Raw genomic sequence first — 57,671 nt, 5'->3', positions numbered from 1 at the left:
TGAACTAGTTTGGCTGGATAACAGATAGAATCTGAAGTTATAGTATCTATTCCACTCTCATATAGTTTCTTAGAAGAGTCATCAGATAGGATAACTCTAAATCCAAGCTCAGTAAGTAGAGTAAACCAGAATGGATAAGAGTCGTAGAAATTTAGAACTCTAGGTATTCCAATCTCTCCTCTAGTAGCTTGAGATAATTCTAATGGTGCATAGTTAAATAATCTGTTGTATTTGTATTCAAACATATTTGGAGCATGTTTTTTCTTCATCTTGGCAACAGGGTTATCACATCTGTTTCCCGAAATAAAATTTTCACCATTTTCAAACTTATGAATAGTTAATAGGCATTTATTAGTACACATTCCACAACGAGTAAGACTAGTAGTGTAATGGAAGTTATCAAGCTCTTTCATATTCATAAGTGTAGATTTTTCTCCAGCTTCTTCTAGGGCAATAAGAGCTGCTCCAAAAGCTCCCATAAGTCCAGCAATATTAGGTCTTATTACCTCTCTTTCAGAAACTTTTTCAAAGGCTCTTAAAACACAGTCATTTAGGAATGTTCCACCTTGTACTACTATATAGTTTCCAAGCTCCTCTTTATTTTTAATTTTTATTACTTTAAACAGTGTGTTTTTCACAACAGAGTAAGATAAACCAGCAGATATATCAGCTACTTCAACTCCATCTTTTTGAGCTTGTTTTACTTTTGAGTTCATAAAAACTGTACATCTAGTACCTAAGTCTGCAGGGGATTTAGATGTAAGTCCAAGTTTTGCAAATTCCTTTATATCCATTCCAAGGGAGTTTGCAAAAGTTTCTAGGAATGAACCACAGCCCGATGAGCAAGCTTCATTAAGTAGAATAGAGGTAATGACACCATCTTCTATTCTTAAACACTTCATATCTTGTCCACCAATATCAAGTATAAAATCAACTTGAGGTTGAAAGTGTTGAGCTCCTTTGTAGTGAGCGATGGTTTCAACAACACCTTTATCAACTTTAAGAGCAGACTTTATAAGATTTTCACCATATCCAGTTACACAAGAACCCTTAATTTTAATACCATCATGTAGTTTAGAATAAAGAGTTTTTAAGTTACTAATTATATTATCTAAAGGATTTCCTTTATTGTGAGAATAGAAAGAGTAAAGTATCTCTTTCTCTTCTGAAATGAGTACTATTTTTATTGTAGTAGAACCAGCATCAATACCGAGATAGGCATTTCCAGAATAACTGGCAATATCTCTATTTTCTATCTTCTCTTTCTCATGTCTAGAATAAAACTCTTCAATTTCCTCTTTGTTATTGAATAGTGGTTGAAGCCTTGAAGTTTCAGAAGTATCCTTTTCATTTAATTTTAAGAACTTATTCTTAAGTTCATCTAAAGAATAAGAGTTACTATTTTCTTCGGAAAGTAGTGCTGCTCCTTGTGCTACAAAAATTTGAGAATTTTTGGGAAAAATCACATCTTCAGGAGATAACTCTAAAGTTTCAATGAATCTTTTTCTAAGTTCACTTAAAAAGAAAAGAGGTCCTCCTAAGAAAGCTACTTTCCCAGTAATTTTTTTACCACAAGCAAGTCCAGTAATAGTCTGATTTACTACTGCTTGAAAAACTGATACAGCTATGTTTCCTTTTTTTACTCCTTCATTAACAAGAGGTTGAATATCTGTTTTAGCAAATACTCCACATCTAGCAGCAATAGGATAGATTGTGTCATAATCCTTTGCTAACTCATTTAAACCACTTGCATCTGTATTGAGAAGAGCTGCTATTTGATCAATAAAAGCACCAGTTCCTCCAGCACAGCTACCATTCATTCTTTGGTCCATATCATTTTTTAAGAAAGTAATTTTAGCATCCTCTCCACCAAGTTCAATAGCTACATCTGTTTCAGGAATCACCACTTCAATAGCTTTTATACAAGCAATAACTTCTTGTACAAACTCTGTTCCAATCCAACTAGCAATTCCCATACCACTAGAACCTGTGAGATTTATCTTAAAACTGATATCTTCTCCATATTTTTCTTTGATAAATTTAAAAAATTCATCAAACATATTTTTAGTAGTCTCTCTTACATTTGAAAGATGTCTTTGATAAATAGAATAGACAATATTTTTTTCCTCATCCAAACAAACAATTTTAACAGTTGTTGAACCAACGTCAGTACCAATAAAAAAATTTCTCATAATATAACTCCTTAAAATTTACTTTAAAATATTTTTAGTAAAAATTAAGAAGTTTTAAATGAGTAGTATGCGGGACTCATATCGAGTTAAAATTGTATAGTCTCCAATTTTATAGAGATGAGGTGTTCTCTCTTTAATCTCTATAACTTTTTCAACTACAGGTTTTATCTCAAAGGAATTTAAGGGTGTTCCAGTTCTAATAATATTTTTAGCAAAAATTTCTACCTTATTAAGTTGGATAAAACCGTAACTTTCTGTATTATCGTTAGTACGTATCATATAGATAGCTTGATTTTTATCATAAAAGCTATTTACATCCATCTTAGGATTGATACTTGAACTAAAAAACAGAAGTAGAGTTGAAACGATAAAGTAAATGAATTTTTTCACCACTTTTCTTTCCTCCTCAATTTCATAAGAATAAAAATCTAAAAATTAGGATTTAAAATTTTAACATCAGCATTTACAGAGTAGATCACATCTTTTCTTTCAATAATGATTTCTGTTTTTGCTTTTAAGTTTTCATCATTTTTTATAGTATTAATAAGTTCTAAGCTAGGATTGATAGCTTTTGGATTACCAACTAACTCTAGCATAGTTATATCTCCATGGGTATCTCCATAGGCATAGCTTTTCTCCAAATCAATTGTATATTTTTCACAAAATTTATTTATTGATTTTAATTTATTTTTAGAATCCCACATTGGCGATATTTCACCAGTAAGAGCCCCTTTTTCATCGGTGTGGTAAGTAGAGCCACAAAAGTCATCTGCTCCCCATTTTTTTGCCATTCTTGAAACTAAAAAATCAGGGCTTCCAGATATAAAAATAACAAGATGTCCTTGCTCTTTATGCCATTTTATCATTTTTCTAGTATAAGCATATACCTTATTTCCTTTTAATTCTACTACTTTGTCAGCTACAAAGTCATTATATTTCGTAGGAAGTCCTTTGATAGCATCAACATATGTACCAGTAAGATCTCCTAAGTAATTATCATAATTTCCAACTCTTTCATCCCAAAGTTTGAAAGCCTCTTTAACTCTTCTATCATATTCACTAAAATCTAATAAATCATACTTTATCAGTTTTTTAAAATGTTCAGTCAAAAGAGAGTTTCTAAAAATAGTACCATCAATATCAAAAAAAGCTGCAATCATAATCATACCCTCCTTTAAAATTATAGATATTATTGTATTTATATTAGAAAAATTATAGTTGAAAAATAAAAAAAAGTCAAATGTTATCTTGGATAATAAAGAAAAGAAATAGAGATAAAAATTAAAAAGTTTTTAAATTTAAATAATATAATAGAGAATTTTTAAAATAGATGGTATAATATCTAAAGATATAAATTAGGGAGGAAGAATGAAAAAGATAAGATTTTTTATTATATATCTATTGATGATAGTTACAATGTTTGCTCAGGAAGGGTATATAGCTTCTTTTAATACTTTGAGATTAGGAAAAGCTCAGAAAGACTTTAACTATATGAGTAAAGTTTTAAAGGAGTTTGATATAATAGGACTAATAGAGGTAATGAACCCGGTAGGGGTTGAAAAATTAGTAAAAGAGCTAGAAAAAGAGAGTGGGACTACTTGGAGATATCATATATCTCCATATGCCGTTGGAAGTACGAGTTATAAAGAGTATTTTGCATATATTTGGAAGAGTGATAGAGTTGAATTTCTAGAGGCGAGAGGGTTCTATCCAGATGAGGTAAAAGGTTTTGAAAGACCACCTTATGGAGCTGATTTTAAGATAGATAATTTTGACTTTACTTTTATTCTAGTTCACTCTAAGTTTGGAAAGAAAGAGTCTGAAAGAAGAGCTGAGGCTTTTGCTATGGATAGCGTATATGATTATTTTCAAGGGTTAGATGAAAATGAGAATGATATAATAATAGCAGGAGACTTTAATTTAAGTGCTTATGATGAATCTTTTGAAAAGTTGTTAAATCATAGTGATGATATAGGATATGCTATTTCTCCAAGAATAAAAACAACTTTAGGTAAGGATAAACTAGCTAACTCATATGACAATATGTTTTTATCTAAGATATATACTAGTGAGTTTAAGGGAAAGAGCGGAGCATTAGATTTCACAAAAAAACAGTATAGAGTGATGAAGGATAAAGTTTCAGATCATCTCCCAATATTTATAGTTGTTGATACTGAGTTTGATGATGATTAGAGGTAAATATGAGAGTAGCATATGTTTTTTTTAATGGAGAATTTTTGGGAAGTAAGGAGTATTATTTAAATATTTTGGAAAAAGATAGGGGAGATATCTACTGTGCAGATGGTGGAGCAAATCTATTAGAGGAGTTAAAACTATTCCCAAAAGAGATTTGGGGAGACTTTGATTCTGTGTCGGAGGAAATATTAGATAAGTATAGAGAGAATAGAGTAGTAATAAAAAAATTCCCAAAAGATAAGGATTATACTGATGGGGAGTTAATATTACAATATATAACAGAGAAAAAATATGAAAAAATTATTATAATTGGTGGATTAGGTGGAAGAAAAGACCATGAATTAACTAATTTAAATTTGATGTTCAAATTTAAAAATCTAAGCTTCTTAACTGAAAAAGAGGAGATTTTTGCAATAGAGAAGTATAAAGAGTTTATAGGAGCAAAGGGAAAAATAATATCTTTTATACCTTTTTCAGAGAAGGTTGAAGGATTAACTTTAGAGGGATTTAAATATCCGCTTAAAGAGTATACTTTACATCAAGGGGATAGTATCTGTATGAGTAATATAGCTATTGAGGACAGATGTGTTGTTTCTTTTAGTAAAGGAAAGTTAATGGGAGTTGTAATAAAATAAAATTAAAAATATATGGAGGAAATTAAAAAAATGGAAAACAAAGAAATTGTAACAAGAAAAACAAAATTTATTCTGGGAATACAGCATGTACTTGCTATGTTTGGAGCTACGGTGTTAGTCCCATTCTTGACTGGATTAAATCCATCATTAGCTTTGATAGCTGCTGGAGTAGGAACTTTAATTTTCCACTTCTGCACTAAGAGAATAGTACCAGTATTTTTAGGTTCATCTTTTGCCTTTATAGGAGCTTTGACTTTAGTTTTAAAAAATGAAGGAATTGGAGCTATAAAGGGTGGAGTAATAGCAGCGGGATTTATATATGTTCTTATGTCTTACTTAGTAAAAACTTTTGGAGTAGAGAGAGTAAAATCATTCTTTCCTCCAATAGTAACAGGACCTATTATCATGTTGATAGGACTTAGAATGAGTCCAACAGCTTTAAATATGGCTGGTTATGCTAATGGAAAATTTGATACAAAAAGTTTAATCGTAGCTTTTGCAGTAATTGTAACAATGGTATCTATAACTATGATGAAAAAATCTTTCCTAAGACTTATTCCAATATTAAGTGCTGTAATAGTAGGATATATAGTAGCAACTTTTTTAGGAATGGTAGATTTTAGTGTTGTATCTCAAGCTAAATGGATAGGATTATCAGCAGAGGCAGCAAATGATTTATTTACAATTCCAAAGATGTCACTTACTGGAATAATAGCAATAGCTCCAATAGCTTTAGTAGTATTTATAGAGCATATAGGAGATATTACAACTAATGGAGCGGTAGTAGGAAAGGATTTCTTTAAAGATCCAGGAATACATAGAACTCTTTTAGGGGATGGACTTGCTACAATAGCGGCAGGGCTTTTAGGTGGACCAGCAAATACTACTTATGGAGAGAATACTGGAGTATTAGCAGTAACAAAGATTTATGATCCTGCAATATTAAGAATAGCGGCTTGTTATGCGATAATTTTAGGATTTATAGGTAAATTTGGAATATTACTACAAACAATACCTTTACCAGTAATGGGAGGAGTATCGGTTATACTTTTCGGTATGATAGCCTCTGTTGGAGTAAGAACTGTAGTTGATGCAAGACTTGATTTTTCAAATTCAAGAAATCTAATAATAGCATCTATAATATTTGTATTAGGAATAGCTGTGGATAATATTGTTATTTGGCAAACTGTTTCAGTTTCAGGATTAGCTTTAGCAGCTTTTGCTGGAGTAGTTTTAAATAAGATTCTTCCTCAAGATAGAGAGATAAAATTAAAAAACTTAGATTAGAGAGGTGGTAAGATGAAAAATCTCATAATTATTGGATTTATCGCAGCATTAGCTGGACTCTATTTCACTAATGAAAAGAGAGAGAAAAAAGAAGTAGTAAAAAATGAGATTATTAAACCACTTGAGAAGGAGAGTAAAGTGTTAAAAAGAAGTGAGATTGATAATAAATATAAATGGAATATGAATGATTTCTATTCAGATTGGTTAGAGTGGGATAGAGAACTAGAGGAACTAAAAGCAATGATGAAAGAGATTCCTCAATACAAAGGAAAGATAAAAGAGGACTCTAAGAAGTTTATAGAGCTTATTCAATTAGAAGAAAAAATGGGAAGGTTATTAGATAAACTATACGTATATGTATATATGTTAAAAGATTTAGATTCTAAAGATGAAACATCTTCAGTAAAACTTCAAGAGATTCAATCGGTTTATACAGAGTATTCTGTAAGTGCAGCTTGGATAACACCAGAGATATTAGAGATTCCACAAGCTACTATGGAAAAATGGATAGAGGAAAATCCAGAATTAAAAGATCAAAGATTTGGACTTATGGAGATATATAGATTACAAGGACATGTATTAGATGAAGGAAAGGAGAAACTTCTATCTTATTATGGACAATATATGGGAGCTCCACATGATATATATGCTGAACTATCTATTTCAGATATGAAATGGAATGAGGTAAAATTATCTGATGGTTATGAGGGACCTGTAACAAATGGTGTTTATTCAAAGGTTTTAGCTACTAATAGAAATCAAGAGGATAGAAAGAAAGCTTTTGAAGCTTTATATGGAGCTTTTAATAATAACAAAAATACTTATGGTGCTATCTATAGAGCACTACTTCAAAGAGATGTAGCTTCAGCTAAAGGAAGAAACTATAGTTCAAGCTTAGAAAAAGCTCTTGAACCTAAAAATGTACCAACAGAGGTATATACGACTTTACTAAAATCGGCAATAGATAATAATGCCCCTCTACAAAGATACGTTAATTTAAGAAAGAAAGCCTTAGGACTGAAAGAGTATCACTACTATGACAACAGTATAAATATAGTTGAATATGATAAAAATTTTGATTATGATGTAGCTAAGGAGATGGTATATAATTCAGTAGCTCCATTGGGAGAAGATTACTCTAAAAAGATGAATACAGCTATAAGTGAAGGATGGATAGATGTATTTGAAACTGAAAATAAAAGAAGTGGAGCTTACTCTATAGGAGTATATGATGTACATCCATATATGTTATTGAACTATCAATCTACTTTAGATGATGTATTTACATTGGCACATGAATTAGGACATACTTTACATACTATGCTTTCTAATGAAAATCAACCATATGCTACACACAATTATACAATATTTGTAGCTGAAGTGGCATCTACATTCAATGAGAGATTACTTCTTGATTATATGATAAAAAATTCAAATGATCCTATTGAAAAAATAGCATTGATAGAGCAAGCTTTAGGGAATATAGTAGGAACTTTCTATATTCAAACTCTATTTGCAAACTATGAGTATCAAGCTCATAAATTAATAGAAGAAGGAAAAGCAGTTACTCCAGATGTACTTAGTGGAATAATGGATAATCTATTTAAAGAGTATTTTGGAGATACAATAACTATGGACGAGTTACAAAAAATAATATGGGCAAGAATTCCACATTTCTTTAACTCACCTTACTATGTATATCAGTATGCTACTAGCTTTGCTTCATCAGCAAATCTATATGATAGAATAACTAATGAAAAATATTCAGTTGAAGAGAGAGAAAGTGCTAAGGAAGCATATTTAACGCTTTTAAAATCTGGTGGAAATGACCACCCAATGTCTCAACTAAAAAAGGCTGGGGTTGATTTAGAGAAAGAGGAAAGCTTCCATGCTGTAGCAGTTGAATTTGATAGACTTCTGAATATACTAGAGGAAGAACTAAATAAATTAGAGAAATAGATATAATTAGAGGTTGTTGTAACTATAATTTACAGCAACTTCTTTTTTTATATAAACTATCTTTTATTTCTAAATATCCTATGATATAATCAATTGGATAAATTATTAAAGAGGAGTTAACTATGGAAAAACAATTTGAGTATAGGGTATTAAACCTTGCTGGTGATGTGGGAGAAGCCCTTTTAGAGAGTGGTTCAGAAGTATATAGAGTAGAGAATAGTGTGTGTACGGTGGCAGAGTATTTTGGATTTTATCCTCAATGTTTTGCTACTCTTACTTGTATAATTATAACATTAGAGAATTCTAATGGGGAGATAATATCTTTAGTAAGAAGAGTAAAATCAAGAAGTACTAATTTAGATAAGGTATATAAGGTTTTCTCTTTAATTAAAAATATTGAGAATTATGATGTAGAAATTTTAGAAGAAAAATTACAAGAGATACGAAGAGAAGCACCGTACTCCTTTATATTAAATACTGCTGGGAATTGTATAGGAGCCTCTTTTTTCTCAATACTTTTTCTTGGAAATATGAATGATTTTATAGCTTCTTTTTTATCTGGATTGGTTGTAGCAATTTTTTCAAAAATATCAGATAAATTAAACTTAGGAACTTTTTTTACTAATTTATTGTGTGGATTTATGGCAACAGTAGCAGCTTATTTTTTTTACCATACAGGTTTTACCTCGGATGCTTCGATTACAATTATCTCAACTTTGATGATATTGGTTCCAGGGGTGGCTTTTATTAACTCTATGAGAGATATATTTGCCGGAGATTTGGTTACAGGAATGTCAAGACTGATGGAAGTAGTAATGATAGGAACCTCTATTGCAGTTGGTTCAGGGGTAGCACTTAATATTTTCTTAAAATTAGGAGGAACAATATGATAGATATCTATTTTAGTAATTGGATAGTACAGATAGTTGCATCAATAATAACTACTATTGGTTTTGGAATAATGTTTAATATTAGAAATAGAAATCTATTTCATACGGGAATAGCAGGAGGAATAAGTTGGGCTGTATACCTTTTAGGAAAAAATTATGGATTGACAGATGGACCAAATTATTTTTTAGCTACTCTATGTTTATCAATGTATTCGGAGATAGTAGCAAGAAAATTGAAAACTCCAGTTACAACTATACTAATAGCTGCTCTTATCCCCCTTGCACCAGGAGGAGGAATATATTATATGATGTATAACCTTATAAATAAGAATTATCCATTAGCACTAGAAAAGGGAATAAGTACATTTATTATAGCAGGAGCTATGGCTGTTGGAATATTTACTGCAACTAATATTATGAGAATTTTTAAAGAGAATACAAGAAAATAAGTAATCATTTAGGTATATTTTGATTTTAAAAAAACTGCTCAGCACAGCTGAGCAGTCATTTAGAAATTCTTATAGGAAATGAGCTCCAATTTTAGCAAATTTTTCAACCATTTCTTCTGGCCAAATAGAAGCTTGTACTTCTCCGATATGAAGTTTTTCAAGGAAGAACATACAGATTCTAGATTGCCCGATTCCTCCTCCAACTGTATATGGAAGCTTTTTAGCTAAAAGTGATTTATGGAAAGGAAGTTCTTTTCTCTCCTCTTTACCATCAAGTTTTAATTGAAGTTGTAAGCTCTCCTCACTTACTCTAATTCCCATAGATGAAAGTTCAAATCCTTGTTCTAGTACAGGGTTCCATACTAATATATCTCCGTTTAATTCCCAGTCATCATAGTCTGGAGCTCTTCCATCATGTTTTTTACCTGATCTTAAAGTTTTACCAATTTGAGAAATAAATACTGCCTTGTGCACTCTACAGATCTCATTTTCTCTTTGCTTTGCTGTAAGTTCAGGATAAGCATCTTCTAACTCTTGAGAAGTTATGAAGAAAATATCTTCTGGTAGCTTTGTTGTAAATACAGGATATTCTCTATTGATGAACTCCTCTGTTTTTCTAAGTGCTTTATAGATATCTTTAACAATAGCTTTAAGAGTTTCAGTTGTTCTCTCTTCTTTATTTATAATAAGCTCCCAGTCCCATTGGTCAACATACATAGAGTGAATATTATCTAAATCCTCATCTCTTCTAATTGCATTCATATCTGTATAAAGTCCAGTATGTACAGGGAATTTATATCTTTTAAGAGCCATTCTTTTCCATTTTGCTAATGAATGTATAATTTGATACTCTTCATCTCTATCCCAGTGAGTATCGAAGTTAACAGGTCTCTCAATTCCACTTAAATCGTCATTTAGCCCAGAAGATTTTCTTACATAAAGTGGTGCAGATACCCTAGTTAAATTTAATTCATAAGCTAAAGCTCTTTCAAAAAAGTCTTTAACTTTTTTTATAGCTACCTCTGTTTCAAATAGATCCAATTTACACTCATAAGTTTTTGTCATATATATCACTCCTTAACAGTTATTTATTACATAAAAAAGCCATTCGGTGTACCCGAATGGCTTATAAACAAGGTCGGGTACAAATCAGTTAAACTCGAAAAAGATTTGTACCACAAGTAGAAAAACATATACTACTTAAAGTCCAAACCTCGACATATTATTATTGTTATTATTAAATTGTGCAGTCAAACCAAAAATGTGAAATCTCATATCTGCCTCCATAAAATTTAAAATCTATGTGTTAAGGATACACCTTTTTAATAAAAAAGTCAACACTTTTTTGAAAAAATATTTTTAATTTTATGAAAGAAAAAAAGAAGTTATAAAAATATAGTACATAATCTTATAACTTCTTTAAAATATATTATTTATTTAATGCAGCTTTTAATTCTTCAACTTTATTTGTTTTTTCCCAAGGAATATCTAAATCAGTTCTTCCAATATGTCCAAATGCTGCTAAATCTTGATATTTGAATTTTCCACTTCTTAATTCTAGTGATCTTTCTATTCCTCTAGGTGTTAAATCAAATACCTTTTTAACTGCTTCAGCAAGTTCTATCTCACTTACTTTTCCTGTTCCAAATGTATCTACTTTTACAGATGTTGGCTCTACTACTCCTATTGCATATGATAGTTGAACTTCACATTTATATGCTAAATCTGCCGCTACTATATTTTTTGCTACCCATCTTGCTGCATAAGCTGCTGATCTATCCACTTTTGAAGGGTCTTTTCCTGAGAAAGCTCCTCCACCATGTCTAAAGTATCCACCATAAGTATCTACTATTATCTTTCTTCCTGTAAGCCCAGTATCTCCGTGAGGTCCTCCTATAACAAATCTTCCTGTTGGGTTGATATGATATTTTTTTACATCAGCTGGATTTAAGTTATATGCTTCTAATACTGGTTTTATTACTCTTTCTTTTACATCAGCTTTTATTTGTTCTTGTGTTACATCTGGATTGTGTTGTACTGATAATACTATTGTATCAACGTGATCTATTTTTCCATTTTCATCATAAGCTAATGTTACTTGAGCTTTAGCATCAGGTCTAGCCCAAACTAACTCTTTACTTCTAGTCATTTTAGTAAGTTTTACTAATATTTCTCTTGCTAATACTAGAGCTAATGGCATAAGTTCAGGAGTTTCTTTAACAGCTCCACCAAACATTATTCCTTGGTCTCCAGCTCCACCAACATCTACTCCCATAGCGATATCAGGTGATTGAGCATGTATAGCATTTAATACTCCACAGTTAGAGTCAAATCCCATACCTTCTCTATATCCAATTTCATCAATTTTTCTTCTAACGATATCTTGGATATCAATGTAAGTAGAAGTAGTAATCTCTCCTCCAACGATAACTTGCCCAGTAGTACAGAAAACTTCACAAGCTACTCTAGAATTAGGGTCATCAGCAAGACAAGCATCTAATACAGCATCAGATATTTGGTCAGATACTTTATCAGGATGTCCAGGTGATACGAATTCAGATGTAAAATAAGTTAAATTTTTCATTTGTTTATTATCCTCCTAAAATTTTAACAAAAATATTAATAAAAAATCCCTTCACCTAGATAGATGAAGGGCTCATAAATCAAGTCCAAGTTTTCATCCATCTATCAGGAGTTAGCACCACACTTTTGAAAAGCAGGTTGCTGAGATGTCATAGGGCCAGTCCCTCAATCTCTCTTGATGGTTAACATTTTAAATTTCCATGAAATTATATCATTTAATACTAAAAAAGTCAATAATTTATTTTCTGAAATTAGTATGAAAATAAGTTGACAAAAATTTATTTTGCGTGATTTTTAAATATTCCAAGTGGTTTACCTAGAGGTAAAAACTCTCTACCAAATGTCTTATTTAAAACATTTGCTGCTGAAGCATAAAATGAAACTAAAGCTATTAATAACTCAGCTAGAGCAGCTAAAAAGTGAGTAAAGTGGTAAGCTATTCCAAAAGATGAAAGAGCTAGTCCAATAAATAGGAAATCAATTAGTATAAATATAACAAGTAGTGTCTTATTAGTTTCAACAGCTCCGATTGTCATATATAGAGTAAAGATTAAGTAACCTATAAATGCAAATCCAAAAGTTTTAGGATCTGCAGCAGCTCTCATAGCTTCTCCAAATACACCAAGTTGAATCATCCAACTCATAGCCATTCCAAACCAGAAGAAAGCATATCCACCAAAAGCAGTTGTTCCAAATACATTTCCATGTTTAATATCGTTTAAACATGCGATTAATTGTACAAAAGCTCCTAAGAAAATTGCCCAAGGAATAACTAAAGATACACTACTAATAATTCCAAATTTACTAGCTGAAGCTACTAAAGTAACAATAGCAAGTCCTAAAAGTCCTAGTGCAGAAGGATCTGCAACTTCAATTTTAACATGATTATTTTGATTCATTTTAATATTTCTCCTTTAAATCTATAAAAATTTTGTCCAAGAGACATTTTAAGATTATTTATAAATTTTGTCAATAGAAAAAATTTATATTTTTTGAGAAATATTAAGAAAGATTATTTTTTTATCTGTTTTACTACATCTACAACAGAACCATCCCGATATTGTACAATAGCTACTATTTTCTCTTCAAATTCAATAGGTTTTTCTTTTCCAGTCATTTTTTCAGCAATCTCTTTTAACTCTTCAATTGTCCTAATAGGAAGATTAGAGTTTTTAAATTTTTCAATTAAATCTTCTCTTAAAGGATTTATAGCGATTCCTCTTTCAGTTACTAGGACATCTACAGTTTCACCAGGAGTTGTAATAGTAGTTATTTTTTCTTTAAGAACAGATATTCTGGCATTTACTAATTGAGAAACAATGATGCAAAGTTTAGAGCCAGCAGCAGTATCACTATGTCCACCAGATCCACCCATGATAATACCATCAGAACCTGTAGTAACATTAACATTAAAAGCTGTATCTATCTCTGTAGCACCTAAGATAACAATATCGAGTTTGTTTACAACAGCTCCTTTATTATTGCAGTTAGCATACATTGAAGCTGACATTTTTATATGATTAGGATTTTCTTTAGCTGACTTTATTGCCTCTAAATCAAAGCATTGAACATCGAATAAAGCTTTAAAAAGCCCTTCTTTATACATATCAACAATATATCCAGTAATTCCTCCAGCAGCGAAACTACCAACTATATTCTTGTTTTTCATTAAATTTTTAACTTCAGCAGCAACAGCTAAAGATATTCCACCAGCACCAGTTTGAAAGCTTACTCCATCTTTTAGGTAGCCGGATTGTTCAATAAATTTAGCTGTTAAGTTAGCAACTTTTAAACCAATTGGGTTTTTAGTTATCTGTGTAGTTCCAGATACAATTCCTTTAGGATCTCCAATAGCTTCTACAACCAAAACATAATCAATCAAAGTTTGATTTATCTCTATTATTGGATTTGGGAAAGAAACAAGATTATCAGTAATAGCCACAACTAAATGAGCATTTTCAACATCAGAGTGAGCATATCCTAAAGCACCACAAGCTGATTTTCCTTCAACTCCATTGATATTTCCATATTCATCAGAGGTAGGAGCTGCAACAAAAGCAATGTCTACTTTTACTTCTCCTGTCTCCATCAATCTAGCACGTCCTCCATGGGTGTGCATGATAGCGGGCTTTTGAAGTTTACCTTCAGAAATAGCCTGTGCCACAGGTCCAGATATATAGCCAGCATAAATTTGTGTAATAACTCCTTTTTCAATATATTCAACAATAGGTTTATGACAAGGAAATATTGAGCTAGCAACTATAGTGATATTTTTATATCCTCTTTGAGCAATTTCTTTCATAACAAAATTTAAAACGTAGTCACCATTTCTTAGGTGATGATGAAAAGAGAGTGTCATTCCATCTTTGAGTGGAAGAACATCCATTAACTTTGAAATATCAGTATATAGTTTATTATCATAGGGATTAATAGATTTAAAATTAAAATCTTTTTTTATAGTTCCCATTTTATTAGCAAGATAACCATTGTAATGAGTGACCTTACCATATCCCTCTATAAAATCAGGAATCTCTCTTCCTAATATATTTTTCATTTAAAAACACCTCGCCTTAATAATTAATCAATAAGTCCCATTAGTCTTGCCATGTCTAAAGTATGGATAGCTCTGTTAATGATAGGAAGATCAACCATTTTACCATCTAAAGAGAAGACACCAAGTCCTTGTTTATCCGCTTCATCTTTTGCCGCCATAACTCTTAAAGCATGATTGATTTCATCATTTGATGGAGTGTAGGCTCTATGTATGGTGTCTATTTGTCTAGGATTTATGCTTAGTTTACCTGTAAAACCAAGCATTTTAGCTTTTAATGTATCAGCCATCAACCCTTCATAATCGTTCGTGTCAGTGAAAGGAGTATCAATTGCATCTACTTTACAAGCTTTACAAGCATTTATAATTTTAGTTCTAGCATAAAGAAGTTCGTCGGAATTTTTAGTTCTTTTTACACCCAAATCTACAGCTAAATCCTCTCCTCCAAGTAAAACAGAGATAACTCTTGGACTAGCTTTAATAGTTTCATATACTTTTTCAACTCCATAAGTTGTTTCAACTAATGGGTGAATTTTTATGCTTCCAGCTTCAAAGCCCTCTTCTTCTTCTATTGCATTTAATCTTTTATCCAATTCAGCTATATCTTCAGGACAAGATTTTGGTAAAAGAATAGCATCTGGTTTGAGTCTAGCAATAACCTCAATATCTTTATTAGCAAAAGGTGTAGCCAAAGGATTTATTCTAACAACAACTTCAACATCATTATATTCTATATTTTTTAAAGCTTCACTTACTAATATTCTAGCTGCATCTTTTTCAGTTAAAGCAACAGCATCTTCTAAATCAAATATCACAGCATCTGAACCAAATACAGCTGCTGTTTGTAACATACCAGGATTATTTCCTGGCATAAATAACATAGTTCTTCTTAATTTCACTATAAATACACCTCTTATCTTAAGAATATATTATAAACCTCTTATAACAGCAGCTTCAACTCTAGCCCTTATAGTATAATCAAGAGCCCCTTTATCTTGAGCTTGTACATGTACACTATCAATTCCTAGCTCTAGCAATTTGCTTTTTATCAATTCTTTTATATGTTCACCAAATTGTTTTTGGACAGTACTTTCTAAATCTATCTCTATACCATCATTTGTGGGGGTAAGAATTAAGAATATATCATTTGATTCTAGTGTCCCACATTTAGTAGCTTTTTTTAACGTCATATATTTCACCCTCTTTAAAAATTAAAGGAAAAGTGGCTGTTGTATTTTAACAACAGTCACTTTATCCTAAGGTTATTAAATTATCTATTTTTTCTTCTGTTAACTAAGGCTTCAACTCTAGCCATTTCATTAAATACTATCATAAACCCTTCATCAACACCCATTCCTGGTTTAGCTAAAACTTGAAGTGCTCCACAGGCCATTGCAATATTTGTTGTAACCTCAGCAGATCTATTTGTTTCGTTACAAGTTCCTCCGCAATAAGAACCTATTCCTACTTTATTACAGTAAAGAATAGCATCAGCAATATTATTAACTCCCCCTAGATCTGGAGTCTTAATTTGAACTACATGACCAGCTTTTTTATCAGCAAAAAGTTTAATATCTTCTAAAGTGTTACACCATTCGTCTGCTACAAGTTCAACTTCGATTCCTCTTTTGTCTACTTCAGTTGTTAGAGCCGCTAAAGCTTCAATCTGTTTATCTCTGTCTTCAACATCCATAGGACCTTCTATTCTTAACTTGAAAGGTTTTGCTGCTTCAACTAATGTAGATATGTAATCAGCCATTTTTGCTGTATCGCAGTCAAATGCTGCTCCAATAGTTCCATATACATCAATGTGGAATATAGGATAGTATTCAGAATTTACTCTTTTTGATAGGATTCTATCTCTAAGCCATTTAACATAGTCAAATAAAATTTCACCACGTTCTCCCAATTTTTCTTTAACATTGTTAATTAAAGCATGAGGAAGGACATCAGCTCCTTTGATTATCATCTTATCTGCATTAATATATCTATCATCACCAGATTGAGTAAATATTGGTCTTTTTGAAATTTCAATTCCAGTATTATAATCTTTTTGAATTACCTCAGCCATAGTAACTTTTCTTGCTTTAGCAACGGCATCTAATAGAGCTTGAGTAATTCCATATCTTATAGCTGTATGTAATCTTTTACCCTCAATTTGCATCGAATCAAACTCTTCAGCTAAAGTCTTAAAATTATCTAAATCTCTTCCTATCAATTTTGGAGCTATATTCTTTTCGATAACTGGAATAAAATCCTTTGCTAAAAATAGAGGATCTCTTCCACCAGCACCTGAATATTGAACGGCAGCACAGTCTCCAAAAGCAACCTGTCCATCTTCTAATATTAATTGAACAGAGATAGATTCACCAGATTGTCTAATAGTTTCAAATCCTGGAGTGACTGATTTTCCTAAATAAAACATTCCATCATGTCCAGCTCCAGCTTTTATAGCTCTTTGGTCATCGAAATAGAATCCTGTTTTTCCTGCTGAGCAAACTACATCTACAATTTTCATAATATATTCCTCCTAATTTTTAACCTAAATTTCTTAAATATTATAATTAAAAATAACAATTATTTATTTTCTGGTCTTCCAATTAAAGTTCCTTTTCCAACTGCAAAAATATCATCTACAGTCATTTGGAAAGTTACAGGTCTTCCTTCAAATTTAGCTCTTTCCTCTAATTGAGCCATATTGTAATCAACTAACTCCTTACTAAGTGGAACATTTCCTACAGCAAGATATCTAACTTTACCAACATTATCTCTAGCTGGCATCATTTTACCGGCATTATAGATTGATGGGGCAAACGGAACATCAAGAACACCTTGTTCAAAGGCTTTTACTATACCGATAGCCCAATCTCCATTTCCAAGCTCATATACTTTATCTAAAATACATTTAGTTTCAGCTTTGATTATTTCAATCTCTTTTTCTAATTCTGGAGAGGTAGATAATTTTTGTCCTTTAAGTAGATTTAAAACCATTTTTGTAGCTCTAATACCAGCAGCATTAGCCTCTTTTGTAGGAACTCCAATAGCCTCGTGAGGAGTTTTAACAATAACTTTAGTAGCTCCAGCTAAGGCAGCAGCTGAGGCTCCGTTAGAGATAACACCGAAGGCTTTAGCTTCATCTTCAGGGAAACCACCCATCCATTGGTGGAATACAGTAGTCAATTGGATATCGTTATATCCAAATTTTTTAAAATAATCTTCAGCTTGAGTTTCAAGAGCTCTTATTGCAGCCACGTCTTGAATTAGGTTTCCACATTGACCATAACCTAAAGTGAGATTTTTAACCCCTTGTTCAGCAGCCATTAATCCTTCCAAGATTCCAACAGCATTGGACATTGAAGGTGGAACTAAAGTACCAGTTAAAGGTCCAAAAGGTTCTCTGTTTATAGAAACTCCATGCTCTTCATACCATCCAACAAGTCTATCTACATATTGCCAATCAATAAGAGTTTTTTCTAAAGAAACAGACTTAGCATAGGGAACGTTATAACTAATTCCTCCTCCCTCATCTGAAGTAAATCCAGCAGCAATCATTATTTCTGAAAGAAGTCTAGCATCTGGAGTTCCATGTCTTAATTGAAGCGGAAGGCTAGTGGCTTCAACAACTTTTCTACATCCAGCTACTCCATGATTTACTCCGGGAAAACCATTAAGAAGTGATCTGCCAGCTTTTATAGATTCCTCTATCCCCTTTTCACAATTTTCATACTTATTTTGTCTAGTATAAGAGTCTATAGTGCTAGGTAATAAATCAGCTCCTCCCTCTTTATCAAGAAAGTTTAGAAGCTCAATATGCTGATCAATTAAAGCTACCCCTGCTCTAGGTTGTGCTAAAGTAATTCCGGCTTTTTTAGCATCTATTAATTTTTTAGAGAAGCTTTTTGACTCAGGTAATGATTTGTGGTATTTAATAGCCTCTTCAAGGTCTACATCTTTACCAGTAGGCCAACCTTTTAAAACCTCTTCTCTCATTTGAAAGAATTCCTCTTCTGTCCATTTTTTAAATCTAAGTTTCATATATAATTAATCCTCCTTAAATATTCTTTAAATAAAGTTTAAGCTTCAACTAAAAATTTTTTCATTATTCTTATAGCTATATTTGGATATTCTTGGGCTAAAAGTCCCATAGCTGATAAAATATAAGTTTTATCAATTAAAAATTTTGGATTAACTGGTTTAAGATGAATGGGATCCTCTTGATTAAAATTACCTGCTTTTAAAATCTCGTGAGGATTTAAACTGTGAATAATAACTCCTCCAGTTCCAATAACATAAGGCGTTTCTGTTAAATCTTTTCCATTTTGATTAAACATAGTTCCCATTGGAGTATATACACACTCTAATACACCACAATGGCGAGTCATTGCTAACTCTGTAGCTGCTTTAGCCATAGCTTCATCAAATTTTATCTCATCTTCAGTTTGTGGAACCATCTTTATATTATTATGTCTATAAAGGCATTGAGATTTAATGTCAATCTGTTTTAAAGAATCATGTAAATAGTTCCGAATCGTTTTTGTTCCAGCAGCTTCTAAAAGAGCTAAAGCGGAGTATCTCATTCCTAAATCACCCTCTACAGTTCTTTTAGCATAGGGTTCTTCTAAACCTTTTATTATAACAGAGGGTTTGGTAGGCTCTCCCTTAGCAATAGAGTGTATATCAGTTGTAGCTCCACCGATATCAACGACTATAAGATCTCCTAATCCGTCTTCTTCATCAGTTCCAATTGCTAGAATTTCTGAGGCTTTGAGAACAGAAGCAGGAGTAGGCATAAGAATACCTTGAATAAATTCTTCAGCTTTTTTCATTCCTTTAGCTTCTACAATTTTATTCATAAAAACTTTTCTTATTTCCTCTCTTGAAGGTTCAACATTGAGCTTATTAATAAAAGGCATTACGTTATCAGTAATGTAATAATCTATATTAGCATTTTTTAAAATGTTTTCAACCTCATCTATGGCAGCTTTATTTCCAGCAACTACAACAGGAACATCTATTTTAAATTCAGCTAACATTTCAGCGTTGTGAATAATACAATCTTTATTTCCACCATCAGTTCCACCAGCAAGTAAAATAATATCCAAAGGAGTATTTTTTATCTCTTCAAGTTCTCGATGATTAAGTTCATAAGCGTAGGTTTTGATAACTCTAGCTCCTGCTCCCAAAGCAGCTTTTTTTGCAGCTTCTGCCGTGAGTTCTGGAACCAATCCTATAGCTATCATTTTTAAACCACCTGCTGCAGAGGAACAAGCTGTCTTATTGACAAAATTAACTTTATTAAAATCTATTTTTTTGTTAATCTCAATCTTTAAATTTTCAAAGGCTTTATTAAATCCTATCATTATATCATCTTCAACAGTAGTAATATCTTTAGCAGTAGCTAAAATAGTTTCATTATCTAAATCAATAGCAGTTAGTTTAGTATAAGTGCTTCCAAAATCTATAGCTAAATAAGCATTCATAGTTATCAACTCTCTTTTTTAATTTAAATTAATTGATACCGAGGTCTTTTTTTAGATCTTCGGTTGTTTCTTCAATAGGAGTTCCAGGTTTGTATACTCTATCAAATCCCATTGCTTTGAATCTTTTCTCTACATCTTCCCAAACTTGTTTTCCGACTACTATATTTCCACCAACATATAGCAAGATATTATCAAGGCCAGCTTCTTTACATTTTTCTCTCATACCTTGACAATCTAATTCTCCATGCCCGTATAGAGAAGAAACAATTATAGCATCTGCATCTGTTTCAACAGCAGCATTTATAAAATCAGCTTGAGGAGAAAGAACTCCAATATTTATAACATCAAATCCATTTGCTTCTAAAACGTGATGAATTATTTTATTCCCGACAGCATGACAGTCTGAACCAATAACTCCAATTACAACTTTTTTTCCATTTTTATTCATAGAAAAAACCTCCTAATTTTCCAAATAAATGTATTAAATTTAAACCTTTGATAATAATATACTACAAAAAATATAAAAATCAACTATTATATAAAAAATGAATGTTAAATATATAGGAGCTTAATTTAATATATTGAATAGAGAAAAACAGATCAAAGGATTTAATAAAAAATTTAAAGAAAAACGAGGGATGAGTTAGAGAAATTCTGATAAATAATTGATTTTTTTAAAAAGGTATGGTATAATAACTTGAATAAAGTAGTATGCTAGTTTAAAAGGGAGTGGATTTTTTGTCCACTCCCTCTTTAGTAGTAAGATTTTAGAAAAGAGGTGAAAATATGGAAAAAATTGATAATCAAGAAAGAATAATAAAAAAGATAGAAGAGATAGTTACACCAGTTGTTCAAGAGATGAATCTATCTTTAGTTGATATCGAATATATGCAAGATGGTGGTTACTGGTATGTTAGAATCTATGTAGAGAATTTAAATGGTGAAATAACACTAGAAGAGTGTGCAACTATAAGTAATAAAATAGATGAAGATGTAGACAGATTAATAGACCAAAGATTTTTCCTAGAGGTTTCTTCTCCAGGTATAGAGAGACCTTTAAAGAAAATAGAGGACTTTATAAGATTTAAGGGAGAAAAGATAAAAGTAAGTTTAAAACATAAACTTGAAGATAAGAAAAACTTTGAGGGAGTTTTAACAGAATGCAAAGATAATACAATCTACTTAGAAGTTGAAGAGGGAGAAATAGTAGAAATTCCTTTTTCAGAAATTAGAAAAGCAAATATTGTTTATGAATTTGATGAAATTTAGAAGAAGTTTCAGGAGGGAAATAAATGAAGAGTAAAGACGCTAAAATATTTTTAGAGGCTTTGGAAGAGTTAGAAAAAGAAAAAGGTATAAGCAAAGAAAATCTTCTTTTAACTGTTGAGCAAGCTTTATTAGCTGCTTATAAAAAGAACTATGGAGAAGAGGAAAATGTAGAAGTAGAGATTGACAGAGAAACTGGGGATGTAAAAATCTATGAAGTAAAAACTGTTGTTCCTACTGAAGACCTATATGATGCTGCTGTTGAAATTGCCTATGATGATGCTCTAGAGATTAAAAAGAGAGTAAAAATAGGAGATGTTATCAGAATAGAGGTAAACTGTGAAGAGTTTAGAAGAAACGCTATTCAAAATGGAAAGCAAATAGTTATCCAAAAAGTAAGAGAAGCTGAAAGAGAGTATATTTATGATAGATTTAAAATAAAAGAACATGATATCATAAATGGAATCATTAGAAGAATTGATGAGAGAAAAAATGTATTTATTGAATTCGATGGAATAGAGGCTATATTACCACCTATCGAGCAATCACCAGCTGATACATATAGAGTTGGAGAAAGAATTAAGGTTTATTTAGCTGAGGTTGAAAAAACAAATAAATTCCCTAAAATAGTTATCTCTAGAAAACATGAGGGATTATTAAGAAAATTATTTGAATTAGAGATTCCAGAAATAACTTCAGGACTTATTGAGATAAAAGCTGTAGCTAGAGAAGCTGGATCAAGAGCAAAAGTTGCAGTTTATTCACAAGACCCTAATATCGATACTGTAGGAGCTTGTATCGGACAAAAAGGTCTTAGAATAAAAAATATAGTTAATGAGTTAAATGGAGAAAAAATTGATATAGTTATTTGGAAAGAATCAGTTGAAGAGTTTGTATCAGCTGTTTTAAGTCCAGCAAAAGTTGTAAGTGTAGAAGTAGAAGAGGAAGAAAATACAGCAAGAGTAATTGTAGATAGTTCACAACTTTCATTAGCAATAGGAAAGAATGGACAAAATGCAAGACTTGCAGCAAAACTAACTGGAATGAGAGTAGATATAAAAACTGCAGATAGTATTAAAGAGGGAGAATAAGTTGGAAACTGCTATTATTCATGAGAGAACTTGTCTTATATGTAGAGAGAAAAAAGAGAAGAAGGATCTATTTAGACTGGTAAAACAGGGTGAAGATAAGTATAGTTTTGATGAAAAACAAAGGGCACAAAGTAGAGGATACTATGTTTGTAAATCTCATGAGTGCTTAAAGAGATTAGCTAAGCATAAAAAAATAAAAATGAGTACAGATGATTTAATGAAAATGTTAAATCTATTGAAAAAAGGTGAAAAGGACTATTTAAATATTTTGAAGGCAATGAAAAATTCACAGGCTTTGTCTTTTGGAATGAATATGGTTTTAGAAGATATTGAACATACACATTTTTTAGTCTTAGCAGAGGATATAAGCGAAAAAAATGAGAGAAAGCTACTAACTAAAGCGAAAGAGTTAAATATAAAATTTGTGTATTTTGGTAGTAAAAATCAACTTGGTGAAGTCTTTGGTAAAGATGAAGTTAGTGTAATTGCTGTAAAAAGTAAGAAGATGGCCCGTGGACTCATAGATTAACCTATAATTTAGGAGGTATCTTAATGAAAAAGAGAGTACATGAGTTAGCAAAAGAGTATAGAATGAATAGTAAAGATTTTTTAAATTTACTAAGAGATGAGATAAATTTGGATGTTGCATCGAACCTTTCTGGTTTAGATGATAGTGATGTTGAGAGGGTAAAAGAGTATTTTGAAAATATGACTGCCCCAAAAGAGATTGTGAAAGAGGAAAAAGGAGTAGCTTTGAATAAGAAACTTTTAGAAGAAGATGAAATTTTTGAAGAGGAAATGACTTCAAGAAAAGGAAAGAAAAATAACAAAAAACATGTAAACAAAAAAGAATCATTTGATGGAAATGATGAAGAGAAAAGTAAAAAAAATAAAAAGAAAAAAGGTAGAAGAACAGATTTCGTTATGAAAACTGTTGAAGCAGCAGGATCTGAAACTATCGAAGAAGATGGAATGAAAATAATTAAAATAAGAGGAGAGATAACTCTTGGAGATTTTGCTGAAAGATTAGGAGTATCAAGCTCAGAAATAATAAAGAAACTTTTCTTAAAAGGACAGATGTTAACAATAAATAGTCCTCTATCAATAGAAACAGTAGAAGAGATAGCTATGGACTATGATGCGTTAGTAGAACAAGAGGAAGAGATAGAATTAGAGTTTGGAGAAAAATTTGCTCTTGAAGTAGAGGATAGAGAGGAAGATTTACAAGAGAGACCACCTGTAATTACAATTATGGGACACGTTGACCATGGAAAAACATCTTTACTTGATGCTATCAGAGCAAGTAATGTAGTTGATGGAGAAGCTGGAGGAATCACTCAAAAAATAGGAGCTTATCAAATAGTTAAAAATGGAAAGAAAATAACTTTCGTAGATACTCCTGGACACGAAGCTTTTACGGATATGAGAGCAAGAGGAGCGCAAGTAACTGATATAGCTATATTAGTTGTTGCTGCAGATGATGGAGTAATGCCTCAAACAATAGAAGCATTATCACATGCTAAAGCAGCAAATGTACCAATAATTGTAGCTGTAAATAAAATAGATAAACCAGAAGCTAACCCAATGAGAGTAAAACAAGAGCTAATGGAACATGGACTTGTTTCAGTAGAATGGGGAGGAGAAACTGAGTTTGTAGAGGTATCAGCTAAACAAAAATTACATTTAGATGATCTTTTAGATACAATATTAATAACAGCTGAAATATTAGAGTTAAAAGCTAACCCTAAGAAAAGAGCTAAAGGGGTAGTATTAGAGTCAAGACTTGACCCTAAAGTAGGACCAATAGCAGATATACTTGTTCAAGAGGGAACATTAAAAATAGGAGATGTAATAGTAGCTGGAGAAACTTATGGAAAAGTAAGAGCTCTAGTAAACGATAGAGGAGAGAGAGTTGATAGAGTAGAACTTTCTCAACCAGCTGAAATAATTGGATTTAACCAAGTACCTCAAGCTGGAGATACTATGTATGTAATCCAAAATGAACAACATGCAAAAAGAATTGTAGAAGAGGTAGCTAAAGAGAGAAAATTATCTGAAATAAGTAAGAAAACTATAACTCTTGAGTCTCTATCTGAGCAATTTGATAATGAAAATTTAAAAGAGTTAAATCTTGTATTAAGAGCAGATTCTAGAGGTTCGGTAGATGCTTTAAGAGAATCTTTATTAAAACTTTCAACTAATGAAGTTGCAGTAAATATTATTCAAGCTGCATCAGGGGCTATTACAGAAAGTGACGTAAAACTTGCAGAGGTATCTAATGCAATCATAATAGGATTTAATGTAAGACCTACGACAAAAGCTATCAAAGAAGCAGAAGCTAATGGAGTAGAGATTAGAACTTCTAACATAATTTACCACATTACTGAGGATATAGAAAAAGCTCTAACTGGTATGCTAGATCCAGAATACAGAGAGATCTATTTAGGAAGAATTGAGATCAAAAAAGTGTTTAAAGTTTCTAAAGTTGGAAATGTTGCTGGTTGTGTAGTTGTTGACGGAAAAGTAAGAAATGACGCTAACATCAGATTACTTAGAAATGGAATCGTAATGTACGAAGGAAAACTTGCATCACTTAAGAGATTTAAAGATGATGCAAAAGAGGTTGTTGCAGGTCAAGAGTGTGGACTTGGAATTGAAAACTTTAATGATATCAAAGATGGAGATATAGTAGAAGCTTTCGAAATGCAAGAGGTAAAAAGAACTCTAAAATAATCTTTAAGATATGAAGGAGTGACTATTTTATGAAAAGACAAAGATTAGCAGGAATAGAAAAAGAGATGAGTAGAGTAATATCTCAAGTTCTATTTGAAGAGATAAAAAATCCTAAAATAAGAGGATTGGTTTCTGTTACAAATATAAGAGTAACAGAGGATTTAAAATTTGCAGATGTATACTTTAGTATAATGTCTGGACAGATGAATGGTGAAAAAGCAGTTGATAAAGAAACTGTTTTAGAAGGATTAAATCAAATAAAAGGGTATCTAAGAAAAAGAGTAGCTGAAGAAATAGAGATAAGATATATACCAGAAATAAGAGTTAAACTAGATGATTCTATTGAGCATGCAATAAAAATATCAAAACTTTTAAATGACTTAAAAGGATAGTGATATAATGCAATGGGAATATAGTTCACTACCTCAATCTCTAATTGATACTAAAGCTATACAATGGAAAAAAGATAAACTACTAACTACCTTATTATTAAATAGAGGATTTTCAGATGAAAAAGGTGTTGATGAATTTATTAATCCTAAAATTTCTGATTTTAGAGATCCTTTTAAGTTTGAAAAAATGACAAGTGTAGTAGATAAAATATTGGAAAAAAGAGAAAAAAAAGAAAAAATATTTATCTATGGAGATTATGATGTTGATGGTATCACAGCAGCAGTTTTTTTAGTAAAGGTATTTAGTGAGATAGGAATAGAAGTAGATTACTATATCCCTAATAGGATGGAAGAGGGATATGGCTTGGACAAAAAAGCCATAGACTTCATGAAAAAAAGAGGCTGTAAATTAGTAATAACAGTAGATACAGGCGTAAACTCTATAGAGGATGTAAGATACGCTGAAAGTTTAGGAATAGATGTAATTGTAACTGATCATCACAAATCTACTAAGGATAAGGAGGATGATGAGTTACTTTTACTGAATCCAAAACTGAGTGAAACTTATGAGTTTAAGTATTTATCTGGAGCTGGTGTTGCTTTGAAAGTAGCACAAGGTGTATATAAAAAATTAAATGCTGATAAAGAAAAGCTATATCAATATATGGATATAGTAATGATAGGAACTGTAGCAGATGTTGTTCCGATGGTTGATGAAAATAGAATAATAATAAAAGAGGGATTAAAGGTTCTTAGAAATACAAAGGTTAAGGGCTTAATGTATCTTTTAAAATATTTAAAATTTCAAAATAAGGAAATAAATACAACAGATGTAAGTTACTTTATCTCTCCACTTATTAATTCTTTGGGAAGAATTGGTATATCTAAAATGGGAGCTGATTTCTTTTTAAAAAATGATGAATTTGAAATATATAACATCATTGAGGAGATGAAAAAATCTAATAAAAAAAGAAGAGAATTAGAAAAAGCTATATATGAAGAGGCTGACCATAAAATAAAAAAAATGGATAAAAAAAGTTTGAGATGTGCTTTTTTATATTCTAAAAAATGGCATCCTGGAGTAATCGGTGTTGTATCATCAAGGCTTAGTGTAAAGTATAATATGCCAATAGCTTTAGTAGCGTTAAGAGATAATATTGGAAAAGCTTCATGTAGAAGTATAAAAGGTGTCAGTGTATTTAATATTTTTCATACTATGAGAGATAAGCTTGTGCGTTTTGGAGGACATGACTTAGCCTCTGGATTTATAGTTAAACAGGAAAATCTTAAAGATGTTGAAAGAATATTTAAAGAGAATATTGATGAGATAAAGGCTGAACAAGAGAAAAAAGCTTTAAAGATAGATATGGAACTACCAGTTGAACAGGTAGATAATAGAGTATTTGAAGCAATGGAGAGTTTAGCACCATTTGGATTAGATAATCCTCACCCACTTTTTATAGACAAAAATCTTTCTTTTGACCATATTAAAAAGTTTGGAGTTAATGATAGACATTTTAATGGAATTATCAAGAAAAATGGAAGAGGTTATCATATGGTAGCCTTTGATATGGGACATAAGATAAATGAGTTAGAAGCAAAAATACAAAAGTTTGATATAGTATATTATCTAGAAAAGGTTATATATAAAGGTGAAGAGATTATCCAAATAAGGATAAAAGATATAAAAATAAAAGATGATTTCTATGAAATTTTTACTAAATAGATTTAAGGAGGAAAAATGAAACACGAATTAAAAAAAATTGCAAACTCTGCAGTTGAGATCAAAATTTGTCTTACTGCTGAAGAAGTAAAACCAGTTAAAGAAGAGGTTTTAAAACAACTATCTAAAAAGGTAGAAGTACCTGGATTCAGAAAAGGACATGTACCTGTAAGTACTGTAGAAACTCAATTTAAAGATGCAGTAAAAGAAGAAGTAACAGATAAAGTATTACATAAATATTATGAAGAAGTAATAAAAGCTGAAAATATTATGCCTATCAGCTATATTAACAGTGTAAAATCTAACTTAGGAGAAGAGTTCGACGTAACTTTCACAGTAGATGTATATCCAGAAGTAACTTTAGGAGAATATAAAGGATTAGAAGTTGAAAAAGAAACTTTCGAAATGACTCCAGAAAAATTAGATGCTGAAATAACTATGATGGTAAACAGCAAATCTAGATTAGAAGAAACAGAACCTGGATACAAAGCTCAAATGGGAGATACAGTAGATTTAGCATTTGAAGGATTTGTAGATGGTGTAGCATTCGAAGGTGGAAAATCAGACTCTCACGTATTAAAATTAGGATCTAAAATGTTCATAGATACTTTTGAAGATCAATTAGTAGGATATGAAGCTGGACAAGAGGGAGAAGTAAATGTAACTTTCCCAGCTGAGTATCACGCAGCTAATTTAGCTGGAAAACCTGCTGTATTCAAAGTAAAAGTAAACAGCATAAAAAAATTAGTAACTCCTGAATTAAACGATGAGTTAGCAAAAGAGTTTGGATTTGAAAATGTTGCAGATATGAAAGCTAAAACAGAAGAAAGAATCAAAACAAGAGAAGAAGAAAGAGTAAAAAATCAGTACATTGGAAAGTTATTAGATAAAGTTTCATCAACAAGTACTGTAGAAGTACCAGTATCTATGATAGCTAATGAAGTAAGAGCTAGAATAGCTGAAATGGAACAACAATTAGCAGCTCAAGGTATCGGATTCGATATGTATATGCAAATGACAGGAATGAACAGAGCTAAATTAGAAGCTCAAATAGCTCCAATGGCAGCTGCAAAAGTAAAAGCTGATTTAATACTTGAAGCAATAGCAAAAGCTGAAGGAATAGAAGTTTCAGAAGATGAAATAAAAGAAAAAATGACTGAAATAGCTAAAATGTATGGAATGGATTTAGCTAAATTAGAAGAGGAATTAAATAAGCATAAAAACTATGATAACTTCAGAATGACAGTTAAAGGTGAATGCTTAATGCAAAAAGCTATTGATGTAATAGTAAATAATGCAAAATAGTTATTAAAAGTATAGGAAGCAGAATTCTGCTTCCTATACCCTTAAAATAATCTAGATTTTTTAAGTAAATAATTGAGAAGTATAAAGATATTTTTGAATTATTTATTTAAGGAGGTAGATATGTATAATCCAACTGTTATAGAGAATAATGGTAGGTCAGAGAGAGCCTACGATATATATTCAAGATTACTAAAAGATAGAATAATATTTTTGGGTACAGAGATAGATGATAATGTTGCCAATGCAATAGTGGCTCAACTTCTATTTTTAGAAGCTGAAGATCCAGAGAAGGATATAATCATGTATATAAATAGTCCTGGAGGAGTAGTAACTGCGGGAATGGCAATATATGATACTATGAACTATATTAAACCAGATGTACAAACTGTATGTATAGGTCAAGCAGCAAGTATGGGAGCACTTCTTCTATCAGCTGGAGCAAAGGGAAAAAGATTTGCATTAGAGCACTCTAGAATTATGATACACCAACCATTAGGAGGGGCTAGAGGACAAGCTACAGATATAGAGATACAAGCTAAAGAGATTTTAAGAATGAAAGAGATGCTATCTCAAATTTTAGCTGATGTAAGTGGAAAATCAGTTGAAGAGATTTTAAGAGATACTGAAAGAGATAACTATATGTCAGCTCAAGAGGCAGTAGAATATGGTTTAATAGACCAAGTATTTAAGAAGTAGAAAGGAGAAAAAAGATGAGTAAAAGAGCTAGATGTTCTTTCTGCGGAAGTAGTGAAAATGAGGTTTCAAAGCTATTTAGTGGAATAGATGGAGCACTTATATGTGATAGATGTATAGAAAGTTGCTTTAATATACTGGAATTATCAAAGGAGCATGTAAAAGTGGCTCTTCCAGGTGAGTTATCAGAGGAAACTTTACTTACACCAAAAGAGATAAAAGAGAGATTAGATGAGTATGTAATAGGGCAAGATGAGACAAAAAAAATACTTGCAGTAGCTGTTTACAACCACTATAAAAGAATTTTAGATAATGCAGAGAGAACAGATGAGAATGCAGTAGAATTACAAAAATCAAATGTTTTATTAATAGGGCCTACTGGGTCTGGAAAAACTCTTCTTGCTCAGACTTTAGCAAGAAGTTTAAAAGTTCCTTTTGCAATAGCTGATGCGACAACATTAACTGAAGCTGGTTATGTAGGAGATGACGTAGAGAATGTACTAGTAAGACTTTTACAAGCAGCGGATTATGATGTTGAGGCAGCAGAGAAGGGAATAATCTACATAGATGAGATAGATAAAATTGCTAGAAAATCAGAAAATGTTTCTATAACAAGAGATGTATCTGGTGAAGGAGTTCAACAAGCTTTATTGAAAATAATAGAGGGAACTAAATCACAAGTTCCACCTCAAGGTGGAAGAAAACATCCAAATCAAGAGCTAATAGAGATAGACACAAGTAATATCCTATTTATTGTAGGAGGAGCTTTTGAGGGATTAGAAAAAGTTATAAAATCTAGAACAAATAAAAAAGTTATAGGATTTGGTGCAGAAATATCTAAAGAAAAAGAGGAGAGAGTAGGAGAAGTATTTGCTAAAGTTTTACCTGAAGACTTAGTAAGACAGGGAATTATACCTGAGCTTGTAGGAAGATTACCTATAATAACTACACTTCAAGATTTAGATGAAGAAGCATTAATTAAAATTTTAATAGAACCTAAAAATGCAATTATCAAACAGTATAAAAAACTATTTGATATAGAGGGAGTAGAATTAGAGTTTACACCAGAAGCATTAAGAAAGATAGCTAAACTTGCATTAGAAAGAAGAATAGGTGCTAGAGGATTAAGAGCTATAATAGAGCAAACAATGTTAGAGTTAATGTATGAAGTACCATCAGATGAAACTATTCAAAAGGTAGTAATAGGAGAAGAAGCAGTTCTTGATTCAAGTAAAGCTATTATAGAAAAAGAATAGATGGAGGGACAACTAATGAGTAAAACATTCTTTTTACCTACTAGGGATCTTATAATATTCCCAGGGATAGTAACCCCTCTTTATGTAGGTAGACTAAAAAGTATTAATACGCTAGAAGCAGCAGTAAGTACAAAGGGAAAACTTGTACTTGGAATGCAAAAAGATGCTTCTAAAGAGGAACCAGATTTATCGAAGGATATAAATAATATTGGTGTTGTTGCTAATATATTACAAATAGTAAAGATGCCAAATAATAATATTAAAGTATTAGTAGAAGCTGAAGATAGAGTAGAGATTGAGAGTGCTACTATTGAAGAGGATATATATAAAGCAGAGTATAAAGTACTAAAATGTATAAACGGAACAACAAAAGAGGCTGAGGCTATTTATAGAAAAGTTTTAGGAGTATTTGAAAAATATGTTGGAATAACAGGAAAAGTATCTTCAGAACTTTTAGTAAACTTAAAAGGGATAAAAAATGTAAATAGTGCTATGGATATTATATCTGCGAATCTTCCTCTAAAAAGTGATAAGAAACAGGAGCTTTTAGAAGTTTTAGATGTTAGTGAAAGAGGGATAAAGATACTAGAGCTTTTAACTACAGAGATGGAGATAGCTTCTCTTGAGAAAAAAATTGATGATAAAGTAAAGGCAAAGATGAATGAAGCTCAAAAGAATTACTTTATAAAAGAGAAAATCAATGCTATGAAAGAAGAGTTAGGCGACTATTCTCAAGATGATGATATACTTGAATTAGTAGAGAAAGTAAAGAAGGCAAAGTTACCTAAAGATGTTAAGGCTAAAATAGATAGTGAGATGAAGAAGTTATCTAAGATGCCACCATTCTCTGCCGAAGCTACAGTATCAAGAAACTATATTGAAACTATAATAGAGCTTCCTTGGGATAAAACAACAAAGGATATAGTTGATCTAAAAAAAGCTAGTGAAATATTAGAGAGAGATCACTATGGATTAAAGGATGCAAAAAATAAAGTGTTGGATTTCTTAGCAGTTAAGAAATTAAATCCTAATATGAAAGGAAGTATTCTTTGTCTTGCAGGACCACCAGGAATAGGAAAAACCTCTCTTGTTAGATCAATAGCTGATGCTATGGGAAGAAAATTTGTAAGAGTATCTCTTGGAGGAGTAAGAGATGAAGCTGAGATAAGAGGACATAGAAGAACTTATATAGGATCTATGCCAGGGAAACTTATTAAAGCTATAAAAGAAGCTGGAACAAAAAATCCAGTTATATTATTAGATGAGATTGATAAAATGTCTAATGATTATAAAGGAGATCCATCTTCAGCTATGCTAGAGGTTCTAGATCCAGAGCAAAACAGCCATTTTGAAGATCACTATGTAGATATGCCATTTGATTTATCAAAGGTATTCTTTGTGGCGACTGCTAATGATTTAAGAACAATATCAGCACCTTTAAGAGATAGAATGGAGATAGTAAATATATCTTCTTACACAGAGTTTGAAAAATTACATATAGCTAAAAACTACTTAATTAAGCAAGCTAAAGAGGAAAATGGTCTTAAAAATGTAGAACTTTCTCTATCTGATAATGTAATTTTAAAAATTATAGATGAGTATACAAGAGAAGCTGGAGTTAGAAATCTAAAAAGAGAGATTATCACTCTATGTAGAAAAGCAGCTAGAGAGGTTGTAGAGGATAAAAAGAAAAAAATAATTGTTAAGACAAATACTCTTGAAAAATATTTAGGAAAACCTAAATTTAGACCTGAGAAACAAAAAGAGAAAGAACCTAAAGTTGGAGTTGTAAATGGACTTGCATGGACAGCTGTAGGAGGAGTAACTTTAGAGGTTCAAGGAGTTGCTATCCCAGGAAAAGGAGAGATCTCTTTAACAGGAACTTTAGGAAATGTTATGAAGGAATCTGCTCAAGTTGCTTACACTTTTGTTAAAGCAAATATAGATAAATATAAGCCACTTCAAGAGGATTTCTTTGAGAAAAAAGCAATTCACTTACACTTCCCAGAGGGAGCTACACCAAAAGATGGTCCATCAGCAGGAATAACTATAACTTCTGCTATAATATCTGTGCTTACTGGTAGAAAGATAAGACAAGATATAGCTATGACTGGAGAGATTACAATTACAGGAGAGGTTTTAGCTATTGGAGGAGTTAAAGAGAAGGTTATAGGAGCTCATAGAGCAGGTATAAAAGAGGTAATCTTACCTGAAGATAATAGAATAGATAAAGATGAAATTCCAGCAGAGATAGCAAAAGAGATGAAAATACATTTTGCTACTACTTATGAAGATGTAGAAAAGCTAGTTTTTGCTGAATAGTGAGTGTGAGAGATTATGAAGATAAAACAAGCTGAATTTGTAAAATCTGCAGTTTATGAGAAAGATTATCCAATGGAACTTAATAATATGGAGTTTGCTTTTGTAGGTCGTTCAAATGTAGGGAAATCTTCTCTTATAAATAGTATAACTGGAAGAAAAAAACTTGCAAAAACAAGTAAGACACCAGGAAGAACACAACTTATAAACTATTTCAAAGTAAATAATGAGTTTTATATAGTTGATTTACCTGGATATGGATTTGCAAAAGTACCCAAAGAGATGAAGGCTGAATGGGGAAAAACAATGGAAAGATATGTAGCAAGTGATAGAAAAAAACTTGTTTTTGTTCTATTAGATATAAGAAGAGTTCCAAGTGAAGAGGATATGGAAATGCTTGTTTGGTTAGATCATCATGATATACCATTCAAGATAATCTTTACGAAAATGGACAAAGTATCTAATAATGAAAAGTTTAGATGTTTAAAAGATATAAGAAAAAAAGTGGAATTTCACAATGATGATGTGTTTTTCCACTCATCACTTAATGATATAGGAAAAGATGAGATTTTAAATTATATAGATTCTCTTCTTATTAAAGAGGAGATAAAAGAGGAGGCATAGATGGAAGAGTTAAATAAGACATATTCTCCTAGAGAGATAGAGTCTAAATGGTACAAAATATGGGAAGATTCTAAGTATTTTGCTGGGAAAATGGAAGAAGGGAAAGAGAGCTATTCAATAGTTATACCTCCTCCAAATGTAACTGGAATCCTTCATATGGGGCACATATTAGATAACTCAATACAAGATACGTTAATAAGATATAAGAGAATGTGTGGATTTAACACTCTTTGGGTACCTGGATGTGACCATGCTGGTATAGCAACTCAAAACAAAGTTGAAAGAATGCTAGCTGAACAAGGGATATCAAAAGAGGATTTAGGAAGAGAAAAGTTCTTAGAAGAGACTTGGAAATGGAAAGAAAAATATGGTGGAATAATCACTAACCAACTTAGAAAAATAGGAGCTTCTCTAGATTGGGATAGAGAAAGATTTACTATGGACGAAGGACTTTCTAAAGCAGTTAGAAAAATATTTGTTGACCTATACAATGATGGATTAATTTATCAAGGGGAATACATGGTAAACTGGTGTCCTAGATGTGGAACAGCTCTAGCTGATGATGAAGTTGACCACGCTGAAAAAGATGGAAATCTATGGCATTTAAAATATCCAGTAAAAGATTCTGATGAGTATATTATAATAGCTACATCAAGACCTGAAACTATGCTTGCTGACGTAGCTGTAGCAGTACATCCTGAAGATGAAAGATATAAACACCTAGTTGGTAAAAAATTAATTCTTCCATTAGTAGGAAGAGAGATTCCAGTAATAGCAGATGAGTATGTAGAGATGGAATTTGGTACAGGAGCTTTAAAAATAACTCCAGCTCATGACCCAAATGACTTCAACTTAGGTAAAAAATATGACCTACCTATCATAAATATGCTTACTCCAGAAGGAAATATAGTTGATGACTATCCTAAATATGCTGGAATGGATAGATTTGAAGCTAGAAAAGTAATAGTTAAAGAGTTAGAAGAGAGTGGAGTTCTTGTAAAGATAGAAAATATAAAACACAATGTAGGGCACTGTTATAGATGTTCAACTGTTGTTGAACCAAGAGTTTCTAAGCAATGGTTTGTAAAGATGGAACCATTAGCTAAAAAAGCTTTAGAAGTAGTAAGAACTGGTGAGATAAAAATCATACCAAAAAGAATGGAAAAAATATATTTTAACTGGTTAGAAAATATAAGAGACTGGTGTATCTCTAGACAATTATGGTGGGGACACAGAATACCTGCATGGTATGGACCAGATAATCATATGTTTGTAGCTATGTCAGAAGAGGAAGCATATGGTCAAGCAAAAGCTCACTATGGAAAAGATGTAGAATTAGTACAAGAGGAAGATGTATTAGATACTTGGTTCTCATCAGCATTATGGCCATTTTCAACTATGGGTTGGCCTGAAAAAACAAAAGAGCTTGAAACTTTCTATCCAACATCAACACTAGTAACAGGAGCAGATATCATATTCTTCTGGGTAGCTAGAATGATAATGTTCGGATTATATGAAATGAAGGAGATTCCATTTAAAAATGTGTTCTTCCATGGAATAGTTAGAGATGAAATTGGAAGAAAGATGTCTAAATCTTTAGGAAACTCTCCAGATCCATTAAACTTAATAGAAGAGTATGGAGCAGATGCAATAAGATTCTCAATGATCTATAATACTTCTCAAGGACAAGATGTTCACTTCTCTGAAAAACTTTTAGAAATGGGAAGAAACTTTGGAAATAAAATTTGGAACGTTGCTAGATTCGTTATAATGAACTTAGAAGGATTTGATGTAAAATCTGTAAATAAAGATGAGTTAAAACTTGAATTAGTGGATAAATGGATATTCTCAAGATTAAATGAAACAACTAAAGAGGTTCATGCAAATCTTGATAAATTCCAACTTGATGATGCAGCTAAAGCTGTATATGAGTTCTTAAGAGGAGATTTCTGTGACTGGTATGTAGAGCTTGCAAAAGTAAGACTATATAACAATGAGGAGTCTGGAAAAGAGTCTAAATTAACAGCACAATATGTGTTATGGACAGTATTAGAAGCTGGATTAAAACTTCTACACCCATTTATGCCATTTATAACAGAGGAAATTTGGCAAAAGATAAAAGTAGAGGGAGAAACAATAATGTTATCTCAATTCCCAGTTGTTGATGAAACACAAATTAACACTGAAGTAGTAAACTCGTTCAAATATATTCAAGGAGTAATATCTTCTCTAAGAAATATAAAAGCTGAAATGGGAATATCTCCAGCTAAAGAGGTAAAAGTAGTTATAAAAACTTCTGATGAAAATGAATTAAAAACTTTAGAGGATAACTATCTATTTATCACAAAGTTAGCTAAAATAGAAGAGATGACTTATGGTAAAGATGTTGCTAAACCAGATCAAAGTGGATTTAGAGTAACTGGAAATTCAGAAGTATATATGATACTTACTGGACTTTTAAATGTGGAAGCTGAAATTAAGAAAATTACAGAGCAAATAGAAAAAGTTCAAAAAGATCTAGATAAAGTAAATGCTAAATTAGCAGATGAGAGATTTACTTCTAAAGCTCCAGCTCATATCTTAGAAAGAGAAAGAAGAATTCAAAAAGAGTATCAAGATAAGATGGATAAATTAACTGAAAATTTAAAGAACTTTCAATAGGATACAATATAAAGGAACTTTATAGAATCTAAAAATTATTCAAATATTGTTAGAATATTTAAAAAGAATAAAGATTAATAAAGGGGCTGTTGCAATTTAAAATTTGCAGCAGCCCAAATTTTTAAAAATAGTGGAGGGATTATGATAAAAGCTGTATTTTTTGATGTAGATGGAACATTAGTTAGTTTTAAAACTCATAGAGTTCCTCAAAGTACATTAGAAGCTATAAAAAAATTACAAGCAAAAGGAATAAAGGTATTTGTAGCAACTGGAAGACATGCTTCAATTCTTACTGAAGGGAATAATGTTCATGAGATAGATTTTGATGGATTTGTAACATTGAATGGACAGTATTGCTTTACAAAGGATAGAAAAGTTATATATGAAAATAATATTTGTAGAGAGGATATTGTAGCTCTTTTAGAATTTTTAAAAGAAAATAGATTTCCATGTGCCTTTGTAGAGGATAGAGATACCTATATGAACTATATTGATGATGTAGTAGTAAATCTTTTAAAAAGTGTAAATGTACCATTGCCTCCAATTGAGGATATAGAGAGAGCAAAAGATGGAAAGGTATTTCAATTAAATCCATATATTCCTGTAGAATTTGAAGCAGAGGTTATGAAGGTTTTACCTAATTGTGAAGCAACAAGATGGAGTCCAACATTTATTGATGTAATTCCAGCTGGTGGTGGAAAACATGTAGCTATTCAAAAAATAATGGAGTATTATGGCTATAAAAAAGATGAGATAATGGCTTTTGGTGATGGTGGAAACGATAAAACAATGCTTATGATAGCAGGAATAGGTATTGCAATGGGAAATGCTAATGAGGATGTAAAAGAGATAGCTGACTATGTTACAACATCGGTAGATAATGATGGGGTTTTAAATGCATTAAAACATTTTAATGTAATAGAATAAGATATAAAATGAGGGTGTAATTTAATAAATTATTATACTTTAAAGAGATTTTATGATAGAATATATTATATAATCTTCATTGATTATATATATAATTTTGAGTTTGGGGAGTTGGTAGCTTTGGATTTACATTACCTAAAAATATTTTATGAAGTAGCTAAAGAGAAGAGTTTTACAAAAGCTGCGAGTAAATTATATATAAACCAATCTGCTGTCTCTATTCAAGTTAAAAAATTTGAAGAGATATTAAATGCCAAACTTTTTGATAGAAGTTCAAAAAAGATAAAGTTAACATATACTGGTGAAGCTTTATATAAAATGGCAGAAGATATTTTTGATAAAGTGAAAAGAGCAGAAAAAGAGATAGCAAGGATAATTGATCTAGATAGAGCTAAGATTTCAATAGGAGCAACTTCAGTGATAGGAGAACCGTTAATTCCTAGATTGATGAAAGGGTTTTCAAAGGCACATGAAGAGATAGAGTATGAGCTTACAATCGGTGATAAAAATTGGTTATTAAAACTTTTAAAAGAGGGAGATTTAGATATACTTATCATAGATGAAGAGCATATAAATGATCCAAATTTAGAAGTGATAACTATTGAGAAAATGCCATATGTTCTTGTAAGTACAAAGGAATATCACAGTATGGAAAGTGTTGCAAAAGATCCTCTAATAACAAGAAAAAATATTCCTAATAATAATGAAGCAATAGCAGCTATTGAAGATAAATATAGAGTAGCTTTTAATACAAAAATAAATGTAAATGGAAGCTTGGAAGTAATAAAAGGTATGGTAAGAGAAGAGATTGGAAATGTAATTTTACCTTATTATGCTGCACATAAGGAGATAGAAAAGGGAGAGTTTAAAGTAATATATAAGGTTAATGATATAAAAGATGGATATCAAGCTGTTATTACAAAGGATAAGAAAAGTTTGATACAGATAATAAAATTCATTAATTTTATACAAGATTATAAGATTCAATTTTAGGAGGTTTTTATGAATTTATTGGGATCATATAAGACTGAGTTAACTCTTTTAGAAAATTTTATAAAAGAGGAAGAGGAGAGAAGAGAAACAGAAAAGGTTGCTAAAGCACTAGCAGATACGTTTTTAAAAGGAAATAAGGTTTTAATATGTGGAAATGGTGGAAGTAACTGTGATGCATTACATTTTGCTGAAGAGTTTACAGGTAGATTTAGAGGGGATAGAAGAGCATTACCAGCTATAGCTATTTCAGATTCATCACATATTACATGTGTAGGAAATGATTATGGATTTGATTATATTTTCTCTAGAGGAGTAGAAGCATACGGAAAAGAGGGAGATATGTTCTTCGGTATCTCTACAAGTGGAAATTCTTCAAATGTTATAAAAGCTGTAGAAGTAGCAAAAGCAATGGGAATGAAAACATGTGTTCTGTTAGGTAAAGATGGAGGAAAACTTAAAGGAATGTGTGATTATGAGTTTATAATCCCAGGTAAAACTTCAGATAGAGTACAAGAGATACATATGATGATACTTCACATTATAATTGAAGGTGTGGAGAGAATAATGTTTCCTGAGAATTATTAAAATAAAAGTGAATAGATAAATTTATACTACATCTTAAAACTTAGATAATCTAAAGTAATAGATGTAGTTTTTTATATATTTATAAGAAATTAGTGGGGGAATTAATTATAATGGAGATATCAAAAAAATAGCACAAAGTATTGTTTTTGAAATGAAAAAAATTATAGAGAAAGATTTGAATTTTATAGATAGTAATGGAATAATAATTGCTAGTACAGATGATAAAAGAATAGGAAGTTATCATGAAGGAGGGAAACAGGTAGTATTAAAAAATGATATTGTAAAAGTTACTAGAGATGAAGAATATATAGGAGCTAAAAAAGGGATAAATTTACCACTTAAATTTAACGGGGAGTTAATCGGAGTAATTGGAATTTCTGGAGAAACTAACGAAGTTGAAAAATATGGACAAATTATAAAAAGAATGTCAGAAATTTTGATAAAAGAGGCATATATTTTAAAGAAAAATGAAGAGGAAAATGAAAAAGAAAAGTTATTTTTAGAGGGATTACTTTTTCAAAATAATTATTTATATAATCCAAATATTTTTTCTAAAGATTTAGAAGTTTTAGAAGCAATAAGAAGTGGAGTAGTAATAGTAGGAAAATTAAAAAAAAGATATGAATTAGAGTTTGTAAAACAATTTTATGAAAAGGTTAGAGTAAAAGTAAAAAAAATAATGGATATATGATGATCAATCAAAATTTGATGATAATATTGATACTTTGTAAAACTAAAGAGAAAATAGAAGATTTTATTTCAGAATTTGAAAAAGAGGAAGAAATTATATTTGGAATAGGAGAGATAAAAACTCAAATAGGAGCACTAAAAGATTCATATTATGAGGGAAAAGAAGCCTTAGAATGGGGAACTAAAAATAAAGAAAAAATTACTTTTTATAGAGAACTAGACTTAGAACTTATTGTAATGAATATATCAGAGGAATTAGTAAAAGTATATAGAAAGAAAATTTTTAAAAATTTAACAGAAAAAGAATTGCAAGAGCTTAAAGAAATATTTTTACTGTATGAAAAAAATAATGGATCTCTTCAAAAAATAGCGAAAGCTTTATTTATTCATATCAATACACTTCAATATAAATTAAATAAATTTTCAGATAAAATAAATTTAGATATGAGAAAATATGAAGATTTTACCAAAATTAAAATAGGGTTTATGTTGAAATAAAAAAATGTTATATATAACAAATAAAAATGCATAAAATGTTTAAAAATTTGTTTTATATAATATTGTTATTTATATTTTTATTTTATAATATATAAATATAATGTATGTAAAATAATCTAAATATATAAAAAAAGGAGGAAAAGAATGATAACAATATCAGCTTTAGGAGCAGTTGTTGGGCTTGGAGTAGCAATAATACTAATTATAAAAAAGATAAACCCAGCATACTCATTAATTTTAGGATCAATTATAGGTGGTTTAGTAGGAGGAGCTAATATCTCTGAGACAGTTTCTTTGATGATAACAGGAGCTCAAGGTATGATACCTGCAATATTAAGGATAATTACAGCTGGAGTTTTGGCTGGAGTTTTAATAGAAACAGGTGCAGCTAGTAAAATTGCGGAAACAATTATAGAAAAATTAGGAGAATCAAAAGCTATAATTGCTATAGTTTTATCAACTATGATACTTACAATGGTAGGGGTATTTATAGATGTATCTGTAATAACTGTAGCACCAATTGCTATGGCAATAGCAAAGAGAACAAATCTTTCAAGAACAGGAGTTTTAATAGCTATGGTAGGTGGAGGGAAAGCTGGAAATATAATGTCTCCAAATCCTAATGCAATAGCAGCAGCGGATGCTTTTAATATTCCTTTAACTTCAGTTATGATAGCAGGAATTATTCCAGCTATATTTGGGATAATAGTGAGTGTTATTATAGCTAAAGCTCTTTCTAAGAAGGGAAGCCAAATATCAGATGATGATTTAGGTAATAAAAAGATAGAGGAAGGACCAAGCTTTATAAGTGCAATTATTGGTCCAGTTGTTGCTATATTTCTTTTAGCTTTAAGACCAGTAGCTGGGATATCAATAGATCCTTTAGTAGCTTTACCTATAGGTGGATTAATAGGATGTCTAGCTATGGGAAAAATAAAATACTTTAATAGTTACTGTGTATTTGGATTAGGGAAAATGGTAGGAGTAGCAATTTTATTAATAGGAACTGGAACTATATCAGGAATAATAGCAAATTCAGGATTGAAAGATGTATTAACAAATTTTTTAACATCTACAGGAGCACCAGCATATTTACTTGCTTCACTATCTGGAATATTAATGAGTGGAGCAACTGCTTCAACTACTTCAGGAACAGCTGTTGCAAGTCAAGTTTTTGGACCAACAATATTAAGTTTAGGAATATTACCTGTAAATGCTGCAGCAATGATACATTCAGGAGCAACTGTTTTGGATCATTTACCACATGGAAGTTTTTTCCATGCAACAGGTGGAAGTGTGAATATGGAGATGAAAGAGAGGTTAGCATTAATACCATTTGAATCATTAGTTGGACTTAGTTTAGCAGTTGTATCAGCAATAATTTATGGAGTATTATTCTAAGAGGGAGAGTATGATGAAGATAGTATTAGCACCAGATTCATTTAAAGAGAGTATGACAGCAAATGAGTGTTGTATAGCAATAGAAAAAGGATTGAGAAAGGTTATTCCAAATTTAGAATGTGTGTTAGTTCCTATGGCAGATGGAGGAGAGGGAACAACTCAATCATTAGTTGATGCAACAGGTGGAGAGTTTTATATAACAGAAGTAACTGGACCATTAGGAGAAAAGAGAAAGGCACGTTTTGGAATACTTGGAGATAAAAAAATAGCAGTTTTAGAAATGGCAGCAGCAAGTGGTTTGGAATTAGTTCCAAGAGACAAAAGAGATGCTATGATAACTACTACATATGGAACAGGAGAGTTAATAAAAGCGGCTTTAGATAGAAATGTAGAGACTATCTTAATAGGAATAGGAGGAAGTGCAACCAATGATGGAGGAGCAGGTATGATACAAGCTCTTGGTGGAAAACTTTTAGATATAGATGGTAAAGAGATAGGATTTGGTGGAGGAGCCTTATCTAAATTAGATAAAATAGATATTTCTAATTTAGATAAAAGATTGAAGAATACAAAAATAATAGTGGCTTGTGATGTACAAAATCCATTGACTGGTCCTACAGGAGCATCTCATATTTTTGGAAAACAAAAGGGAGCTAATGAAGAACAAAGAGAAATATTGGATAACAATTTGAAACAGTATGCTGAAATAATTAGAAGAGATGTAGGAGTAGATATAGAAAATATAGCAGGAGCAGGAGCTGCAGGGGGACTAGGAGCTGGATTAATGGCTTTTCTATCAGCAGAATTAAGAAAAGGTATAGATATAGTTATAGAGTATAGCAAACTAGAAGAGAAACTTCAAGGAGCAAATTTAGTTATAACTGGAGAGGGAAGCATAGATGGTCAAACTAGATTTGGAAAAACACCATATGGAGTAGCTAAAGTTGCTCAAAGATATGATATTCCAGTAATAGCCTTTGCAGGAAATATAGGAAGTGATGTAAATCTTCTTTATGAATATGGATTTACGGCTATATTACCAATACTTCCGAGAGTAGAAACTTTAGAGAATGCAATTTTGAATGGTAAAGAAAATATAGAATATGCGAGTGAAAGTCTAGGAAGAGTAATAAATATTTATAAAAAGTAAAATAATATATATATAAAATATATTTTACTTGAAATATTATATGTTATATAATAGCAAAAATGATAGAGGTGCAATTGACATAAGTAGTATCTCGGAGTTTGACAGACTTTGAGGAGATATGAAAGGGGAGATTGCCGAAATGAAAATCAAGGTCAAAGGATTTTTGTTGGTAATTCAGATAAGATCTGCTTTACTGTCATTGAAAATTTCAATGGAGAGCTATCTAATACTATTATAAATTAATTATAATAAATATTATATATTTTTTTATTTATTAAAAAATTATTTAAAAAGTAAAAGGATAGCAGATATTAAAAATTAAAGAGAGTATTTTAACTCAAATTAATTTTTAATAAAGCTATCCTTTTTAGTTTATAAAAATAGTTGGTTAGATAGAATCAAATACATAAAAAACTTGGAGGAAAATATGAGATTTTTTGGAACAATGAGAGATGAAAATGGAGTTTTATCAATAGGAGGAGTAAAAGTAACAGAACTTGCACAGAAGTATGGAACTCCATTATATATAATGGATCAAGAATTGGTTGAAGAGAATATGAGAAAATACAAAAAGAACTTTAGAAGTGAAAAATTCAAGACACAGATAGTTTATGCTTCAAAGGCTTTTTTAGCAAAGGCAATGTGTCAATTAGTAGAAAAATATGATATGGATATAGATGCAGTATCAGGTGGAGAGCTATATACTATAAAGGCTAGTGGAATTGATATGCAAAGGGTACATATGCATGGAAATAATAAATCTATAGATGAGTTAGAGATGTGTGTCGAGTATGGAATTGGAAGTATAATAATAGATAATGAATTAGAGATAGATAATCTATCTGAAGTTTGTAAAAGAAAAGAAAAAAAGATAAAAGCTTTGTTGAGAATTAATATTGGGATAGATGCTCATACTCATGAGTATATAAAAACATCTAAACACTCATCAAAGTTTGGAGAATCAATTTTTGATGAAAAAATAGTAGATATTGTTGAAAAAATAGTTAAAGATAAAAATATAGAATTTTTAGGATTTCACTGCCATATAGGGTCACAAATATTTGATACAAAGGCTTTTTATGAAGGGATTGAAACAATGATATTAGAGACAAAGAGAATATCTAAGCTTTTAGGTGTGAAGATACCAGAGATAAATTTAGGAGGAGGATTTGGAGTTTATTATACAGAGAATGATGTAGAGGTAGATATTGAAAACTTTATGAGAAGTATGATAGAACATTTGGAGGCGAGTTTAGAAAAGTATAATCTGGACATAGAAAAAGTTTCAATAGAACCAGGAAGAAGTATAGTTGGAAATGCTGGAAGTACATTATATACTGTTGGAGGAGTAAAGCAGACATATGGTGGAATAAAGTATATGTTTATAGATGGTGGAATGACAGATAATATAAGACCAGCTCTATATCAAGCCGAATATGAAGCAACTATTGCTAATAGACTAGATGGAGAGGAAAAAGAGGTAGTAACAGTTGCTGGAAAGTGTTGTGAATCAGGGGATCTGATTATAAAAGAGAAAACTCTGCCTAAGGCAGAGAGAGGGGATTTACTATTAGTATCAACAACTGGAGCTTATGGATATTCAATGTCAAGTAATTACAATAAGATAGTGAGACCAGCAGTGGTATTTGTAAAAAATGGTAAATGCTCTTTAGCAATTAGAAGAGAAAGTTTTGAAGATTTAGTAAAAAATGATTTAGCTATAGAGTTGTAATTCTATAATTATGAATATTAAATATAATAAAAATCCTTTATTTAATAAATTTAATTGTAAAAAATATGAATGAAAAAATAAAAAAATTGAATAATAGTAAAAAAAGAGAAACTCTATTAAAATATTATAGTAAGATTAATAGAGTTTATTAATTATGGAGAGAAGAGAGGGAAGGAAAATATGAGATTTTCAAAGTTACAAGCAGCAGGAAATGACTTCATTTTAATAAATGGTTTAGAGTATAGAGAGTTAGAGTTAAGTAGCACAGCTAAAAAAGTATGTGATAGACATTTTGGTATTGGTGCTGATGGAATGATGACTTGTGAGGAGAGTAAGGTTGCAGATATAAAGATGAATTATTACAACTCTGATGGATCAAGAGGAGAGATGTGTGGAAATGGAATCAGATGTTTCTCAAAGTTTATCTATGATAATGGTATTGTAAAGAAAGAGCAATTCTCTGTTGAAACTGATGCTGGAATAAAGTATATAAATTTAACAATAGAAAATGGAAAGGTAAAATATATCTCTGTGGATATGGGAAAGGTAGATTTCAGACCGGAAGTAATACCTTGTAATATAGCAAAGGAGCATGTATTAGAGGAGAGAGTAGAAGTTGAAGGAAGAGAGCTTGAGATATCATCTGTATTAATGGGAGTACCACATACTGTGATCTTAGTAGATGATTATAAGGGATATGATATAGATAAATTAGGTAAGATTATAGAGTATAGAACAGATATATTTCCTAAAAAAACAAATGTGAATTTTATTCAAGTAATAGATGATGAAAATATTATTATAAAAACATGGGAAAGAGGGGCTGGAAGAACATTGGGGTGTGGAACAGGATGTTGTTCAGCAGCAGCAATAGCTCATAGATTAGGAAAAATAAATGGAAATAGAGTAAAAATGATAACAGAGGGTGGAGAGGTCTTTGTCGAGTTAGATAGTAACTATAATATTCTGATGAAGGGAAGTGCTGAAACCATCTGTACAGGAGAATTTTTATTATAGGAGAGTATAATGGATAAAAAAGAAGTTTGGAAAGCATATAGATTTTCAATAATTTTAATTGGAGCTATAGTAGTTGGAAGTTTTATAGGAGTTAATTTTGGTGAAAAAGCAAAAGTTTTGAAACCATTGGGGGATTTATTTATAAATGGAATGTTTACAATAGTTGTACCATTAGTTTTTACAACAATAAGTAGTTCTATCTCAAGTATGAGTGATATGAGAAGATTGAAAAGTATATTAAGTAACTTACTATTAGTATTCATTTCAACAGGATTTATTGCAGCTATAATTATTCTTATAGTAGTAAATATATTTCCACCAGCTCAAGGAGTTAATCTGAATCTTTCTATAAATGAAACTTTAAAACCTTTTCAAACAGGAGATCAAATTGTAAAAGCTATTACGGTTAGAGATTTTCCAGAATTAATATCAAGAGAAAATATGTTACCATTAATACTATTTTCTATTGTTTTTGGACTTTGTATAAATATGATAGGTGAGAAGGGAAAAATTATAGCTAATGGTTTAGAGGCTTTAGCAGAAGTATTTTTAAAGATGATAAATCTATTGATGTACTATGCTCCAATAGGACTAGGAGCTTATTTTGCAGCATTAGTAGGAGAGTATGGACAAGAATTAATAGGTTCATATACGAGAGCTATGATAATATATTACCCACTTTGCTTAGCTTATTTTCTGATAATGTTTCCGATTTATGGATATATAGCAGCTGGAAAAGAGGGAGTAAAGAGTATGAAAAACTTAATCTCTCCAGCTATTACTTCTGTAGCTACTCAAAGTAGTATAGCTACCTTACCAGTAAACCTAGAGGCAGCTAGGAAGATAGGAGTACCCAAAGATATAAGAGAGATAGTTTTACCAATTGGAGCTACAGCTCATATGGATGGAACAGTATTCAGTTCAATATTAAAGATATCTTTTTTATTTGGAATTTTTAATATTCCTTTTGAAGGAGTAGGAACGTATGTAAGTGCTTTACTTCTTTCTATTTTAGGTGGAGTAGTTATGTCAGGAGTACCAGGTGGAGGACTAATAGGAGAGATGTTGATAGTTGCTATGTATGGGTTTCCACCAGAAGCTTTTCCAATAATAGCTACTATAGGATATTTAGTAGATCCTCCAGCTACGATGATAAATGCTACCGGAGATACAGTCGCAGCAATGTTAGTTACAAGAATGGTTGAAGGAAAAGATTGGCTAAAGAAAAATTTAACTAAAAAAGAAAAATAAATAATAAAAAATAAAATAAAAAAAGAGATTATTACTAATATCATGATGATATAAAAATAATTCTCTTTTTTTTTATAAAAATTACTTGCATAAATTAAAAGTTTATGATATATTGTTTCTTATATAAAGACACGTGTTTCTAAAACGAAGACATAAGAGGAGAGATTTTATGATAAAATTATATGAAAAATGGATTAAAATTAGTTTAATAAAGAGAATACTAGTTGGTATGGTAATAGGAATATTTCTTGCTATAGTAGCTCCACAAAAAGCTAGTGGAATTGTAATATTTGGAGATTTATTTGTAAGTGCTTTAAAAGCTATTGCTCCAGTACTTGTTTTTTTCTTGGTTATAGCTGCTGTTGTTCAGCATAAGAAAGGACAAAAGACAAATATGCAATCAATAATAGTGTTATATTTACTAGGAACATTTTTAGCAGCTGTTGTAGCTGTTATAGGAAGTTTTATTTTTCCGGTAGATCTTATATTAAAAGCCAGTGAGAGTAGTATAGCTCCTCCTGGAAATATAGTTGGAGTACTAAAAGGATTACTAATGAACTTAGTAGATAATCCAGTAAATGCTCTTATTAAAGGAAATTATATAGGAATTCTTTTCTGGAGTATTCTTTTTGGATTTTTCTTGAGAGAGGGAAATGAAAATACGAAGAGTGTTGTAATTGATATATCAGAGGTTATTTTAAAAGTTGTAAAAACTGTAATTGAGTGTGCTCCAATAGGTATTATGGGACTTATATTTAATTCATTAAGTACAAATGGATTAGCTAGTTTATTGGCATATGGAAAGTTAATTTTATTATTACTTGGATGTATGGCTTTCGTAGCCTTTGTTGTAAATCCTCTTATAGTTTGGGTTATGATTAGACAAAACCCATATCCATTAACATTGAAATGTTTAAAATATAGTGGAGTTACAGCTTTTTTTACAAGAAGTTCTGCGGCTAATATACCAGTAAATATGAGTTTATGTGAAGAATTAGGTTTAGATAAAGATGTATATTCAGTTTCAATTCCTTTAGGAGCAACAATAAATATGGCAGGAGCAGCTATTACAATATCGGTATTTGCTCTAAGTGCAGCTCATACTTTGGGAGTACAAGTGGATATATTTTCGGCAATATTATTAAGTATATTATCAGCTATAAGTGCTTGTGGAGCTTCTGGAGTAGCTGGAGGGTCATTACTTCTTATTCCATTAGCATGTAGTCTATTTGGTATCTCTAATGATATAGCAATGCAAGTTGTTGGAGTAGGATTTATAATAGGAGTTATTCAAGACTCTTGTGAAACTGCACTTAACTCATCTACAGATGTTTTATTTACAAGTATTGCAGAATATGCTAACTGGAGAAAAGAGGGAAGAAAGATATCATTTTCAAGGGTTGAAAATGTAGCTAAATAAAAGCTAATAAAATAACAAAGAGGTTATTATAAGTGGGAACTTGTAATAACCTCTTAATAATTTTATTTAAAGTTAAATTTAACTTTACTTTATAAAATAAGTGTGATATATTGTATCTTAATAACTAAATATTCATAAACATAATAGGGAGGGATTTTATGAATTTTATTTTTATTTCACCAAATTTTCCAAAAAGTTATTGGAACTTTTGTAGAGGATTAAAAAATAATGGAGTTAATACTTTAGGAATAGGAGATGCAGAATATGACTTTTTAAGTGATGAGTTAAAAAGTTCGTTGAATGAGTATTATAAAGTATCTTCATTAGAAAATTACGATGAGGTGTATAGAGCCTGTGCTTACTTTGCGTTTAAATATGGAAAGATAGATTGGTTAGAGTCAAATAACGAGTATTGGTTACTACGTGATGCACAACTACGTACAGACTTTAATATTACTTCAGGATTAAGAAATGATAAAATTGCTGGAATAAAATACAAGAGCAAAATGAAGGAATTTTATAAGAAGGCTGGAGTAAAAACAGCTAGATACCATTTAGTAACAACTTTTGAAGAGGGGAAAAAGTTTATAAAATCAGTGGGATTTCCAGTAGTTGTTAAGCCAGATAATGGGGTAGGGGCAGCAGCTACTTATAAATTAAAAAATGAAGAAGAGATGAAATTTTTCTATGATAATTTAGGAGAAGAACAGTATATCATGGAAGAGTTTGTAAATGGTGAGTTACTCTCTTATGATGGAATAGCTGGAAGAGATAAAGAAATTATATTTGAAACAGCTCATGTATATCCAGTACCAATAATGGATATAGTAAATAATGGAATGGATGTAATGTATTACTCATATAGAGAGATTCCAGAAGATTTAAAAGAAGCTGGAAGAAAAGTTGTTCAAACTTTTGATACTAATAGTAGAGTTTTCCATTGTGAATTTTTTAGGTTACTTGAAGATAAGCCAGGATTAGGGAAAAAAGGGGATATTATAGGTTTAGAAGTGAATATGCGTCCACCTGGAGGATATACACCAGATATGATGAACTATGCTAATGATATAGATGTATATCAAATTTGGGCAAATATGGTAACATATAATGAGGGGTATTTTGATAAAGAATCAAGACCTTATTGTTGCGTATATGCAGCTAGAAGAGATGGTTATAATTATGTTCATAGTATAGATAGTGTATTGAGTAAATATGGGAACAATATTGTAATGAAAGAGAGAATGCCAGAGGTATTATCTGGAGCTATGGGAAATGATATGTTGACAGCTAGATTTCCAGAGCAAGATCAAGCTATAGAGTTTATTGATTTTTACTTAAAAAAAATGTAATATTAGGGGGAGTTTTATGCATGTAAATCATTATAGACACTACAGTCACAACTTAGGAAGAGAGATGGAATTTTTAGTATATGGTCATGGTGGAAGACCAATAGTTGTTTTTCCAGCTCAAGATGGAAGGTTTTATGATTTCTATAATTTTGGAATGGTAGATGCAGCAACTGAATATATAAACCAAGGGAAGATTATGCTGTTTTGTGTAGATAGTATAGATGGTGAGTCTTGGTCTAGATTAGGAGAAAACTATGAAAATAGAATAGCTCAACATGATAGATGGTTCAAATATGTAATGGATGAGGCTATACCAAAATTTAGACAGATTTATGGAGATAGAACTGGAGATTATAACTGTCAATTTATGACTACTGGGTGTAGTATGGGAGCTTATCACGCTTTAAACTTTTTCTTACGTCGTCCAGATGTTTTTAATGGAGTGATAGCTTTAAGTGGACTATACCATGCTGGATATTTCTTCCCAAACTATAATAATGGAACAATATATGAAAATTCTCCAAATGATTATATGAGAAATATACCTTGGAATCATGAGGTTTTAGGAAAATATAGAAATTCTGATATTATTCTATGTTGTGGTCAAGGAAGATGGGAAGAAGAGTGTATCAAGGATACTGCCGATTTAAAAGTAGAATTTGATAGATTACAAGTTCCAGTATGGATAGATTTTTGGGGATATGATGTAGACCATGATTGGCCTTGGTGGAAAGTACAATTCCCTTACTTTTTAAAATTTGTAGTGTAGGAGTTAGTTATGGTATTAAAAGAGAGAATATATATAGAACCGTTCAATCTTCATAGAATGCTTCACATATATTTACCAGATGACATTCAACTAAATGAAAAATTTCCGGTAATATATATGTTTGATGGACATAATCTGTTCTACGATTCAGATGCTACATATGGAAAATCATGGGGGATAAAAGAGGTATTAGATAATCATAAACAAAGAGTTATAATTGTTGGATTGGAATGTAATCATGAAGGAAATAGGAGATTATGTGAATTTTCTCCGTACTCTTTTAATGATAAGATTTTTGGAGAGGTAACAGGACTAGGAAAGATTACTATAGAGTGGATTTGTAATGTATTAAAGCCATATATAGATGAAAAATTTCCTACAAAACCGGAAAGAGAGTATACAGCTTTAGGTGGTAGTTCAATGGGAGGACTGATGTCTGTATATGGATTAGCGGCAAGATCAGATATATTCTCAATGGGAATATGTGTATCTTCTTTTTATGATCATATTTTTAAAAAGTTAGTAGATGATATTTCAAAGTTTAAAATTCATAAGAAAACAAAGGCTTATATAAGTTGGGGAAATCATGAATTTCATACCAAAAAGCAATTAGCAGTAGGAACTGAAAAAAATATGATAGTTACAAGAATATTTTCTCAAAAAGGAGTAACAGTATTTCCACATATGATGGTTGATGGAGCTCATAATGAGGAGTCTTGGGAAAAAGAAACATTAACATGGTTATATGAGCTGGGATTGTATAAATAAGCTAACAAAAAAGATGGAATAAGAAATTAAAATAATTCAAGAATGACTTATATTCAAAGAAAAGAGAATTTTGTCATTCTTGAATTTTATTTTTAGCTAATTTTCAAATTTATAAAAATCTTTTAATTAGAAAAAATAGAATAGGTATCAATAGAGCTGGAAGAAGATTTAAAGTTTTTATATTTTTAATTTTTAATACTCCAAGTCCTGTTGCAACAATTAAAAAACCACCAACGATACAAAGCTCCACTATTAGTTCTTCACTAAAGAAATCTAGGCAAATATATTTAGTAAGGAAGTAGATACTTCCTTGCCAACAAAATAGAATAAGTGCTACAATAATTAATCCTATTCCATAGGTAGAGGAGAATATTACAGAACCTACAAAGTCTAAAGAAGCATTAGTAAATAAAAATGTATAATCACTTTTTAAGGCTGCCATTACAGATCCGACTATAGAAAGAGAGCCTATACAGAAAAGAAGAGCTGCTGTTACAATTCCCTCTCCAAGATTTCCCTTAGCATATTTTTTTATAAGGGTTTGTATTTTATCATCTAAATCAAATTTTGTTCCTATTACAGATCCAATAACTAAACTGACAATAAAAAGCACCGGATATCCACTTTTATTCATATTTGATATGACTGAGCTAAATCCAATACCACAAGCAGCTAAACCACAAGCATTTAACATAGCTTCTTCATATTTTTGAGGGATCCCTTTTTTTATAAATCCCCCTATTAAGCAACCAGCTATTATAGCTAAAGTATTAACAATTGTTCCGAACATATTTTATAACTCCTTATATATTTGATAGTAAAAGTTTTAAAAAATCAGACATCTTATTATTTTAAATTTTTACATTATAAGTTATACTACAGAATAGAAAAAATTTCTAGAAATATTTTAGCTTTAAAGATAGCAAGCTAAATTAAAATATTCTCAAAAGTTGTTTTTTATGGTATAAATTATATATTGATAATATTTAGATTTTATAGTCTTAGAAGGGAAAAATAGATGAAAATTTCGATACTTGGAAGTGGAAGTGGAGGAAATGCCACATACATAGAGAGTGAAAATGGAAAAATTTTAATTGATGCAGGATTTAGTTGTAAAAAAATCGAGGAGAGATTAAATTCTATTCAAAGAGAACTTTCGGATATAAATGGAATTTTAATTACCCATGAGCATATTGACCATATACAGGGAGCTGGAATTATATCAAGAAAATATAATATACCAATCTATATTACTCAGGAGAGTTTTAAAGCTGGAGAGGCTAAGCTTGGAAAGATTTCCACCGAAAATTTAAAAATTATAGATAATAAGAAATTTATAATAAATGATAGTTTGCTGATAAAGCCCTTTGATGTGATGCATGACGCTCAAAGAACAGTAGGTTATAGGATTGAGTCTCAAAATGGAAAAATAGCTGCTATATCTACAGATATAGGGTATGTAAATAATATAGTGAGAGAAAACTTTAAAGAGGCAGATATAATGGTAATAGAGAGTAATTATGATTATAATATGCTTATGAATTGTAGTTATCCTTGGGATTTAAAGGCTAGAGTTAAAAGTAGAAATGGGCATTTATCAAATAATGAAGCAGCTAAATTTATTAAAGAGATGTATAATGAAAAATTGAAAAAGATATATTTAGCTCATATAAGTAAGGATAGTAATAATCCAGATATTGTAAGAGATACTGTAGCTCAGGAGTTAAGAGCTAATAGAATAAGAGTAGAGTACGAATTAGCTAGACAGGATATGGCTACTGAATTATTCGAATTATAGGAGGTGCAAAGTTGGAAGAGATAGATAATTTTTGGGAAGAGATAAAATTTGAAGTAGGAATATTAGGAAAAACATATGGGGATACAGCAGAGAGAAAGGTACTTGTAGGAAGTGGAAATAGAGAGGGGAAGATACTTTTTATAGGAGATGACCCAGATTTATATCAAAATGAGGATTTAAAAGTTGCACCTAGTTCGAGTGGAGAGTTTTTAATAAAACTTTGTGATATTGAAGGTATAGAACCAGAGAATTACTATATTACTACTTTAGCTAAGAGAGATTGCAAGTTTTCAGAGTTTATGGATGAGGAGAAAGAGCAATTAAAGGAACTATTAAATATGCAAATAGCCCTAATAAAACCGAAGATAATAGTTGCCTTAGGGGCTGAAGTTGCTGAAAACTTATTAGGTAGAGATGTAAAATTGGGTGAAGAGAGAGGAAAGATTTTAGAATGGATTGGTGGAATAAAACTTTTCATTACATATGATGTGAATTTTGTAAAAAAATCTAGGAATGAAGATGGTAAAAAATCTAGGGCTGCTTTAGAATTTTGGAATGATTTAAAAATTTTGAAACAAGAGTTGGATAAGATAGATGGATAAAAAGGCATTAAGAAAAAGTATAAAACAAATTAGAAATTCTCTTCCAGAGAGTGAAAGAAAATCTCAAAGTATATTAATATGTAAAAAGTTATTAGAATTAGATGAATATAAGAAAGCTAACAAAATTTTATCCTTTATGAATTTTGGAAGTGAAATTGAGATTGAAAATTTTAATCAAGAAGTTTTGAAAAATGGTAAAAAACTATATCTTCCAAGAGTAGAGAAGGACGGAACATTATCAGTGATAGAGTATGGAACTGGTTTTTCAATAGGAGCCTTTGGAATAAGAGAGCCTATAGGGGAGATATATATGGGTGAGTTAGATTTGATAGTAACCCCTGGATTAGCTTTTGATAGAGATGGAAATAGGCTGGGATATGGAAAAGGGTATTATGACAAACTTTTTATACAGCATACTAATTCTGTAAAGATAGCTCCAATATTTGATATTCAACTAGTTGAAAAAGTTCCGAGTGAAGAACATGATATGAAAGTAAATATATTAATTACTAAAAATGAGGTTTTAAAAGTTAAGAAGTATTGAAAAAACTTAGTTAATATGTTAAAATCTAATATAAGAAAAAAATTAGGAGGTTTATTGTGGCAGGACATAGTAAATGGGCAAATATCCAACACAGAAAAGGAGCTCAAGATAAAAAAAGAGCAAAATTATTCACTAAATTTGGTAGAGAGTTAACAATCGCAGCTAAAGAAGGTGGAGGAGATCCTAGTTTCAACCCAAGATTAAGACTTGCAATAGAGAAAGCAAAAGCTGGGAATATGCCTAAGGATATATTAGAAAGAGCAATCAAAAAAGGAACAGGAGAGCTTGAAGGAGTAGACTTCATAGAGATGAGATATGAAGGATATGGACCAGTAGGTACAGCTTTTATAGTTGACGTAGTAACAGATAATAAAAACAGATCAGCTTCTGAACTTAGAATGACTTTCACAAGAAAAGGTGGAAACTTAGGTACAGATGGTGCTGTTGCATGGATGTTCAAAAAGCAAGGAGTAATTACAGTAAAATCTGAAGGAATAGATGCAGATGAATTTATGATGGCAGCTTTAGAAGCTGGAGCAGAAGATGTTTCTGAAGAAAATGGAGTATTTGAAGTAATTACTGATTATACAGAGTTCCAAAATGTATTAGAAAGTTTAAAAGCAGCTGGATATAACTATGAAGAGGCAGAGATAGCTATGAATCCAGAAAATAAAGTAGAGATAACTGATTTAGATACAGCTAAAAAAGTAATGGCTCTTTATGATGCTTTAGATGATTTAGATGACGTTCAAGAGGTTTATGCAAACTTTGATATAGCTGATGATATATTAGCTCAATTAGATTAATTAATATTTTCAAGGGTATGAAATTGCTATTTGTAGTTTCATACTCTTTTTTTAATATCAAGGTACCTTGACAAATTAAAAATAAAATGCTATCATAATATCAAGGTACCAAGATAAATTTTGAAAAGAAGGTGTATTATGGATAATATAAAAGGAATAACAAATTGTAGCCAATGTGGAAGAGGGTGTCATATCCCTGCTTTAATGTGTGGAAGAGGTATCAGATTTTTCGAAATATTAAAATCTAGTGATACAGAGGAAAAAGAAGAGAAAAAAGGATGTTGTGGAAGTGGAGAGGGACATCATCATGGTCATCACCATGGACATGGGTGTGGATGTGGAAAGCATAGAGAGCACCTACCAATGGATGAATTATCAGAATTAATAAGAAAATGTAACCACTATATAGTTCATCATAAGGGAAGAGGTCAAGGAAAAATTTTAAAAATTTTAGCAAAGCAAGGTGAGATATCACAAAAAGATCTACAAGATATTTTAGAGATTCAATCTGGATCAATCAGTGAGTTATTGGCTAAATTAGAGGAAAAAGGTATGATAGTTAGAACAAAATCGGAAGAGGATAAAAGAAAAGCTATTATATCAATAACAGAATTAGGAAGAGAAAAAGTAGCTAACTGTGGATGTAAAAATAGAGCTGAAAGACTTTATGCTGGACTTTCAAAAGAGGAAAAAGAGGATTTAAAAAGATTATTAAATAAATTAGTAGAGAGTTGGAATAATCAAGATTAATATAAAATAAAATTGTAAATACTTTCAGCTACCAATTATAATGTGAAATAATTTCTAATTTTTTTAACAAAGAGTAGCTGAGAGTTATTACAATTACATTAAAAAGATGGTGGAGTAGAAACCCAAAGGATCTGAGCAACTCCTTTTCCAGAATTAGAGAGATAGTGATTTTTTCCTGAATTATAATAAAAAGACTCACCTTTTTTAGCTTTAAAAATATTTTCTCCTAAATGAATATTAATCTCTCCTTCAAGTATATATCCAAACTCTTGACCATCATGGGCTATCTCTTCTTTATATCTTCCCCCCTCTTCTAAGGTAAGTAAAATAGGTTCCATCTGATTTTTTTGAGCATTTGGAATAATCCATTCAACTTTATACTTCATTTTAGAGTCAATAACTTCAAAGGCATCATTAAGATTAAAAACAATTTTTTCATCAGTATCATCACTAAAAAAATCCTTAAGATTTGTTCCTAATCCCTCTAAAATATCAGCTAAATTTGTAATAGATGGAGAAGTTAAATCTCTTTCTACTTGAGAAATAAATCCTTTTGATAATTCACAACGACTCGCTAGTTCATCTTGAGTTAGATATTTTTCTTGTCTCAATCTTTTTATTTTTTTTCCTATATTCATATTAAAATCTCCCTTTATATTGAGTAATTATAGTATATTCTATTTGATCTAAAAAATCAATTGACAAATTCATAAAAAAATTATATTATATTCTTAGTTTAATATATTTAATTTTAAATATATTTTTTTGTTACAAAGTTAAATATATTAATTTTAAAATTTAATTTATAATTATACTGGTATATTGGAGGGAAAATTGAAACTAGAAACACTTGGAAGACATATTTTAATTGAATTTTACAACTGTAATGAGGAGATAATGAAAAATCCTGAAATTATTGAAAAGAGAATGAATGAAGCAGCAAGGGTGGCTAATGCTACAATAGTCCAATCTGTATTTCATCATTTTAACCCGTATGGAGTATCTGGAGCAGTTATAATTTCAGAATCACATTTAGCTATACACACTTGGCCTGAGTATGGATATGCTGCTGTTGATGTATTTACTTGTGGAGATAAGATAAATCCTTGGACAGCTTTTAAATTTTTAGAGGATGTATTTGAAGCTGATAGAAGTGAGTCAATTGAAGTTCCAAGAGGAATGGTTGAAAAGATTAGGAATTTTTCACATAGAGATTTAGGAAAGATAACTTTTAAGCCAGAGGTAGTAGAGGAGGAAGTATGTTAGATTTATGGTATAGTGAAAATTGGTCAGATGAGACAAAATTTTCTATAAAGGTAAAAGAGCACATTTATTCAGAGCAAACTCCTTTTCAAAAAATAGATTTCTTTGTATCTAATGAATATGGAAGATTTTTTACATTAGATGGACTTATTATGATAACGGAGAAAGATGAGTTTTCTTATCATGAGATGATAACCCATGTGCCTATGTGCACTAATTTAAATATAAAAAATGTTTTGGTAATAGGTGGAGGAGATGGTGGAACAGTAAGAGAGCTCACTAGATACTCTTCAATAGAGAGAATAGATATGGTAGAGATAGATGAAAGAGTAGTTAGACTTTCACAGAAATTCCTTCCTTTTACTGCAGATAAACTGACAGATGGGAGAGTAACACTTTATTTTGAAGATGGATTAAAATTTGTAAAAGAGTGTAAAGATAAAATATATGATTTGATATTAGTTGATTCGACTGATCCGATTTCAGTTGGAGAGGGGCTTTTTAGTAAGGAATTTTATGAAGATTGCTTTAGAATCTTAAAAGAGGATGGAATCTTAGTAAATCAGCACGAATCACCTTATTATGAGAAATATGCTACAGAGATGAAAAAAGCTCATGATAAAATAAAACATATTTTTCCGATAGCTAAGGTGTATCAATTTCATCAGCCAACTTATGCCTCTGGGCATTGGTTATTTGGTTTTGCTTCAAAGAAATATGATCCAATAAAGGATTGTAGCACTGAGAATTGGGATAAGTTGGGAATAGAAACAAAATACTATAATACAGAAATACAAAGAGCTTGTTTTGTATTACCAAATTATGTAAAGAAAAAATTGGAAGAATAGAAAAAGAAGGGGGAGTTTTGCAATTTAAGAATTTGCACTCTCCCTTTCCTAAATAAATTAATAGTTAGGTAGTTAAGCTATATCAAATTCAGATTTGTAACTACTCAGGTCTATAATTAAAAAACTAAGACTTTCTTCAAAAAATTTGAAGAAGGTCTTTTTTTGTTGCCAAAAATATGATATACTATTTAAGTACTTTTTTGATTAGGAGGTGAACCATTATGA

54 protein-coding genes and 1 riboswitch (1 of these 55 running past the window's edge) are annotated in these 57,671 nt (G+C 30.8%); of the genes, 39 read left to right on the top strand and 15 right to left on the bottom strand.

The features are described from left to right. The 3 genes in view from IAA47_07145 to IAA47_07135 are tightly spaced (at most 54 nt apart) and all read right to left on the bottom strand, a layout consistent with a single transcriptional unit that may run on beyond the window. On the bottom strand, positions 1-2,192 hold the 5' portion of the coding sequence (locus IAA47_07145) for a 2-hydroxyacyl-CoA dehydratase (GenBank protein MBU3842739.1). 2,044 nt of this gene lie to the left of the window's left edge; 2,192 of the gene's 4,236 nt are visible here — the first part of the coding sequence; the start codon lies at positions 2,190-2,192; its stop codon lies off the left edge, out of view. Between the two features lie 54 nt (positions 2,193-2,246). Further along, the gene (locus tag IAA47_07140; protein ID MBU3842738.1) at positions 2,247-2,582 is read right to left on the bottom strand and encodes a hypothetical protein; all 336 of its coding nucleotides are present in this window, start codon (positions 2,580-2,582) and stop codon (positions 2,247-2,249) included. Between the two features lie 38 nt (positions 2,583-2,620). Beyond that, entirely contained in the window at positions 2,621-3,352 is a 732-nt protein-coding gene (locus IAA47_07135) for an HAD-IB family hydrolase (GenBank protein ID MBU3842737.1), read from the bottom strand. Positions 3,353-3,560: 208 nt separating this feature from the next. Here IAA47_07135 and IAA47_07130 point away from each other — a divergent pair, with 208 nt between their 5' ends. From IAA47_07130 to IAA47_07105, 6 genes are all read left to right on the top strand, one after another. Beyond that, a complete protein-coding gene (locus IAA47_07130) occupies positions 3,561-4,385 on the top strand; it encodes an endonuclease/exonuclease/phosphatase family protein (protein ID MBU3842736.1) in 825 nt (274 codons plus the stop codon). An 8-nt stretch (positions 4,386-4,393) separates the two neighbouring features. Further along, positions 4,394-5,023, top strand: coding sequence for a thiamine diphosphokinase (locus IAA47_07125; protein ID MBU3842735.1), 630 nt, complete (start codon positions 4,394-4,396; stop codon positions 5,021-5,023). Between the two features lie 30 nt (positions 5,024-5,053). Continuing rightward, positions 5,054-6,310, top strand: a complete 1,257-nt coding sequence (locus IAA47_07120; GenBank protein MBU3842734.1) for a uracil-xanthine permease family protein — start codon at positions 5,054-5,056, stop codon at positions 6,308-6,310. A gap of 138 nt (positions 6,311-6,448) precedes the next feature. Continuing rightward, entirely contained in the window at positions 6,449-8,269 is a 1,821-nt protein-coding gene (gene pepF, locus IAA47_07115; protein ID MBU3842733.1) for an oligoendopeptidase F, read from the top strand. 122 nt (positions 8,270-8,391) lie between these two features. After that, positions 8,392-9,159 carry a threonine/serine exporter family protein gene (locus IAA47_07110; GenBank protein MBU3842732.1) on the top strand — a complete coding sequence of 256 codons (768 nt, stop codon included), beginning with the start codon at positions 8,392-8,394 and terminating at the stop codon, positions 9,157-9,159. Next, complete coding sequence (locus IAA47_07105; GenBank protein ID MBU3842731.1) at positions 9,156-9,608, top strand: threonine/serine exporter family protein; 453 nt, start codon at positions 9,156-9,158, stop codon at positions 9,606-9,608. The genes IAA47_07110 and IAA47_07105 overlap by 4 nt, the downstream gene beginning before the upstream one ends. Positions 9,609-9,677: 69 nt before the next feature. Here IAA47_07105 and asnA read toward each other — a convergent pair whose 3' ends face one another. The 10 genes from asnA to IAA47_07055 form a co-directional block, all read right to left on the bottom strand. Further along, positions 9,678-10,673 carry an aspartate--ammonia ligase gene (gene asnA, locus IAA47_07100; protein ID MBU3842730.1) on the bottom strand — a complete coding sequence of 332 codons (996 nt, stop codon included), beginning with the start codon at positions 10,671-10,673 and terminating at the stop codon, positions 9,678-9,680. A gap of 364 nt (positions 10,674-11,037) precedes the next feature. Next, the gene (gene metK / locus IAA47_07095) at positions 11,038-12,192 is read right to left on the bottom strand and encodes a methionine adenosyltransferase (protein ID MBU3842729.1); all 1,155 of its coding nucleotides are present in this window, start codon (positions 12,190-12,192) and stop codon (positions 11,038-11,040) included. A 94-nt stretch (positions 12,193-12,286) separates the two neighbouring features. Further along, positions 12,287-12,376, bottom strand: a riboswitch (SAM riboswitch). A 93-nt stretch (positions 12,377-12,469) separates the two neighbouring features. Further along, a complete protein-coding gene (locus IAA47_07090) occupies positions 12,470-13,090 on the bottom strand; it encodes an acetate uptake transporter (GenBank protein ID MBU3842728.1) in 621 nt (206 codons plus the stop codon). Between the two features lie 113 nt (positions 13,091-13,203). Further along, complete coding sequence (gene citF, locus IAA47_07085) at positions 13,204-14,745, bottom strand: citrate lyase subunit alpha (protein ID MBU3842727.1); 1,542 nt, start codon at positions 14,743-14,745, stop codon at positions 13,204-13,206. Between the two features lie 23 nt (positions 14,746-14,768). Further along, positions 14,769-15,641 (bottom strand): CoA ester lyase, encoded by an 873-nt coding sequence (locus IAA47_07080; GenBank protein ID MBU3842726.1) that lies wholly within the window; start codon positions 15,639-15,641, stop codon positions 14,769-14,771. 30 nt (positions 15,642-15,671) lie between these two features. Continuing rightward, positions 15,672-15,932 carry a citrate lyase acyl carrier protein gene (gene citD, locus IAA47_07075; GenBank protein ID MBU3842725.1) on the bottom strand — a complete coding sequence of 87 codons (261 nt, stop codon included), beginning with the start codon at positions 15,930-15,932 and terminating at the stop codon, positions 15,672-15,674. 80 nt (positions 15,933-16,012) lie between these two features. Next, positions 16,013-17,260, bottom strand: a complete 1,248-nt coding sequence (locus IAA47_07070) for a methylaspartate ammonia-lyase (protein ID MBU3842724.1) — start codon at positions 17,258-17,260, stop codon at positions 16,013-16,015. 59 nt (positions 17,261-17,319) lie between these two features. Continuing rightward, the gene (locus IAA47_07065; GenBank protein ID MBU3842723.1) at positions 17,320-18,777 is read right to left on the bottom strand and encodes a methylaspartate mutase subunit E; all 1,458 of its coding nucleotides are present in this window, start codon (positions 18,775-18,777) and stop codon (positions 17,320-17,322) included. A gap of 38 nt (positions 18,778-18,815) precedes the next feature. After that, complete coding sequence (locus IAA47_07060; GenBank protein MBU3842722.1) at positions 18,816-20,222, bottom strand: glutamate mutase L; 1,407 nt, start codon at positions 20,220-20,222, stop codon at positions 18,816-18,818. Between the two features lie 28 nt (positions 20,223-20,250). Further along, the gene (locus tag IAA47_07055) at positions 20,251-20,670 is read right to left on the bottom strand and encodes a methylaspartate mutase subunit S (GenBank protein MBU3842721.1); all 420 of its coding nucleotides are present in this window, start codon (positions 20,668-20,670) and stop codon (positions 20,251-20,253) included. Between the two features lie 347 nt (positions 20,671-21,017). On the opposite strand from IAA47_07055, the gene IAA47_07050 reads away from it, so the two are divergent. From IAA47_07050 to IAA47_06925, 26 genes are all read left to right on the top strand, one after another. Further along, on the top strand, positions 21,018-21,491 hold the full coding sequence (locus IAA47_07050) for a ribosome maturation factor RimP (protein ID MBU3842720.1): 474 nt from the start codon (positions 21,018-21,020) through the stop codon (positions 21,489-21,491). A gap of 23 nt (positions 21,492-21,514) precedes the next feature. Further along, on the top strand, positions 21,515-22,579 hold the full coding sequence (nusA, locus tag IAA47_07045; protein ID MBU3842719.1) for a transcription termination factor NusA: 1,065 nt from the start codon (positions 21,515-21,517) through the stop codon (positions 22,577-22,579). A 13-nt stretch (positions 22,580-22,592) separates the two neighbouring features. Continuing rightward, on the top strand, positions 22,593-23,108 hold the full coding sequence (locus IAA47_07040) for a DUF448 domain-containing protein (protein ID MBU3842718.1): 516 nt from the start codon (positions 22,593-22,595) through the stop codon (positions 23,106-23,108). Positions 23,109-23,131: 23 nt separating this feature from the next. Further along, a complete protein-coding gene (gene infB / locus IAA47_07035; protein ID MBU3842717.1) occupies positions 23,132-25,312 on the top strand; it encodes a translation initiation factor IF-2 in 2,181 nt (726 codons plus the stop codon). A gap of 29 nt (positions 25,313-25,341) precedes the next feature. Then, complete coding sequence (rbfA, locus tag IAA47_07030; protein ID MBU3842716.1) at positions 25,342-25,704, top strand: 30S ribosome-binding factor RbfA; 363 nt, start codon at positions 25,342-25,344, stop codon at positions 25,702-25,704. Between the two features lie 58 nt (positions 25,705-25,762). Continuing rightward, a complete protein-coding gene (gene recJ, locus IAA47_07025) occupies positions 25,763-27,430 on the top strand; it encodes a single-stranded-DNA-specific exonuclease RecJ (protein ID MBU3842715.1) in 1,668 nt (555 codons plus the stop codon). Positions 27,431-27,445: 15 nt separating this feature from the next. Next, the gene (gene tig, locus IAA47_07020; protein ID MBU3842714.1) at positions 27,446-28,732 is read left to right on the top strand and encodes a trigger factor; all 1,287 of its coding nucleotides are present in this window, start codon (positions 27,446-27,448) and stop codon (positions 28,730-28,732) included. Positions 28,733-28,852: 120 nt separating this feature from the next. Beyond that, entirely contained in the window at positions 28,853-29,428 is a 576-nt protein-coding gene (gene clpP, locus IAA47_07015) for an ATP-dependent Clp endopeptidase proteolytic subunit ClpP (protein MBU3842713.1), read from the top strand. Positions 29,429-29,442: 14 nt separating this feature from the next. Continuing rightward, the gene (gene clpX / locus IAA47_07010; GenBank protein MBU3842712.1) at positions 29,443-30,681 is read left to right on the top strand and encodes an ATP-dependent Clp protease ATP-binding subunit ClpX; all 1,239 of its coding nucleotides are present in this window, start codon (positions 29,443-29,445) and stop codon (positions 30,679-30,681) included. A gap of 15 nt (positions 30,682-30,696) precedes the next feature. Further along, positions 30,697-33,003, top strand: coding sequence for an endopeptidase La (lon, locus tag IAA47_07005; GenBank protein MBU3842711.1), 2,307 nt, complete (start codon positions 30,697-30,699; stop codon positions 33,001-33,003). Positions 33,004-33,018: 15 nt separating this feature from the next. Beyond that, positions 33,019-33,624 (top strand): ribosome biogenesis GTP-binding protein YihA/YsxC, encoded by a 606-nt coding sequence (yihA, locus tag IAA47_07000; GenBank protein MBU3842710.1) that lies wholly within the window; start codon positions 33,019-33,021, stop codon positions 33,622-33,624. Beyond that, positions 33,625-36,285, top strand: coding sequence for a valine--tRNA ligase (locus IAA47_06995; GenBank protein ID MBU3842709.1), 2,661 nt, complete (start codon positions 33,625-33,627; stop codon positions 36,283-36,285). Positions 36,286-36,426: 141 nt separating this feature from the next. Further along, positions 36,427-37,212 carry a Cof-type HAD-IIB family hydrolase gene (locus tag IAA47_06990; GenBank protein MBU3842708.1) on the top strand — a complete coding sequence of 262 codons (786 nt, stop codon included), beginning with the start codon at positions 36,427-36,429 and terminating at the stop codon, positions 37,210-37,212. 120 nt (positions 37,213-37,332) lie between these two features. Further along, positions 37,333-38,205: a LysR family transcriptional regulator gene (locus IAA47_06985; protein ID MBU3842707.1), complete on the top strand. Its 873-nt coding sequence runs from the start codon at positions 37,333-37,335 to the stop codon at positions 38,203-38,205. A 9-nt stretch (positions 38,206-38,214) separates the two neighbouring features. Beyond that, positions 38,215-38,790 (top strand): D-sedoheptulose 7-phosphate isomerase, encoded by a 576-nt coding sequence (gene gmhA, locus IAA47_06980; protein ID MBU3842706.1) that lies wholly within the window; start codon positions 38,215-38,217, stop codon positions 38,788-38,790. Positions 38,791-38,941: 151 nt separating this feature from the next. Then, a complete protein-coding gene (locus tag IAA47_06975) occupies positions 38,942-39,481 on the top strand; it encodes a hypothetical protein (protein ID MBU3842705.1) in 540 nt (179 codons plus the stop codon). Further along, the gene (locus IAA47_06970; GenBank protein MBU3842704.1) at positions 39,481-39,978 is read left to right on the top strand and encodes a helix-turn-helix domain-containing protein; all 498 of its coding nucleotides are present in this window, start codon (positions 39,481-39,483) and stop codon (positions 39,976-39,978) included. The genes IAA47_06975 and IAA47_06970 overlap by 1 nt, the downstream gene beginning before the upstream one ends. Positions 39,979-40,122: 144 nt before the next feature. Continuing rightward, a complete protein-coding gene (locus IAA47_06965) occupies positions 40,123-41,379 on the top strand; it encodes a GntP family permease (protein MBU3842703.1) in 1,257 nt (418 codons plus the stop codon). Between the two features lie 13 nt (positions 41,380-41,392). Further along, the gene (locus tag IAA47_06960) at positions 41,393-42,529 is read left to right on the top strand and encodes a glycerate kinase (protein ID MBU3842702.1); all 1,137 of its coding nucleotides are present in this window, start codon (positions 41,393-41,395) and stop codon (positions 42,527-42,529) included. A 427-nt stretch (positions 42,530-42,956) separates the two neighbouring features. Continuing rightward, a complete protein-coding gene (gene lysA / locus IAA47_06955) occupies positions 42,957-44,261 on the top strand; it encodes a diaminopimelate decarboxylase (protein MBU3842701.1) in 1,305 nt (434 codons plus the stop codon). Between the two features lie 180 nt (positions 44,262-44,441). Next, positions 44,442-45,278 carry a diaminopimelate epimerase gene (gene dapF, locus IAA47_06950; protein ID MBU3842700.1) on the top strand — a complete coding sequence of 279 codons (837 nt, stop codon included), beginning with the start codon at positions 44,442-44,444 and terminating at the stop codon, positions 45,276-45,278. A gap of 9 nt (positions 45,279-45,287) precedes the next feature. Continuing rightward, positions 45,288-46,529, top strand: a complete 1,242-nt coding sequence (locus IAA47_06945; protein ID MBU3842699.1) for a dicarboxylate/amino acid:cation symporter — start codon at positions 45,288-45,290, stop codon at positions 46,527-46,529. 169 nt (positions 46,530-46,698) lie between these two features. After that, positions 46,699-47,949 (top strand): serine/threonine transporter SstT, encoded by a 1,251-nt coding sequence (gene sstT, locus IAA47_06940; protein MBU3842698.1) that lies wholly within the window; start codon positions 46,699-46,701, stop codon positions 47,947-47,949. Between the two features lie 158 nt (positions 47,950-48,107). Further along, positions 48,108-49,298, top strand: coding sequence for an ATP-grasp domain-containing protein (locus tag IAA47_06935; protein ID MBU3842697.1), 1,191 nt, complete (start codon positions 48,108-48,110; stop codon positions 49,296-49,298). 16 nt (positions 49,299-49,314) lie between these two features. Next, entirely contained in the window at positions 49,315-50,067 is a 753-nt protein-coding gene (locus IAA47_06930) for an esterase (protein ID MBU3842696.1), read from the top strand. A gap of 9 nt (positions 50,068-50,076) precedes the next feature. Further along, on the top strand, positions 50,077-50,835 hold the full coding sequence (locus IAA47_06925; GenBank protein ID MBU3842695.1) for a prolyl oligopeptidase family serine peptidase: 759 nt from the start codon (positions 50,077-50,079) through the stop codon (positions 50,833-50,835). 109 nt (positions 50,836-50,944) lie between these two features. Here IAA47_06925 and IAA47_06920 read toward each other — a convergent pair whose 3' ends face one another. After that, positions 50,945-51,625, bottom strand: coding sequence for a DUF554 domain-containing protein (locus tag IAA47_06920; GenBank protein MBU3842694.1), 681 nt, complete (start codon positions 51,623-51,625; stop codon positions 50,945-50,947). 228 nt (positions 51,626-51,853) lie between these two features. Here IAA47_06920 and IAA47_06915 point away from each other — a divergent pair, with 228 nt between their 5' ends. The 5 genes from IAA47_06915 (at position 51,854) to IAA47_06895 (ending at position 55,335) form a co-directional block, all read left to right on the top strand. Continuing rightward, positions 51,854-52,633, top strand: a complete 780-nt coding sequence (locus IAA47_06915) for an MBL fold metallo-hydrolase (GenBank protein MBU3842693.1) — start codon at positions 51,854-51,856, stop codon at positions 52,631-52,633. An 11-nt stretch (positions 52,634-52,644) separates the two neighbouring features. Beyond that, positions 52,645-53,235, top strand: a complete 591-nt coding sequence (locus IAA47_06910; protein ID MBU3842692.1) for a uracil-DNA glycosylase — start codon at positions 52,645-52,647, stop codon at positions 53,233-53,235. Beyond that, positions 53,228-53,779 (top strand): 5-formyltetrahydrofolate cyclo-ligase, encoded by a 552-nt coding sequence (locus IAA47_06905; protein ID MBU3842691.1) that lies wholly within the window; start codon positions 53,228-53,230, stop codon positions 53,777-53,779. The genes IAA47_06910 and IAA47_06905 overlap by 8 nt, the downstream gene beginning before the upstream one ends. A 56-nt stretch (positions 53,780-53,835) precedes the next feature. Further along, entirely contained in the window at positions 53,836-54,585 is a 750-nt protein-coding gene (locus IAA47_06900; protein MBU3842690.1) for a YebC/PmpR family DNA-binding transcriptional regulator, read from the top strand. Between the two features lie 138 nt (positions 54,586-54,723). After that, positions 54,724-55,335: a MarR family transcriptional regulator gene (locus IAA47_06895; protein MBU3842689.1), complete on the top strand. Its 612-nt coding sequence runs from the start codon at positions 54,724-54,726 to the stop codon at positions 55,333-55,335. Positions 55,336-55,433: 98 nt separating this feature from the next. Here IAA47_06895 and IAA47_06890 read toward each other — a convergent pair whose 3' ends face one another. After that, positions 55,434-55,973 carry an XRE family transcriptional regulator gene (locus tag IAA47_06890; GenBank protein MBU3842688.1) on the bottom strand — a complete coding sequence of 180 codons (540 nt, stop codon included), beginning with the start codon at positions 55,971-55,973 and terminating at the stop codon, positions 55,434-55,436. Between the two features lie 196 nt (positions 55,974-56,169). Here IAA47_06890 and speD point away from each other — a divergent pair, with 196 nt between their 5' ends. Next, on the top strand, positions 56,170-56,601 hold the full coding sequence (gene speD / locus IAA47_06885) for an adenosylmethionine decarboxylase (GenBank protein ID MBU3842687.1): 432 nt from the start codon (positions 56,170-56,172) through the stop codon (positions 56,599-56,601). Next, positions 56,595-57,446, top strand: coding sequence for a polyamine aminopropyltransferase (gene speE, locus IAA47_06880; protein ID MBU3842686.1), 852 nt, complete (start codon positions 56,595-56,597; stop codon positions 57,444-57,446). Before speD ends, speE begins: the two co-directional genes overlap by 7 nt. Positions 57,447-57,671 lie beyond the last annotated feature (225 nt).

The sequence above is a fragment of the Candidatus Fusobacterium pullicola genome (assembly GCA_018883725.1).
Classification (GTDB): Bacteria; Fusobacteriota; Fusobacteriia; order Fusobacteriales; family Fusobacteriaceae; genus Fusobacterium_A; species Fusobacterium_A pullicola.
The sequence above is the reverse complement of the archived record's forward strand: the minus strand, read 5'-3'. Positions and strand labels throughout refer to the sequence as shown.

Bases quoted from the DNA above. Each gene is read 5' to 3' on its own strand.
- IAA47_06895 (MBU3842689.1), top strand. From the start codon at position 54,724: ATGGATAATATAAAAGGAATAACAAATTGTAGCCAATGTGGAAGAGGG.
- gmhA (MBU3842706.1), top strand. From the start codon at position 38,215: ATGAATTTATTGGGATCATATAAGACTGAGTTAACTCTTTTAGAAAAT.
- IAA47_07135 (MBU3842737.1), bottom strand. From the start codon at position 3,352: ATGATTGCAGCTTTTTTTGATATTGATGGTACTATTTTTAGAAACTCT.
- IAA47_07125 (MBU3842735.1), top strand. From the start codon at position 4,394: ATGAGAGTAGCATATGTTTTTTTTAATGGAGAATTTTTGGGAAGTAAG.
- IAA47_07110 (MBU3842732.1), top strand. From the start codon at position 8,392: ATGGAAAAACAATTTGAGTATAGGGTATTAAACCTTGCTGGTGATGTG.
- IAA47_06965 (MBU3842703.1), top strand. From the start codon at position 40,123: ATGATAACAATATCAGCTTTAGGAGCAGTTGTTGGGCTTGGAGTAGCA.
- tig (MBU3842714.1), top strand. From the start codon at position 27,446: ATGAAACACGAATTAAAAAAAATTGCAAACTCTGCAGTTGAGATCAAA.
- metK (MBU3842729.1), bottom strand. From the start codon at position 12,192: ATGAAAAATTTAACTTATTTTACATCTGAATTCGTATCACCTGGACAT.
- asnA (MBU3842730.1), bottom strand. From the start codon at position 10,673: ATGACAAAAACTTATGAGTGTAAATTGGATCTATTTGAAACAGAGGTA.
- sstT (MBU3842698.1), top strand. From the start codon at position 46,699: ATGATAAAATTATATGAAAAATGGATTAAAATTAGTTTAATAAAGAGA.
- IAA47_06930 (MBU3842696.1), top strand. From the start codon at position 49,315: ATGCATGTAAATCATTATAGACACTACAGTCACAACTTAGGAAGAGAG.
- citD (MBU3842725.1), bottom strand. From the start codon at position 15,932: ATGACGTTAAAAAAAGCTACTAAATGTGGGACACTAGAATCAAATGAT.
- IAA47_07070 (MBU3842724.1), bottom strand. From the start codon at position 17,260: ATGAAAATTGTAGATGTAGTTTGCTCAGCAGGAAAAACAGGATTCTAT.
- clpP (MBU3842713.1), top strand. From the start codon at position 28,853: ATGTATAATCCAACTGTTATAGAGAATAATGGTAGGTCAGAGAGAGCC.
- IAA47_06945 (MBU3842699.1), top strand. From the start codon at position 45,288: ATGGATAAAAAAGAAGTTTGGAAAGCATATAGATTTTCAATAATTTTA.
- IAA47_06990 (MBU3842708.1), top strand. From the start codon at position 36,427: ATGATAAAAGCTGTATTTTTTGATGTAGATGGAACATTAGTTAGTTTT.
- IAA47_07065 (MBU3842723.1), bottom strand. From the start codon at position 18,777: ATGAAACTTAGATTTAAAAAATGGACAGAAGAGGAATTCTTTCAAATG.
- dapF (MBU3842700.1), top strand. From the start codon at position 44,442: ATGAGATTTTCAAAGTTACAAGCAGCAGGAAATGACTTCATTTTAATA.
- IAA47_07120 (MBU3842734.1), top strand. From the start codon at position 5,054: ATGGAAAACAAAGAAATTGTAACAAGAAAAACAAAATTTATTCTGGGA.
- IAA47_07090 (MBU3842728.1), bottom strand. From the start codon at position 13,090: ATGAATCAAAATAATCATGTTAAAATTGAAGTTGCAGATCCTTCTGCA.
- nusA (MBU3842719.1), top strand. From the start codon at position 21,515: ATGAAGAGTAAAGACGCTAAAATATTTTTAGAGGCTTTGGAAGAGTTA.
- IAA47_06890 (MBU3842688.1), bottom strand. From the start codon at position 55,973: ATGAATATAGGAAAAAAAATAAAAAGATTGAGACAAGAAAAATATCTA.
- IAA47_07060 (MBU3842722.1), bottom strand. From the start codon at position 20,222: ATGAATGCTTATTTAGCTATAGATTTTGGAAGCACTTATACTAAACTA.
- IAA47_06915 (MBU3842693.1), top strand. From the start codon at position 51,854: ATGAAAATTTCGATACTTGGAAGTGGAAGTGGAGGAAATGCCACATAC.
- clpX (MBU3842712.1), top strand. From the start codon at position 29,443: ATGAGTAAAAGAGCTAGATGTTCTTTCTGCGGAAGTAGTGAAAATGAG.
- IAA47_07105 (MBU3842731.1), top strand. From the start codon at position 9,156: ATGATAGATATCTATTTTAGTAATTGGATAGTACAGATAGTTGCATCA.
- rbfA (MBU3842716.1), top strand. From the start codon at position 25,342: ATGAAAAGACAAAGATTAGCAGGAATAGAAAAAGAGATGAGTAGAGTA.
- IAA47_06925 (MBU3842695.1), top strand. From the start codon at position 50,077: ATGGTATTAAAAGAGAGAATATATATAGAACCGTTCAATCTTCATAGA.
- yihA (MBU3842710.1), top strand. From the start codon at position 33,019: ATGAAGATAAAACAAGCTGAATTTGTAAAATCTGCAGTTTATGAGAAA.
- IAA47_06975 (MBU3842705.1), top strand. From the start codon at position 38,942: ATGAAAAAAATTATAGAGAAAGATTTGAATTTTATAGATAGTAATGGA.
- lon (MBU3842711.1), top strand. From the start codon at position 30,697: ATGAGTAAAACATTCTTTTTACCTACTAGGGATCTTATAATATTCCCA.
- IAA47_06960 (MBU3842702.1), top strand. From the start codon at position 41,393: ATGAAGATAGTATTAGCACCAGATTCATTTAAAGAGAGTATGACAGCA.
- speE (MBU3842686.1), top strand. From the start codon at position 56,595: ATGTTAGATTTATGGTATAGTGAAAATTGGTCAGATGAGACAAAATTT.
- IAA47_07055 (MBU3842721.1), bottom strand. From the start codon at position 20,670: ATGAATAAAAATGGAAAAAAAGTTGTAATTGGAGTTATTGGTTCAGAC.
- citF (MBU3842727.1), bottom strand. From the start codon at position 14,745: ATGAAAAATATATTAGGAAGAGAGATTCCTGATTTTATAGAGGGATAT.
- lysA (MBU3842701.1), top strand. From the start codon at position 42,957: ATGAGATTTTTTGGAACAATGAGAGATGAAAATGGAGTTTTATCAATA.
- IAA47_06935 (MBU3842697.1), top strand. From the start codon at position 48,108: ATGAATTTTATTTTTATTTCACCAAATTTTCCAAAAAGTTATTGGAAC.
- IAA47_06920 (MBU3842694.1), bottom strand. From the start codon at position 51,625: ATGTTCGGAACAATTGTTAATACTTTAGCTATAATAGCTGGTTGCTTA.
- IAA47_06995 (MBU3842709.1), top strand. From the start codon at position 33,625: ATGGAAGAGTTAAATAAGACATATTCTCCTAGAGAGATAGAGTCTAAA.
- IAA47_07130 (MBU3842736.1), top strand. From the start codon at position 3,561: ATGAAAAAGATAAGATTTTTTATTATATATCTATTGATGATAGTTACA.
- IAA47_06905 (MBU3842691.1), top strand. From the start codon at position 53,228: ATGGATAAAAAGGCATTAAGAAAAAGTATAAAACAAATTAGAAATTCT.
- IAA47_06970 (MBU3842704.1), top strand. From the start codon at position 39,481: ATGATCAATCAAAATTTGATGATAATATTGATACTTTGTAAAACTAAA.
- infB (MBU3842717.1), top strand. From the start codon at position 23,132: ATGAAAAAGAGAGTACATGAGTTAGCAAAAGAGTATAGAATGAATAGT.